Origin of the sequence: Sneathiella sp. P13V-1, from assembly GCF_015143595.1 — a bacterium.
Lineage (GTDB): Bacteria > Pseudomonadota > Alphaproteobacteria > Sneathiellales > Sneathiellaceae > Sneathiella.
Genome location: NZ_WYEU01000001.1, coordinates 1,094,065 through 1,151,735 on the forward strand (window position 1 = coordinate 1,094,065; position 57,671 = coordinate 1,151,735).

Annotated in this window: 54 protein-coding genes and 1 pseudogene (2 of these 55 only partly in view); 37 read left to right on the plus strand and 18 right to left on the minus strand. The window is 49.5% G+C overall.

Going from position 1 to position 57,671, the window contains the following annotated elements; genetic code table 11:
* Window positions 1–475, plus strand: the end of a protein-coding gene (locus GUA87_RS05295) for a uroporphyrinogen-III synthase (RefSeq protein ID WP_193715455.1). Its footprint begins 1,646 nt before the window's first position; 475 of the gene's 2,121 nt are visible here — the last part of the coding sequence; its start codon lies beyond the left edge, outside the window; its stop codon occupies window positions 473–475.
* Window positions 476–483: 8 nt separating this feature from the next.
* A complete protein-coding gene (locus tag GUA87_RS05300; RefSeq protein WP_193715456.1) occupies window positions 484–1,842 on the plus strand; it encodes a heme biosynthesis protein HemY in 1,359 nt (452 codons plus the stop codon).
* Between the two features lie 53 nt (window positions 1,843–1,895).
* Here the strand turns inward: GUA87_RS05300 and trpB are convergent, their stop codons facing one another.
* Window positions 1,896–3,101, minus strand: coding sequence for a tryptophan synthase subunit beta (trpB, locus tag GUA87_RS05305; protein ID WP_193715457.1), 1,206 nt, complete (start codon window positions 3,099–3,101; stop codon window positions 1,896–1,898).
* Between the two features lie 278 nt (window positions 3,102–3,379).
* Here trpB and GUA87_RS18315 point away from each other — a divergent pair, with 278 nt between their 5' ends.
* From GUA87_RS18315 to GUA87_RS05335, 6 genes are read left to right on the plus strand one after another with little or no spacing between them, the layout of a single operon-like run.
* The gene (locus GUA87_RS18315) at window positions 3,380–3,523 is read left to right on the plus strand and encodes a periplasmic nitrate reductase, NapE protein (protein WP_193715828.1); all 144 of its coding nucleotides are present in this window, start codon (window positions 3,380–3,382) and stop codon (window positions 3,521–3,523) included.
* A 4-nt stretch (window positions 3,524–3,527) separates the two neighbouring features.
* Window positions 3,528–4,091 carry a ferredoxin-type protein NapF gene (locus GUA87_RS05315; RefSeq protein ID WP_193715458.1) on the plus strand — a complete coding sequence of 188 codons (564 nt, stop codon included), beginning with the start codon at window positions 3,528–3,530 and terminating at the stop codon, window positions 4,089–4,091.
* Window positions 4,091–4,330 (plus strand): chaperone NapD, encoded by a 240-nt coding sequence (locus GUA87_RS05320; protein ID WP_193715459.1) that lies wholly within the window; start codon window positions 4,091–4,093, stop codon window positions 4,328–4,330. The genes GUA87_RS05315 and GUA87_RS05320 overlap by 1 nt, the downstream gene beginning before the upstream one ends.
* A 36-nt stretch (window positions 4,331–4,366) precedes the next feature.
* On the plus strand, window positions 4,367–6,868 hold the full coding sequence (napA, locus tag GUA87_RS05325) for a nitrate reductase catalytic subunit NapA (protein ID WP_193715460.1): 2,502 nt from the start codon (window positions 4,367–4,369) through the stop codon (window positions 6,866–6,868).
* A 2-nt stretch (window positions 6,869–6,870) separates the two neighbouring features.
* Window positions 6,871–7,332, plus strand: coding sequence for a nitrate reductase cytochrome c-type subunit (locus GUA87_RS05330; RefSeq protein ID WP_193715461.1), 462 nt, complete (start codon window positions 6,871–6,873; stop codon window positions 7,330–7,332).
* Window positions 7,329–7,940, plus strand: a complete 612-nt coding sequence (locus tag GUA87_RS05335; RefSeq protein WP_193715462.1) for a NapC/NirT family cytochrome c — start codon at window positions 7,329–7,331, stop codon at window positions 7,938–7,940. The genes GUA87_RS05330 and GUA87_RS05335 overlap by 4 nt, the downstream gene beginning before the upstream one ends.
* A 53-nt stretch (window positions 7,941–7,993) precedes the next feature.
* Here the strand turns inward: GUA87_RS05335 and GUA87_RS05340 are convergent, their stop codons facing one another.
* The 4 genes from GUA87_RS05340 to GUA87_RS05355 are packed head-to-tail and all read right to left on the minus strand — an operon-like array spanning window position 7,994 to window position 12,894.
* A complete protein-coding gene (locus GUA87_RS05340; protein WP_193715463.1) occupies window positions 7,994–8,542 on the minus strand; it encodes a hypothetical protein in 549 nt (182 codons plus the stop codon).
* Between the two features lie 12 nt (window positions 8,543–8,554).
* Window positions 8,555–9,787 carry an efflux RND transporter periplasmic adaptor subunit gene (locus GUA87_RS18175; protein ID WP_321575874.1) on the minus strand — a complete coding sequence of 411 codons (1,233 nt, stop codon included), beginning with the start codon at window positions 9,785–9,787 and terminating at the stop codon, window positions 8,555–8,557.
* A 6-nt stretch (window positions 9,788–9,793) separates the two neighbouring features.
* Window positions 9,794–12,187: an FtsX-like permease family protein gene (locus tag GUA87_RS05350; RefSeq protein WP_321575875.1), complete on the minus strand. Its 2,394-nt coding sequence runs from the start codon at window positions 12,185–12,187 to the stop codon at window positions 9,794–9,796.
* Entirely contained in the window at window positions 12,184–12,894 is a 711-nt protein-coding gene (locus GUA87_RS05355; protein WP_193715464.1) for an ABC transporter ATP-binding protein, read from the minus strand. The genes GUA87_RS05350 and GUA87_RS05355 overlap by 4 nt, the downstream gene beginning before the upstream one ends.
* A gap of 236 nt (window positions 12,895–13,130) precedes the next feature.
* Between GUA87_RS05355 and GUA87_RS05360 the strand changes: the two genes are divergently transcribed.
* Window positions 13,131–14,297, plus strand: a complete 1,167-nt coding sequence (locus tag GUA87_RS05360) for a phytanoyl-CoA dioxygenase family protein (protein WP_193715465.1) — start codon at window positions 13,131–13,133, stop codon at window positions 14,295–14,297.
* Between the two features lie 185 nt (window positions 14,298–14,482).
* Here GUA87_RS05360 and GUA87_RS05365 read toward each other — a convergent pair whose 3' ends face one another.
* Window positions 14,483–15,067, minus strand: coding sequence for an HD domain-containing protein (locus GUA87_RS05365; protein WP_193715466.1), 585 nt, complete (start codon window positions 15,065–15,067; stop codon window positions 14,483–14,485).
* Window positions 15,068–15,192: 125 nt separating this feature from the next.
* Entirely contained in the window at window positions 15,193–17,010 is a 1,818-nt protein-coding gene (locus tag GUA87_RS05370; protein WP_193715467.1) for a hypothetical protein, read from the minus strand.
* A gap of 301 nt (window positions 17,011–17,311) precedes the next feature.
* Here GUA87_RS05370 and GUA87_RS05375 point away from each other — a divergent pair, with 301 nt between their 5' ends.
* Genes GUA87_RS05375 through GUA87_RS05385 form a run of 3 tightly spaced genes read left to right on the plus strand, consistent with a single transcriptional unit; the run spans window position 17,312 to window position 20,426 of the window.
* Window positions 17,312–18,640, plus strand: coding sequence for a CDP-glycerol glycerophosphotransferase family protein (locus tag GUA87_RS05375; RefSeq protein ID WP_193715468.1), 1,329 nt, complete (start codon window positions 17,312–17,314; stop codon window positions 18,638–18,640).
* Window positions 18,637–19,320 (plus strand): IspD/TarI family cytidylyltransferase, encoded by a 684-nt coding sequence (locus GUA87_RS05380; protein ID WP_193715469.1) that lies wholly within the window; start codon window positions 18,637–18,639, stop codon window positions 19,318–19,320. Before GUA87_RS05375 ends, GUA87_RS05380 begins: the two co-directional genes overlap by 4 nt.
* Window positions 19,317–20,426, plus strand: a complete 1,110-nt coding sequence (locus GUA87_RS05385; RefSeq protein WP_193715470.1) for a hypothetical protein — start codon at window positions 19,317–19,319, stop codon at window positions 20,424–20,426. The genes GUA87_RS05380 and GUA87_RS05385 overlap by 4 nt, the downstream gene beginning before the upstream one ends.
* 2 nt (window positions 20,427–20,428) lie before the next feature.
* Here GUA87_RS05385 and GUA87_RS05390 read toward each other — a convergent pair whose 3' ends face one another.
* Complete coding sequence (locus GUA87_RS05390; RefSeq protein WP_193715471.1) at window positions 20,429–21,211, minus strand: enoyl-CoA hydratase/isomerase family protein; 783 nt, start codon at window positions 21,209–21,211, stop codon at window positions 20,429–20,431.
* A gap of 324 nt (window positions 21,212–21,535) precedes the next feature.
* On the opposite strand from GUA87_RS05390, the gene GUA87_RS05395 reads away from it, so the two are divergent.
* Window positions 21,536–24,316: a CHASE3 domain-containing protein gene (locus tag GUA87_RS05395; RefSeq protein WP_193715472.1), complete on the plus strand. Its 2,781-nt coding sequence runs from the start codon at window positions 21,536–21,538 to the stop codon at window positions 24,314–24,316.
* Between the two features lie 51 nt (window positions 24,317–24,367).
* Here GUA87_RS05395 and GUA87_RS05400 read toward each other — a convergent pair whose 3' ends face one another.
* Complete coding sequence (locus tag GUA87_RS05400; protein WP_193715473.1) at window positions 24,368–24,898, minus strand: glycine cleavage system protein R; 531 nt, start codon at window positions 24,896–24,898, stop codon at window positions 24,368–24,370.
* A 167-nt stretch (window positions 24,899–25,065) separates the two neighbouring features.
* Here GUA87_RS05400 and GUA87_RS05405 point away from each other — a divergent pair, with 167 nt between their 5' ends.
* Window positions 25,066–26,562, plus strand: a complete 1,497-nt coding sequence (locus GUA87_RS05405; RefSeq protein WP_193715474.1) for an ATPase — start codon at window positions 25,066–25,068, stop codon at window positions 26,560–26,562.
* A gap of 66 nt (window positions 26,563–26,628) precedes the next feature.
* Here GUA87_RS05405 and GUA87_RS05410 read toward each other — a convergent pair whose 3' ends face one another.
* Both GUA87_RS05410 and GUA87_RS05415 read right to left on the minus strand, forming a co-directional pair.
* Window positions 26,629–27,282: a response regulator transcription factor gene (locus GUA87_RS05410; RefSeq protein ID WP_193715475.1), complete on the minus strand. Its 654-nt coding sequence runs from the start codon at window positions 27,280–27,282 to the stop codon at window positions 26,629–26,631.
* Window positions 27,283–27,410: 128 nt separating this feature from the next.
* Window positions 27,411–28,139 (minus strand): UTRA domain-containing protein, encoded by a 729-nt coding sequence (locus tag GUA87_RS05415; RefSeq protein ID WP_193715476.1) that lies wholly within the window; start codon window positions 28,137–28,139, stop codon window positions 27,411–27,413.
* 316 nt (window positions 28,140–28,455) lie between these two features.
* Between GUA87_RS05415 and htpG the strand changes: the two genes are divergently transcribed.
* The 3 genes from htpG to GUA87_RS05430 all read left to right on the plus strand — a co-directional run bounded on the left by htpG (window position 28,456) and on the right by GUA87_RS05430 (window position 31,818).
* Window positions 28,456–30,333 carry a molecular chaperone HtpG gene (gene htpG, locus GUA87_RS05420; RefSeq protein WP_193715477.1) on the plus strand — a complete coding sequence of 626 codons (1,878 nt, stop codon included), beginning with the start codon at window positions 28,456–28,458 and terminating at the stop codon, window positions 30,331–30,333.
* Window positions 30,334–30,446: 113 nt separating this feature from the next.
* A complete protein-coding gene (locus GUA87_RS05425; RefSeq protein WP_193715478.1) occupies window positions 30,447–31,484 on the plus strand; it encodes a hypothetical protein in 1,038 nt (345 codons plus the stop codon).
* 10 nt (window positions 31,485–31,494) lie between these two features.
* A complete protein-coding gene (locus GUA87_RS05430; protein WP_193715479.1) occupies window positions 31,495–31,818 on the plus strand; it encodes a hypothetical protein in 324 nt (107 codons plus the stop codon).
* Here the strand turns inward: GUA87_RS05430 and GUA87_RS05435 are convergent, their stop codons facing one another.
* Together GUA87_RS05435 and GUA87_RS05440 are read right to left on the minus strand one after the other, a co-directional pair.
* Window positions 31,819–32,646: an NUDIX hydrolase gene (locus GUA87_RS05435; RefSeq protein ID WP_193715480.1), complete on the minus strand. Its 828-nt coding sequence runs from the start codon at window positions 32,644–32,646 to the stop codon at window positions 31,819–31,821.
* Window positions 32,647–32,753: 107 nt separating this feature from the next.
* A complete protein-coding gene (locus tag GUA87_RS05440) occupies window positions 32,754–33,476 on the minus strand; it encodes a DUF1223 domain-containing protein (RefSeq protein WP_193715481.1) in 723 nt (240 codons plus the stop codon).
* 828 nt (window positions 33,477–34,304) lie between these two features.
* On the opposite strand from GUA87_RS05440, the gene GUA87_RS05445 reads away from it, so the two are divergent.
* From GUA87_RS05445 to GUA87_RS05535, 19 genes and pseudogenes are all read left to right on the plus strand, one after another.
* Window positions 34,305–36,260 (plus strand): AMP-binding protein, encoded by a 1,956-nt coding sequence (locus GUA87_RS05445; protein ID WP_193715482.1) that lies wholly within the window; start codon window positions 34,305–34,307, stop codon window positions 36,258–36,260.
* 21 nt (window positions 36,261–36,281) lie between these two features.
* Window positions 36,282–37,073: an ABC transporter ATP-binding protein gene (locus GUA87_RS05450; protein ID WP_193715483.1), complete on the plus strand. Its 792-nt coding sequence runs from the start codon at window positions 36,282–36,284 to the stop codon at window positions 37,071–37,073.
* A gap of 30 nt (window positions 37,074–37,103) precedes the next feature.
* The gene (locus GUA87_RS05455) at window positions 37,104–38,000 is read left to right on the plus strand and encodes a branched-chain amino acid ABC transporter permease (protein ID WP_415774789.1); all 897 of its coding nucleotides are present in this window, start codon (window positions 37,104–37,106) and stop codon (window positions 37,998–38,000) included.
* Between the two features lie 5 nt (window positions 38,001–38,005).
* On the plus strand, window positions 38,006–39,091 hold the full coding sequence (locus tag GUA87_RS05460) for a branched-chain amino acid ABC transporter permease (protein ID WP_193715484.1): 1,086 nt from the start codon (window positions 38,006–38,008) through the stop codon (window positions 39,089–39,091).
* A 114-nt stretch (window positions 39,092–39,205) separates the two neighbouring features.
* Window positions 39,206–40,522, plus strand: coding sequence for an ABC transporter substrate-binding protein (locus GUA87_RS05465; RefSeq protein ID WP_193715485.1), 1,317 nt, complete (start codon window positions 39,206–39,208; stop codon window positions 40,520–40,522).
* Between the two features lie 39 nt (window positions 40,523–40,561).
* Window positions 40,562–41,377 (plus strand): ABC transporter ATP-binding protein, encoded by an 816-nt coding sequence (locus GUA87_RS05470; RefSeq protein ID WP_193715486.1) that lies wholly within the window; start codon window positions 40,562–40,564, stop codon window positions 41,375–41,377.
* 42 nt (window positions 41,378–41,419) lie between these two features.
* A complete protein-coding gene (locus tag GUA87_RS05475) occupies window positions 41,420–42,667 on the plus strand; it encodes a phenylacetate--CoA ligase family protein (RefSeq protein ID WP_193715487.1) in 1,248 nt (415 codons plus the stop codon).
* A 121-nt stretch (window positions 42,668–42,788) separates the two neighbouring features.
* On the plus strand, window positions 42,789–43,409 hold the full coding sequence (gene ccmA / locus GUA87_RS05480) for a heme ABC exporter ATP-binding protein CcmA (RefSeq protein ID WP_193715488.1): 621 nt from the start codon (window positions 42,789–42,791) through the stop codon (window positions 43,407–43,409).
* Window positions 43,406–44,071 (plus strand): heme exporter protein CcmB, encoded by a 666-nt coding sequence (gene ccmB / locus GUA87_RS05485; protein ID WP_193715489.1) that lies wholly within the window; start codon window positions 43,406–43,408, stop codon window positions 44,069–44,071. The genes ccmA and ccmB overlap by 4 nt, the downstream gene beginning before the upstream one ends.
* A gap of 33 nt (window positions 44,072–44,104) precedes the next feature.
* Window positions 44,105–44,836, plus strand: coding sequence for a heme ABC transporter permease (locus tag GUA87_RS05490; protein ID WP_193715490.1), 732 nt, complete (start codon window positions 44,105–44,107; stop codon window positions 44,834–44,836).
* A 118-nt stretch (window positions 44,837–44,954) separates the two neighbouring features.
* The gene (ccmD, locus tag GUA87_RS05495) at window positions 44,955–45,146 is read left to right on the plus strand and encodes a heme exporter protein CcmD (RefSeq protein ID WP_193715491.1); all 192 of its coding nucleotides are present in this window, start codon (window positions 44,955–44,957) and stop codon (window positions 45,144–45,146) included.
* Window positions 45,143–45,583, plus strand: coding sequence for a cytochrome c maturation protein CcmE (gene ccmE / locus GUA87_RS05500; RefSeq protein WP_193715492.1), 441 nt, complete (start codon window positions 45,143–45,145; stop codon window positions 45,581–45,583). Before ccmD ends, ccmE begins: the two co-directional genes overlap by 4 nt.
* Entirely contained in the window at window positions 45,583–47,574 is a 1,992-nt protein-coding gene (locus GUA87_RS05505) for a heme lyase CcmF/NrfE family subunit (RefSeq protein WP_193715493.1), read from the plus strand. The genes ccmE and GUA87_RS05505 overlap by 1 nt, the downstream gene beginning before the upstream one ends.
* A 4-nt stretch (window positions 47,575–47,578) precedes the next feature.
* On the plus strand, window positions 47,579–48,118 hold the full coding sequence (locus tag GUA87_RS05510) for a DsbE family thiol:disulfide interchange protein (RefSeq protein ID WP_193715494.1): 540 nt from the start codon (window positions 47,579–47,581) through the stop codon (window positions 48,116–48,118).
* Between the two features lie 47 nt (window positions 48,119–48,165).
* Window positions 48,166–48,588 (plus strand): annotated as a pseudogene (locus tag GUA87_RS05515) (cytochrome c-type biogenesis protein); the annotation flags it as partial.
* A gap of 35 nt (window positions 48,589–48,623) precedes the next feature.
* Window positions 48,624–50,012 carry a c-type cytochrome biogenesis protein CcmI gene (gene ccmI / locus GUA87_RS05520; RefSeq protein WP_415774790.1) on the plus strand — a complete coding sequence of 463 codons (1,389 nt, stop codon included), beginning with the start codon at window positions 48,624–48,626 and terminating at the stop codon, window positions 50,010–50,012.
* 53 nt (window positions 50,013–50,065) lie between these two features.
* Complete coding sequence (locus tag GUA87_RS05525; protein ID WP_193715497.1) at window positions 50,066–50,254, plus strand: hypothetical protein; 189 nt, start codon at window positions 50,066–50,068, stop codon at window positions 50,252–50,254.
* Between the two features lie 37 nt (window positions 50,255–50,291).
* The gene (locus GUA87_RS05530) at window positions 50,292–50,855 is read left to right on the plus strand and encodes an NUDIX hydrolase (RefSeq protein ID WP_193715498.1); all 564 of its coding nucleotides are present in this window, start codon (window positions 50,292–50,294) and stop codon (window positions 50,853–50,855) included.
* Window positions 50,856–50,933: 78 nt separating this feature from the next.
* Entirely contained in the window at window positions 50,934–52,439 is a 1,506-nt protein-coding gene (locus tag GUA87_RS05535) for a hypothetical protein (protein WP_193715499.1), read from the plus strand.
* Here GUA87_RS05535 and GUA87_RS05540 read toward each other — a convergent pair.
* Genes GUA87_RS05540 through dapF form a run of 5 tightly spaced genes read right to left on the minus strand, consistent with a single transcriptional unit; the run spans window position 52,417 to window position 56,916 of the window.
* On the minus strand, window positions 52,417–53,271 hold the full coding sequence (locus GUA87_RS05540) for a heme-dependent oxidative N-demethylase family protein (protein WP_193715500.1): 855 nt from the start codon (window positions 53,269–53,271) through the stop codon (window positions 52,417–52,419). The genes GUA87_RS05535 and GUA87_RS05540 overlap by 23 nt on opposite strands.
* A 4-nt stretch (window positions 53,272–53,275) precedes the next feature.
* Entirely contained in the window at window positions 53,276–53,842 is a 567-nt protein-coding gene (locus tag GUA87_RS05545; RefSeq protein ID WP_193715501.1) for a septation protein A, read from the minus strand.
* Between the two features lie 19 nt (window positions 53,843–53,861).
* On the minus strand, window positions 53,862–54,812 hold the full coding sequence (gene ftsY / locus GUA87_RS05550; protein ID WP_193715502.1) for a signal recognition particle-docking protein FtsY: 951 nt from the start codon (window positions 54,810–54,812) through the stop codon (window positions 53,862–53,864).
* Window positions 54,809–56,080, minus strand: a complete 1,272-nt coding sequence (gene mtaB, locus GUA87_RS05555; RefSeq protein ID WP_193715503.1) for a tRNA (N(6)-L-threonylcarbamoyladenosine(37)-C(2))-methylthiotransferase MtaB — start codon at window positions 56,078–56,080, stop codon at window positions 54,809–54,811. Before mtaB ends, ftsY begins: the two co-directional genes overlap by 4 nt.
* Entirely contained in the window at window positions 56,080–56,916 is an 837-nt protein-coding gene (gene dapF, locus GUA87_RS05560) for a diaminopimelate epimerase (protein WP_193715504.1), read from the minus strand. The genes mtaB and dapF overlap by 1 nt, the downstream gene beginning before the upstream one ends.
* Window positions 56,917–57,164: 248 nt before the next feature.
* Between dapF and ffh the strand changes: the two genes are divergently transcribed.
* Window positions 57,165–57,671, plus strand: the 5' end (the start) of a protein-coding gene (gene ffh, locus GUA87_RS05565; RefSeq protein WP_193715505.1) for a signal recognition particle protein. The gene runs 855 nt beyond the window's last position; only the first 507 of its 1,362 coding nucleotides appear in the window; the start codon lies at window positions 57,165–57,167; the stop codon falls past the right edge of the window.

Below are 57,671 nucleotides of genomic sequence, written 5' to 3' on the forward strand. Positions count from 1 at the left end.
TCAACCTTTTACCGGGGCGCTGCAACAAGCGATCGCGGTGGCACCGGAAGGCTTGCAAGCTGACTTTGCCAAGTTAAGTGATGTGTCCAAGTCTGGGGCACCAACCATCCGTCAGTTAGTGGATGAATTTGAGGCTGAGGCCAGCAATATAACGCAGGCCGCCCGCCTTCCAGATAGTGAAACATGGTATGGCAAAACCCTGCATAATCTGGCCAGCTTGGTGAAATTCCGCCGTGTCGGTGATACGGAAGGGGATGATGTGGATGCCATTGTGGCCCGCGCTGAAAAGGCGCTTCTGGGTGCCGACCTCACCGGAGCAATTGCGGCCCTTTCATCGCTGGAAGGGGCATCACGTGAGGCGGCCTCTGGCTGGATCGCAAATGCACAAAAGCGGGCCTTGCTGGATCAAACCCTTGATGAGCTGATTAAGAAAGTGTCTGCCAATGCGGCACTTGATAGTCAGGCATCTAACTAGGGGGCCACATGATTAGAGCAGTTTATCTTTTCGTTCTAATAGCCTTGCTGGCGTTTGCCGGTGTGTGGCTTGCAGAAAACCCTGGCGGCGTTTCCGTTCGTTGGGGCGGATATGTGGTGGAGACCAGTATGGTCTTTTTGGCCGCTGCCGCATTGATTGTGGCGCTGGTGCTGACGGTCCTGTTCCTCATCGTGCGCTGGGTAAGACAAAGTCCCGGAAAACTGGGGGCAGTATTCTTTGCCCGCCGTCGCAGTAAAGGCTACGAAGCCTTGTCCAACGGCATGGTCGCTATTGCCGCAGGAGACGCTGAAGAGGCCCGCAAAGCTGCGGTTCTAACTGAAAAGCATCTGAAAGGGGAGCCCCTTGCCCTTTTGATGGCCGCACAGGCTGCGGAACTGAATAACGACGATCGCGCGGCACAGATATACTATGACCGTATGACCGCCCGTCCAGATACGGAATTTCTGGGGCTGCGCGGACTTATCGCGCGTGCCAAAGCGGATGGTGACCTGACGAAGGCGTTGGAACATACGCGCCGGGCCGACCAACTGAAGCCTGGAACAGAATGGGTTCAGCGTGAAATGCTGGAACTCATACTGGAGAAGGGTGATTTTGAAGACGCAAGTGTCGTTGTCGGCAAGATGATGCGCAATAAAAAGCTTGCGAAATCAGATGCCCTGAAACATCTGAAAGCAGTGATCAGTTTTCTGCTGGCTGAAAAGGCGCAAAAAGAGGGTCATTTGGAAGCAGCCCTGCGACACGCCAATATGGCTTATCAGGCGGATAGCACATTTATCCCTGCCGGTGTGTTTTTGCTGAAACATATGGCGCCGGGCCGTGGCCGCGACAAAATTCTGTCCACGCTCTGGAAAGAGATGCCTCATCCGGAAGTTGCCGCTGCGGCGAAATCCTTGGTGCTTGCAGAAGATCCGAAAGACTGGCTTGCCCGTGCCAAGAAGTTCATGCAGATCAGCAACCCGGATCACCGGGAAACGAAAATGGCGCTGGCATCAGCTGCCTTGGCGGCACGGGAATATGGCGAAGCGCGCGAATATCTGAATGCCCTTGATAAAGACGGGGCCACAGTCGGCACCTATCGTTTGCTTGCTGAACTTGAAGAAGTGGCCAATGCGGATGCGGTTGCCGCCCGGAACTGGATCTTGAAAAGCACTGAAGCTGATCCCGATCCCGCGTGGGTTTGTGGGTCCTGCGGGTCCATTTCATCGAAATGGTCTGCCCGTTGTCCATCCTGTCATTCGTTTGATCGGTTTGAGTGGCGACAACTGAACCGTCACACGGAAGATCCGGATCTGATCGAAGCCGAAGTGGTGGAAGAGGTCCAAGCTCTCCCCGTCGAAGTAAAATAACAATAAAAAACCCCGCCGATGAAGCGGGGTTTTTCTTCCTGTTTTGGTGCGGTTTATTCGTCGCCGAAACCAAATGTTTCTGTGACATAATCAATGTCTTTGTCACCACGACCGGAGAGGTTGGCAAGGATTGTCTCGCCTGGGCGGTCCTTCGCCATTTTCATGGCATATGCGATGGCATGGGAGCTTTCCAGAGCTGGGATGATGCCCTCACGACGGCTCAAGGTGTAGAAAGCATCCAGTGTTTCCTTGTCTGTGACGGAGCCATACTGAACACGGCCGGAGCGGTGCAGGAAGGCGTGTTCTGGACCAATACCCGGATAATCAAGGCCACTGGCAATGGAGTGAACTGGGGCTGGCTCGCCTTCGTCATCAACCAAAGTAATGGTGCGGAAACCGTGGATGTCGCCATCGACACCAAAAGTGAGGGTCGCCGCGTGCTGACCCAGTTCTTCACCAGTACCCATGGGTTCAACACCGTGGATTTCCACATGCTCATCTTCGATAAAGCCGGAATAAAGACCCATCGCGTTTGAACCGCCGCCCACACAGGCCACAATGTGATCTGGAAGTTCGTCCGTCATTTCAAGGAACTGCTCGCGCGCTTCAAGGCCAACAACTTTCTGGAAGTCGCGGACCATTTTCGGGAATGGATGCGGCCCTACAACAGAACCGATCGCGTAGATGGCATCTTCAGTTTGACCAAGATACGCACCAAAGGCACTATCCACCGCCTCTTTCAGGGTTTTGGCACCCATGGTCACCGGCACAACTGTTGCACCTAGAAGACGCATACGAACCACATTTGGATGTTCTTTTGCGATGTCCACTTCGCCCATGTGAATTTCACATTCCATACCGAAGTAAGCCGCCGCCGTTGCCAGCGCCACACCATGCTGACCTGCGCCAGTTTCGGCGATCAGCTTCTTTTTACCCATATGTTTAGCAAGCAGTGCTTCCGCCATACAGTGATTGAGTTTATGGGCACCTGTGTGGTTCAGGTCTTCCCGCTTCACATAGATCTGCGCGCCGCCAATGTCTTCGGACAGGTTTTTCAGATGGGTAATGGGTGTTGGGCGACCCTGGAAATGTTTGCGGATATATTTCAGGTCATTGAGGTAATCTGCAGACTTGGAAAGGCGGTCATAAGCCTTGGCGATTTCTGCAAAATGCGGTTCTAATTCAGGTGGCAGGAAAGCCCCGCCATAATCCCCAAAATAGCCGTCACGATTTGGATAGGTTTTCAGATAGTTTTTCATTCGGTGCCCCCTAAAGAACGTCAACATATTTTGAGGGCATTATAGAAAAGCGTACCGAAATGAAAAGGGGAAGCTCAGAAAACTGCCCCTTAGAACGGGCAATCCTGAAAATTGATTAGGGCATTGATCTAAATCAATAAAATAAAAAATATATAAGATTGAAGTAATATGCAAAAGGACATAGTCTCCAGTCAATAATAACAAGAAACTAAAGTATGTGGGAAGTTCGATTATTGGAGACAGGAGGAAAGCCAGTGTCTGAGCAACTTTCTGAAGAGATGGAGAGAGAGAAAAGGAAAGAAGTTGGTTTATTTCTTTTCCTAGCTGCGATTCTAATTCCCGGGCTAACCGTTATGTTAGTTGGTGGGTACGGGTTTAGTATCTGGATAATGCAGATTTTGACAGGTCCGCCAGTGGGGTAGGGCCATGTCCCGGAGTAGCGAAATAGGGTATACACGTCGGGATCTGTTTATGAGATCTCGGGCGAATAAAACTGAACCTGCGCCTGTTATTACACATATCTTGCCTTGGGCAACAAGTGACGATATCGCCGACAAATGTACAGGTTGCGGCGATTGTGTTTCCGCCTGCCAAGAGCAAATCATCGTTCTTGCTTCAGCAAATTGCGCCTCTGTCAATTTTGATAAAGGGGAATGCACGTTTTGTGGTGATTGCGCGTCTGCCTGCAGTGAAGGTGTTTTCTGGGAAGAAGATATCCGCGCAGTAGAAAAACCGTGGCAAGGTCTTGCGACGGCTCACGATGGTTGTTTTGCGCATAAAGGTATCGTGTGTGAGGTCTGCAAAGACCAATGCCCTGAAGCGGCGATCAAATTCAGACCACAGCTGGGGGCTGTGGCCATTCCGGAAATTGAAGAAGAGAAATGTACCGCCTGCGGTGCATGTGTTGCGACCTGCCCAAGTCAGGCAATGAAGGTTCACTTCGCGGCACCTGTATCTGAGGCACATAAAGAGGAGGGAGCGAGCGCGTAATGGAGGAACAATTTTTCATTGCCAGCTACATCGCACATGTCAGGTCGGAGAATTTGTCTTCTGCCCTGATGAGTATTGCCGAGACACCATTTGCGGAAGTTCCGGCAACGGATGAGCAGAGCAAACTGGTTGTTGTTATTGATGCACCGACAGAAGGAGAACTTCTGGATACGGCGGAAAATATCCGCGGGTATGAGGGTGTGTTGTCGTTTTTACCTGTCTATCAACATGCCGAATAGGCGGCTGTCTGATACAGAAATATAAGGAAACTGAGCATGAAGTTTTCAAGAAGGGACTATATCAAGGCTAATGCTGCCACGATCGCTGCTGGGGTTGCAGGGATCAAGACAGCAGAAGCTGCAAATGTTGTGACAGACCGCGAAAAAACGGAACTGAAATGGTCGAAAGCGGCCTGCCGGTTCTGCGGTACGGGCTGTAGCGTCATGGTCGCAACCAAGAATAACAAAGTGGTCGCCACACATGGTGATATTCATTCAGAAGTGAACCGCGGCCTTAATTGCGTGAAAGGGTACTTCCTTTCCAAAATTCTTTACGGTGAAGATCGCCTGACAACACCATTGCTTCGCATGAAGGATGGCAAGTATGACAAAAATGGTGAATTTACACCGGTCAGCTGGGATGTCGCGCTGGATACCATGGCGGACAAGTTTCGCGATGCCATCAAGAAAAATGGTCCAAAATCCATTGGTATGTTTGGCTCAGGCCAGTGGACTGTTTGGGAAGGTTATGCTGCTTCCAAACTGATGAAAGCGGGTTTTGGCAGCAACAATATTGAGCCAAATGCGCGCCACTGTATGGCATCTGCGGTTGCGGGCTTCATGCGGACCTTTGGCATTGATGAGCCGATGGGTTGTTATGATGACATTGAGGCCACGGATACTTTTGTTCTTTGGGGATCCAACATGGCAGAGATGCACCCGATCCTCTGGACACGTGTGACAGACAGACGTTTGTCCGCACCGGATACAAAAGTTGTGGTTCTCTCAACCTATGAACATCGCTGCTATGATCTGGCAGATATGCCTATGACTTTTGCGCCGCAAACCGATTTGGCGATTGCCAACTTTATTGCCAATTACATCATTCAAAATGACATGGTCCATAAGGACTTTGTCGCCAAGCATGTGAATTTCCGCCGCGGTAACACAGATATTGGATATGGCCTGCGACCAGAGCATCCATTGGAGCAGAAGGCAGCCAATGCCGGTAAAGCTGGTGGCTCCAAACCTATGTCATTCGATGAGTTCAAAGAGTTCGTTTCAGATTACACAGCCGAGAAAGTCGCTGAACTTTCCGGTGTTCCAGCAGATAAACTGATTGAACTTGCAAAACTGTACGCGGATCCGGACCGGAAGGTAGTCTCTTTCTGGACTATGGGCGTGAACCAGCACACACGGGGTGTCTGGATGAACAACCTGATCTACAATATTCACCTTCTTACAGGCAAAATTGCGACACCGGGTAATTCACCTTTCTCACTAACCGGCCAGCCTTCTGCGTGCGGAACTGCCCGTGAGGTAGGTACTTTTGCCCACCGTCTGCCTGCAGACATGGTTGTGATGAAACCTGAACATCGGGCCTATGCGGAGAAAGTCTGGAAAATTCCCCCTGGTATTATTCCGCCAAAACCTGGCTATCACGCGGCGCTTCAAAACCGGATGCTGAAAGACGGCAAGATCAATGCTTACTGGGTGATGTGTAACAACAACATGCAGGCAGCGGCGAACCTGAACGAAGAAGGGTTCCCGGGGTATCGCAACCCAGAAGCCTTTATCGTGGTCTCGGACCCATATCCAACCGTAACAGCAGAAGCTGCGGACCTTATTCTGCCAACCGCTATGTGGGTGGAAAAAGAAGGTGCTTACGGTAACGCTGAGCGCCGGACACAGTTTTGGTATCAAATTGTGAAGCCACCTGAAGGGGCAAAATCCGACGTTTGGCAAATTGTTGAATTGTCAAAACGGTTTAAGACAGATGAGGTTTGGCCAAAAGAAGTTCTGGAAGAGTTTCCAGAATATAAAGGTAAAACCCTTTATGACGTTCTCTATGCCAACGGAACTGTGAACCGCTATTCCCTGGATGAATTGAACAAGGAATATGGCAACCACGAATCCGAACATTTCGGTTTCTACCTTCAAAAAGGTCTGTTTGAAGAATATGCCACATTTGGTCGCGGCAAAGCCCACGATCTGGCACCGTTCGACACCTATCACAAAGTCCGTGGTCTACGCTGGCCGGTTGTGGATGGCAAGGAAACCCGTTGGAGATACAAAGAGGGGTCTGATCCGTATGTAACGCCGGGATCCGACTTTGAGTTCTACGGTAAGCCAGACGGCCGCGCGATTATCTTTGCATTGCCTTATGAGCCCCCCGCAGAAGCCCCGGATGATGAGTATAATTTGTGGCTGTGTACCGGGCGTGTGTTGGAACACTGGCATTCAGGTTCCATGACGCAACGTGTACCTGAGCTCTATAAATCCTTCCCGGATGCGGTTGTGTATATGCATCCAGATGACGCATCCAAACGTGGCTTGCGCCGGGGTCAGGAAATTAAAGTTGTCTCTCGCCGTGGTGAAATTGTCAGCCGTATTGAAACACGGGGCCGCAACAAGGTGCCAAAGGGACTGATTTATGTGCCTTGGTTCGATGCCAGCCAGTTGATCAACAAGGTCACACTGGATGCGACAGATCCTATTTCCAAGCAGACGGACTACAAGAAATGTGCCGTTAAAGTTGTTCCAACAGGGAGGGCGTAATCATGAAGTTTAGATTTGCAGCTATTGCAGCCTCAATCCTGGTTGTTTCTATCTCAGGATTGGCAATTGCAGAAGGAACAGCAACACTTCGAGGCGGAACACCTATTCCGGAAGAAGCAGCAGCCCCTGCTTTTAGCAAGGTTGAAAACAAGGATTTGCGCCGGACAAGAAACTACCCGGAACAGCCACCAACCATCCCCCACAAAGTGCGGGACTATGAGGTGACGAAGAACGCAAATAAATGCATGTCTTGTCACAGCCGACGCCAGACAGGTGAAAGTCAGGCGCCAATGGTAAGCGTGACCCACTTTATGGATCGCGATTATCAGGTGCTCGCCACCATTTCGCCACGCCGGTATTTCTGTAACCAATGTCATGTGGTGCAGCAGGATGTAAAAGCCCCTGTCGTCAACGAATTTAAAGATGTTGAAGATGTACTGAAAAGTGAGGCGGACAAGAAATGACCAATCCAATTTCCAAAGGCTGGGGTTTGGTGAAGTCAATTTGGCATCGTGCCAATAAACCGGCCAAATATCTGTCCGTGGGGTTTCTGACCCTGGGTGGGTTTGTTGCAGGTGTTATGTTCTGGGGTGGTTTTAACACTGCCCTGGAGCTTACCAACACCGAAGCGTTCTGCATCAGCTGTCATGAGATGGAGCAAAATGTTTTTGCGGAGTTGAAGCCAACCATCCACTACTCCAACCGCTCTGGTGTTCGGGCAACTTGCCCCGATTGCCACGTGCCGCATAATTGGACTGATAAAATTGCCCGCAAAATGCAAGCCTCGAAAGAGGTTTATGGCAAGATCTTCGGTACAATCAGTACACGTGAGAAGTTCGAAGACCAGCGACGTCGTTTGGCAGGTCACGAATGGGACCGTCTGAAAGCCAACGATTCACTGGAATGCCGGAACTGTCACAGTGCTGAAAGCATGGATATCACCCAGCAAAGCAGCCGGGCGGCAACGGCTCACCAAACGTTCCTGTTTAAAGGTGAGAAGACCTGTATTGATTGCCATAAAGGCATTGCCCATGAGCTTCCGGATATGACAGGGGTTCCTGGCTGGAAATAAGGCCCGTTGGTCCAAGGAAAAGGCGGTAACCAGTTTAGTTGCCGCCTTTTTTGTTACTCTTGTTCAGGTGGGTGCCCGTAGTAGAGCCTTTTTGTCGGATCATAAACGGGATCGTGGTTAGCGGCTGCGAGGATCACCTCATAATCTGACATTTCAGGGGTGAAGGTATCGCCAACTTGTGCAAATGCCTTGTGATTGTCCAAAGGCTTTCGCAGGAGTTTGTTTTCGACACGCATAATTCCGTGAACAGGTCGGTTCCCCAGATACTCCATGCGTTTCATGCTGTTGTTTTTCCACACATTCAAACCCCGGTAATCGGGATCTATGTATAACCAACATGCTTCCAGGCTGTCGGGGTTATACATCTCAGGCACCCCGGCCAATTCGAACAGATGTTTGTGATAATTGGAATTCGGATGGCGTAAAGCACTGACCCCCATGAGCTTTTTGTCATCATTTATGGTGAATAACAGCATATCTGCCATAGGGACACCCCTTTGCAGATTTTCAATGGGAACTTCACCGCCTTTTGCGACCATGGCAATAAAGGCCCGCATCAGTCCCGGTGGACAGTCAATAGGTCTGATCGCGCGGGTTTCCATTCTTCATCTCCCCTAGTTGGCGTTTCTCGCCTTTACGGCTGTGCCATCCTCTATTTCCGGACCAGGGTAAAGGATAACCTTTTCACCTTCGTTAAGACCCTTTGTGATCTGCGCTCGTAAGCCGTTGTTATGGTTGATTTCCACAAGCTGCTGAGTGGCTTTGTTATTTTCATCGACTTTGAAAACCACCCAATTGCCCTGATCCCGAAAGAGGGCACTTGCCGGGATATTTAAGGCGGTATCGGATTGCCATACAATGATCCGGGTTTCTACCCGAAAGCCGTGCCCAAGGCTTGCCCGCTTTTCCAGAGGATCCGTAAATTGGATAATGGCTTTGACCCGTTGCTCTTCCACCCCAAGGGCAGAATATTTCGTATAACCCCATGGCTCAATCCGCTCCACAACACCGTGAAGCGGGGTCGGCTCTCCCCATTTCTCCACGAGAACTTTTTGCCCTTCGCGAACCTTGACGGCATCGGTGGAAAGAAGCTCCACGATAATCTCAAGGTCATTTTCGATATTGCCTATTTCCAGAATGGGGTCACCCGCCGCAACCGTGGTTTCGCTTTTCTGCATCACCCGCAAAATGCGCCCGGATACGGGTGCTTTTAGGGAGATGGCATTTTCTGCGGTCGGCTTTGAGGTAATTTCCGTAGATGTATCAGAAAAGCTAATGAGCCTTGCACGGGCGCGCTCAAGATCAGCTTCCCGCATGGAAATGGCAGCCTTGGAGGTATCCAGGGACGCCGTCGCGGTGCGCCAGACGCGCTTCGCCCGGTCCATTGCGGCTTGCGAAATATTACCCTTACCAAATAGCTTTTCAGCTCGCTCGAAATCCAGATCCGCAAGGTCTTTATCCGCCATGGCTTTGTTAAGGTCGGCGCGGGAGAGGCGAAGAGCGGCTTCTGCAGCGCTGACCGCGGCGCGGGCCTGCTCACGTGTTCGCACATCCAACGCGGATGGATTAAGGGGCAGCATACGGACAATAACAGTTTCGTCTCCGTTGACAGGGTCCCCTGGTTCCACATCAACGCGGAGCAATCGCCCCGCGATGGGGGCGGAGACCACATAAGCGTCTCTCACCCTTGTTTTGGCCTCTTCATTGATGGTAACCGTCATGGGCGATTTCTCGGTGACTGCCATATCCACTAACGCAGGTCTTGGCCAAAACGCATATGCAAGTGCGCCGCCTACTAGGACAACCAGCCCTGCGCTCATCCAGTAACGTGATCTTCTTTTTGCCACTCTAAATCACTCCCTCGTTTTTAAGGCGGATACCAGATCAAGGGTGTCGATATCCCGTTTGACAAGCCATCCGGACAAGATGGCGGCAATGACCACCGCCATTATTGCTGTTCCATAACTTGTCGGCCCGACTGTTGCCGGTACCTGATAGAGATCGGTGCTGAAACCGATCGCGATAGCTTTTGCCAAATAATTCCCAAACATTGCCCCAAGGGGCAGGGCAAGCACGGTAATGATACTCAGCTCCCCCAGCAGGACGAATGTCGCTTCGGCGCGGGTGAAGCCAATAACACGCAGACTTGCCAGATCCCGTGATCTTTCCGCAAAGGCAATCCGGGCACTGTTATAGACAATCCCGAAGGTGATAGTCCCCGCAATCAGCGCCATGACATAGCGCATGGCACCGGCTCCAGAATCAATAATTTTCTGGAACGCGGCGCGAGCTTGTTCTTTAAGGCTGACCCCTGCAACAGCTGGCATTTCTTTTAACTGTTGATAGATCTGATCGCTTTGCTTTTCGTCAATACGAAGGTAAGCCCCGTTCATACGGCCGGGTTCCTTTAACAAGCGGTTGAGGCTTTCTGTTTCCATAAAGGCGGGAGAGCCGAGCAAAGTATCTGCAATGGCGGCAACGGGAATTTCAACCGTTGGCCGCCTGCCTTCGCGAATATCTACGGTCAGAATTTCACCCGGGACAATATCCAGCTTCTCGGCAAGCGCTTTTGCCAGAATAATTCCCTTTTCCCGGATAAAGATGGGTTGTTGGTTCTTGTCGATAACCCGATTGAGTTCCGGATTGGCCTCAAGGCCATTGATGGCCCCGCGGTGGTAATGTGGCCCGTTTCGAAAGGTGGCGGAGACGACACGATAGGGCTCTACCATTGTCACCCCTGGAATTTGCGCCAACTCATAGGCCACTTTGTCGGATAAGGGTTCTACAAGCGTTACATTAACCTGACTGCGATCTATCACATTAAAGGTAACATCCACGGTGTGATTAAACCCTGACATGATACCAAGCATCCCAACGGAAAGGGACATGCCTGCGGCGATCCCGAGGATGGCAAGAAAGGCCCGCAAAGGCTGACGGATGATCCTCCGAACCACCATTCTGCTTGGCTGATCGAGTATTTTCTTGGTCAATGTTCCGAGTTTGGCACTTCGGCTGTAATCCGCCGGTGCGGGCGGGCGCATGGCAACTGCAGGGGTTAAGTTAAAGACCCGCCGCAAGACCAGAACACCTCCTGCAGATGCGGCAAGCACGCTTACAGCAATTCCAATAATGAAGGCTTTGGGATCCACGGTGAAGACAAGAAACGGGAACTTATAATAGATCTGAAAGATGCCCACGAAGCTACGCCCCGCAAGGACACCAAGGACACATCCAAGCAAGGCACCGCCAGTTGCAATGATCAGGATAAACTTAAAATAGTGGGCGCCGATTTCATATCCTGAATATCCAAAGGCCTTTAGAAGGCCGATCTGTTCCCGTTCAGATTCGATCATTCTTGTGATCACGATATTCAGCAAAAAGGCGGCAACAGCCAAAAATACAGGGGGCACAGCCCTGCTGGTGACCCGCTGACCATCTATTTCTTCCTGTATAAAGCGGTTTGAGACATGATCCTCCAGACCGTATGCACCCGTGCTGCCGTAAGGGTCCAGAATCAGATCAATCTTGTCTTCCACCGCTTCTGATTTGGCACCGCGGGTTAAGGAGACGATAGCCTCATTATAGGCTCCCTCCAGATCATAAGCGGCTTGCAGGGTCTTCTCGTTCATCCAAAGAACGGCAAAGCGGGCGTCATCGGGCATCATCTCACCCGGGGGTGCAGAATAGAGAAATTCAGGGGATTGTGCTGTACCAACGATTTCAAAGACCCGGCGGGATCCGTTCATGGTCGCAGATAGCGTATCCCCGGGACTTAAGTTATGGGCTACTGCAAATCCCTCCAGCAGGATCACCTCATCGGGGCGTGTCGGGTCCAGATATCGTCCACCGGACAAGTAAATATTATTTAATTTGGATTGCCGGTTTTCCGGCATGGATATGGTGGTACCGTGAAGAGAACTTGCAGATCCCGGCAGGTCAATACGGGCGATACCAGTGATGCGTCCTTCAACTGATGCCACCCCTTCAATCAGTTCAATATCATCCAGTGTATGCAGCGGGGCCCGTTTCACAGGAGCAAAGATGTCCGCCAGACGATATCGACTGTAATAGGTCTCTTTTGTGTTCTCCAGTGAGTTCACAAGACCATCTTCCATCACCAGTAAAAGAACCCCAAGGGCAATCACCAGACCAATGGCAACGGCCTGTCCCTTGATGCGCCAAAGATCTCGAAGCATCTTGCGATCCAAAGGCGAGAAAAAACTGGAGAGGAAGGTGGAGGTCTTCACCAGACAATATCCTCCGCCGCAAGTTTATGTGTGTTCACCTCTACTTCGCGAATACCACCGTCCGAAAAGCGAATGACGCGATCTGCCATTTCTGCAGTGGCCGCGGCATGGGTCACGATCATCACTGTGGTGCCCAGCTTTTCGTTCACATCTTGTAGGACACGCAGAACAGATCTGCCTGTTTCGCTATCAAGGGCGCCTGTGGGTTCGTCACAAAACAGAACCGTTGGTTTCTTGGCGATGGCGCGGGCAATGGCAACCCGCTGTTGTTCGCCGCCCGAAAGTTGCGCCGGAAAATGATGGGTGCGTGCTTTAAGGCCCACAAGTTCAAGTGCTTCAGCCGGATCGTAAGGATTGTCGGCAATCTCTGTCACCAGCTCCACATTTTCTTCTGCGGTGAGGCTGGGCATCAGGTTGTAGAACTGAAAAACAAATCCCACATGATGACGGCGATAGCGGGTGAGTTCTCCGTCATCCATATCGGTCAGGGTCTGATCGAAGAACTCAACCTTGCCTTCAGATGCGTGATCAAGACCACCCAAGATGTTCAAAAGCGTTGATTTACCGCTGCCAGAAGCCCCTAGAAGGACAACAAGCTCCCCCTTTGGAATTTCCAGATCAACGCCTCTCAAGGCATGAACCGCAGAGGCACCGCTACCATAGGTTTTGGTAAGGCCTGTTGTCTTAAACGCGAATTCCGATCCCATATTTGCGCCTTTCGGGGGATTGAATTACCTGCTCGATTGAATCATATCCAGTCCTCACGGGCAATTTTTTTAAGGGCAAAATTCCCTAATTGTTCCTTTTTGTGATATAAGATGTTTCTGAGGCCTTTAAATATAAAAAGTAAGTAAAATCAAAGGCCCTGAAAGTTCCTGCTGGTCTGTTATTGGATCTTGAATTTAGCCATGAAACGGGTGAACAGGTTGGAAAAGGGGGAAAAATGTCTGCAGACTATAAAAAGAATGAAGAACTATCCGCAGAACAACATGCTGAAGTTATGGCTGACTTCATCGCACAGGGTGAACAGAAAGCCATGGCATTGGGGAACCGGGGACCTGCCAGGTTTGATAAGGACGGTAACCTGCATCCGGAAATAATGGAAAAATACTGGGAATGCGGCTTTTATGTTTTTGAAAATTTCCTGTCAGAGGATGAACTGAGCGGTTTACGCGTGGCGGTGGACAGGCTTTTGGAAACTGCCCCTATAAATCCAGAGACGACCTTAAACAAGGCAGGGGATGTGGTTGATTTATCCGGCTACGCCAAGCCTCCCTTTAGGTATGCAAAACCCCTTAGTGATCCGCTTGGGGGAACAACTCAGAACAAAGGTCGTCACCCGGTTAAGATGCAACAGGTTCAGGTGGCAGAGGGCGCGCCTGATTACACAATCAACTTTCTCGATGGAACCTTGCATCTAATGGATGAAGCCTTGTGGTTGTACGGTCATCCGTCACTTCTCAAAATCGCTGAAGCCGTTACAGGGCCTGATTTTGTCCCGTACAATGAAGTTGCCTTTATCAAAGAGGCAGGTTTAGGACCAGCAGTTGCCTGGCATCAGGACGGCACAACCCATTGGAATGCAGCAGATTGGAATGAGGGGGCGCATGGGTTTAATTCCATGACGCAGCTCTATCCGTCTACGGCAGGAAACTGTGTCTGGGTCATTCCCGGTAGCCATAAATCGGGAAAAGTGGATATCCCTGCGCTGGTTGAAAAAAATGGCTCCGATAGGTTCGAAGAGGCGGTCCCCATGCTTTGTAAGGGCGGTGAAATGATCATCATGAACCGCCAGATTGTTCATGGGTCATATGCCAACAGCTCTCCCGCCCGTCGGGTCACCATGAATGCAGGTTTCTTCCCGCGGGAACGCATCCTGGACGTGACCACAGAAAAACTGAACGGTGATCTGGACACCTATACAGAGAAACGGGTGGAGGAAAGAAGCCGGATCATTCCACTGGCGGTCAGTGCCAGACAACAGCAATTCCCTGAAGAGGTGCCTTATGAATATGCGCCGCTTCAACGCTCCGAAGAAGATCTGGAGTGGAGCGATGAAAACCGCCGCAACATCCTGTTCAATTACAACAGGCAGGATATGTATATTTAGGGTTTTGCGTAATCCCCGTGATTGTAATAGGGGGAGGTATTGGGCTTGCTGCCCTGATCCGTTGTTTTACAGGCCGCTAATCCAAACACGACAATTATCAGCATAAGGTACTTCATAGTGTCACTCCGAGGGTGAGAGTATCTTATGCTGATGTAGGTAAGTTTAATTCAGTCTCAACAGCTCAGTTATTCAGCGGCCTTGTAAAGTGACCGTTTTGGGCGCTCCATCACATTTCTGACCATCGGTTCGAAGAACTCCAGGCTTTCTGGTTTGTAATCCGGGTCAAAGGCATTCTGGTCATATTTCTCGCAGAACTCAGCACAATCATCAAAATAAGGATGATCTTTGAAGGCATCGCGGGCGTTTCTGTCCAGGCCGATATGATGGAAGAAATAATAACCCTGAAAAATCCCGTGATGTTTCACAATCCAGTACAGCTTCTCGCTCAGGAACGGTTGCAGAATGGTTGCGGCAATATCCGCGTGGTTATAAGTGCCAAGCGTATCTCCAATATCGTGAAGCAGGGCCATCACCACATATTCTTCATCTCGACCATCCCGATATGCCAGTGTGGCGGACTGCAGGGAATGCTGTAGTCGGTCAATGGGAAAACCGCCAAAGTCGCCATCCAGCAATCTCAAATGATCCAGAACTCGGTTTGGAAGATCCTTTGAATAGGTTCTGAAATTATCGCCGATGATCTGCCAGTCTTCTGCTGTTCCGTTGTCCATGGCGGTAAATTGGGCTCTGTCCGCGCTCTCTTGGCTCATATCCATCCCTCTGTTTTTGTTATTTTAGGTTGGATATCAGTTTTGATTATTTTTAGGTGAATTACCAGCCTTTGCAGCGAAGAATTTTAAGTATCTGTTATGACTAGTGAAATTTTGAATAATGATTATTGAAGAATTTCAACAATCTTCAATTTTGGAAATTCTTTTTTCAGATACTTAACAAAAGACGGGTTCTTTCGCGGAAGCTGAATGCTGTCCGTGGTGTTTTGAAGCAGCAGGTGCAGTGCTTGTTGTTCTACCCGCTCGGTTGGGATTTCACTCAACACCACCTGATGGATAAATCGATATCCCAAACCTTCGTTGGCGATGTCTTTCAGGGAATCCTGAATAAGGATCTGATCTGCTGCAGGATTGAATAACGCTTGTTCAATGCGTTCAACCCTAATGGTGGGGGTGACAAGTACAGAAGCGCCCAGACGGTTTTGGTGTTTTGTGGAAGTGAGGGCGCGGCATCCTTTTTCTTCTGCCTTTTTCGCGGCCGTCTCCATAAGTTCTTCTGCCCCTTCGCCTATGAAAATGCTCACTGAGACAGAGCTTGTTTCCGGTTCAGGCAAGATGGTTTTCAGAAATTCGCTCACGATTTCTGTATGCCGCGATGGATCAGGCGCACAGACAGGGCGGAAGCTGGGCATTGAATTGATTTCAACAATGATTGCTCCGTTTTCCCAATAGGGTTGGCTGCAGTCAGGAGAGACAAAATCAACCCCGGCAATTTTCATATCCAGTGCGCGGCACGCATCTTCTGCAAGTTGCAGGTTTGCAGGGTGAATTTTTGCCAGAACATTCTCGCAATCCCCTCCCTCCTGCAGATTGGGGATGGGGTGCAGGACAACTTTTTCACCCGGGCGGGGGATGTATGTATAATCCAGACCCATACTCGCCAGCTGCCGGTCTTTTGCAGCTGATTTCTTAAGCTGCAAGAGCGTATAGCTTAGGCCCAATCGGTTTGGGTTGGACCGGTTTTCTATGTCCATAAGTTGTTCGATGGAGTGTTTACCATCCCCGACAACTGAAGGGCGCTTTCGGCTAACGGCGTAGCGGCATTTTCCACCAAGTACCATGAGCCGGTGGTCCTCACCATTACAGTATTTTTCTGCAATCACGCCCCCACCATCAGAGGAGGATATTTTAAAGGCCGCCCTCAGTTCCTCCTCGGTTTGGATGTCTAGCACAACGCCGTTTCCCCGCATCCCATCCAAGGGTTTTAACGCGAGCGGAAATCCGAGATTTTCTATAATCAAGGGGATTGCTCTTGCATCGGTCACAGCAAGGCTTTCTGAGGCTGGCAGGCCGGCAGACTTCAGTATTTGATGCGTGTGGAATTTATTACTTGTCAGCTTGTCAGAGAGGACCCCAACCAAATTTGAGAGTGTGCGGTTTAGAAATTGACGGTTTTTCCCGTAACCAAACTCCAGGACGACACTGAATTCGTTTAGGGGCCTGTAGGGAATACCCATATTCTTCGCAACTTCAATGAAATTGAGATTTCCGGAATCACCCCACATTCTCTCCAGCAGTTTATCCAGCGCTTTTAACACATTGCCGATTTGGGTCTCTTCGTCGCTTCTGCCTCTGGCAATAACCAGGAGCGTCTTAAGGAGCCGAATAACCAGAGAGGGCAAATCCGTTTCAATCGTAAAATGAGTTTTGTCCCCTTCACTTTCGTGCTGCCAGTTCAGGGTTCGATAGAGGCGCTGAGAGCAGTGTATGTTTATTGCTTCGACTGATTTGAGGAGTGCTTCACTTGGGTTTCTATACTGCTGGTTCTCTATTCCCAGCGGTAAAAGAAGGCGTTCTTTAATGCTGTTTTCTGCGGTTTCATTTAAACGTTCTGGGTCCGGAACAATTGATCCGGTGATAACAGGATTATCACTGATGACATTTGGGGCTGCCAATTGGCGTAATGTTGCAAGATTGAGCAAAACGGATCGCTTTTGTCTGGTGTTTTTCGGAATTCTTATTGAATTTCCTACAATGTAAACAAAAAATTCAGCATATTAGTCAATTAATATGCAGGATTAAGACGTCAAAAGGGTCCAGCAATTGCGTTCAGAAGAAATAAGATTACTGCTCGAAAAAGATCCGAAAAACCCGGACATTCTGGTTAGATATGGACGGGAACTTTTTTCTGAGCGGCAATTTGACAGGGCGCTCACTTGTTTCTTTAAAGCCACCGAAAAAGCTCCGCGGAATCCAAGGATTTATTCGTTCATTGGCACAACCATGAAAAAACTGAAGCTTCATGGGGAGGCGGCCAGGTATTTCTATCTGGCTTTCGAAGGTGGGTATAACCGAGCAAATACTTTAGAAAACCTAATCTATTGTTTGCGCATTTCAGGAAATGTGAGAAGTGCACGTGAGTATCTTGGCAGATATGAGGAGAGCGATCTTCTAACTCCAAATCTGGCGAACCTGATCGCCATGGATAGTTTTAACGCGGGTGATTTTGATAAAGCAGGTCTCTTTTTAAGGAAGGCCTTGGCCGCCAAAAGTGATGATCTCTTCTACAAATCGCTGGAAGAGTCATTGAGGGCAGCAGCGGTGGTTAATACCGAAAAACGTCGGGTGGGGTTCCACCTCAATCAGGTATTCCACTATCACATCATGAAACCCATTTTTGACAGTCTCAAAAATGACTTCTATTGCTTGATGACGGCTGATCTCCTAACACTTAGAGAGTTTGAACCGGATGTGGTTTTTGTGGCCAACTCCCAAGCAAATCCTATTCGGGAGGTTCTGCCAAACGCGTGCTTTATTTATACGCGTCACGGTCTGATCAGTAAGAACTTTGTCTTTAACGCTGCGCGAGGGTGCGACTATGTGATGGTGCCGGGGCCTGACCAGAAAAGAGAATTTGTCGAAAGGGGAGGTTTTTCTCCCGACAAAATATGGGTAACAGGATATTCTCAGATGGATCCGCTTTTCAGAAATGAGACTGAAGATCCGGGATTTGATATCGACCCGTCAAAACCAACCCTGTTATATGCTCCCACTTTTTCCCCAGGTTTAAGTTCGATCCCGTTAGTGGATAGCCTGCTTCGCACGAATCCGGATGGCCTTGATGATATGAACGTGATCATGAAACTTCACCCGTTGGCCCCGGAATTCTATCCAAGGGAATGGCGAAGTCTTAAGCATTTAACTCATGAAAAAGAGAATATGTTCTTCGCAGAAGCCAGTAGCCAGAATATTGTCAACTATCTGGCTGTTGCAGATGTTTTGCTTTCCGATCTCTCCAGCGTTGTTTTCCAGTTTCTAGCGTTGGATCGCCCAATTGTCACCGTTAATCATCCGAACCGTCGTACCTGCCAACAATATGATCCTGATGGGTTGGAATGGAGATGGCGGGATATGGGAGATGAGGTTGAAGACATGGCAGAGCTTCTTCCGGCCATCCGGCATGCGGCGGCAAACCCGGAAGAGAAAAAAGAGATTCGCGGCAAATACAGATCTCTCTTGTTTGGGGATATTGTCGATGGGCGGACAGGTGACCGCGTTAGATCTCACTTGATGGAGCATTTTGAAAAGGTGGGTCAAGAGGCATCTCGATGACTGAAACCGGGGTCAGTGCAATTCTTCTAGGGGCCGGTCAGGGGAGTCGCCTTGGTGGCGGCGGAAAGGCCTTTATCAAGGTTGCAGGGCAAAGTTACCTTCAGCATGTCGTACAGAAATTGGCACCTTTGGTCGATGAGGTTATCGTCACGCTTTCCGCTGAAGATATGTTGCATCTCGATCCGGTGCATATGTCGCTGCCCTGTCAGTTTGTTGCGGGCGGAGACACGCGGCAGGGATCCTTTGCGAAAGCATTTGAACAGTGCCGAAAAGAAAAAATCCTGCTGCATGAAGTGGCGCGGCCTTTGGTACCTGTTTCCCTGCTTGGTCAGATTATCGAGGAAAGTAACAAAAACTCGGTTGTCACAGCGGCCTTACCGATGGAGGTACGGGATTCAATCGCATTGAGTTCCGGGCCGGTCGTTGGGGCGAAAGTGCCGCGGGATCAGCTTATTCAATTACAAACACCGCAAATGTTTGACCGCGCGGTTCTGGAATATAGTCTGCAATATGCCGCGGACAACGAGATTGAGGAGGCAAGCCTTGTCTTTCTGTGCCAGCAGGCTGGTTATGCGGTTTCCTGGGTGAAGGGGTCGTCCAAAAACTTCAAGGTAACCTACGAAGAAGATCGCTTGAAAGTGGAACGCATTTTGGCAGATGCGAAAGAAGGTGCGTCATGAAAGATACGGGCAGTGTCTTGATTGTCGGGGCCGGAGCCATTGGCCGCGGGTTCATTGCGCCGGTACTATCCGAACAAGGGTATAAAATCCACTTTGCCGACAATGATGATTGTTTGGTGTCTCTGTTTCAGGACCGGAACATTAAAACATATGTCACTGCTTTCAGCAGTCCCGAAGGATATGATTTTAAAAAAATTCATTATGGCTGGTGTTATCACATCGACCGGTTGGATTTTGACCACACTCCGCCACGCTTTGTGGTTTTCGCTGTCGGGATGAAAAATCTGATAGATGCTGCCACAAAGGTTGCCGCAGCATTTTCGGGCGGGCCTTATCCTGGCGCAATTTACACTGTGGAAAATGACCCGGCGTCGGTCGAGATGTTGAACGAGGTGTTTAATGAGGTAGCCCCCGTCTATTTCGGGGTTCCAGATGTCATTACCAGCAATGAAGCACCTGAAAGGCTTGAAAAACTGGACCCTCTTTGTCTCTGCTCCGAGGTTGGAGAGCTCTATTTGGAAGGCAACTGTCTCCATGGTGAGGTCACGGGATATGACGATGATTATGTTCGCACACACTGGATCTGCAAAAAATACCTCCATAACACGCCCCATGCGGCCCTTGCCTATTGCGGCGCTGTGAGAGGGCATCGCTATATTCATGAGGCTGCCGCAGATTTTCAGATTGGCAAAATTGTGGAAAGCCTGATGTCAGGGATTCAGGAAGTTCTTGAACAGAAATACCAGATAGATGGTGTTTTTCTTAAAGAGTATGCAGCCAAGGAAATTTCCCGATTTAGGAATGCCGCGCTTCATGATCCCATATCACGGGTGGGGCGAAACCCGGATATAAAGTTAAAACCGGAAGAACGGATTGTTCACATCGCGGAACTGTTTCTTGAATATCAGATCGATCTGACGTCCTTTGGCAAGTTGATATCCGATGCGCTGGACTATCCACTTTGTGAGGCTCTTGAAACCGATAGGGCGAAGATGACCTTTCCTGCACTATTAGAGAAATATACCGGACTTGCGCCCGAAAGTCCCATAGGACGAGAAGTGCTGGCTCAACGTAAAGTGCCGAGCCAGCCAGAACCTATTTCTTGAAGTTATTTACCCTTCCAGACGGGTTTGCGTTTTTCATTAAAGGCTTTTCGTGCTTCGGCACTGTCTTCTGTTGCAAACGCCGCCGCCATGGCATCCAGTGCGGTAGGGGGCACCTGTTTGAAGTTCATCAATTCAGTGCGATACATCAGTTCACGGGCTGAATACAGGGCAAGCGGCGACATTTCTGCAATACGGCCTGCCAATTTCCGGGCTTCATGCAATAGCTGATCTCTTGGGTAAATGTCAGTTACCAAGCCGAGGCGTTCCCCTTCGATGGCGGTGATGGGATCTCCCGTATAAATGAGCTTGGCGGCTTTCATTCTGCCGATCAACATTTGCAGGTGCCATACATGCATACCGGGAGGAGAGGCTAAATTAGGGACACCAGGATATCCGAAATCAGCATCATCGGACGCCAGCACCATGTCACAGGCAAAAGCTAGCGTACAGGCACCTTCGCGGGCATATCCTTGAACAACTGCCATAATCGGTTTGGACAGCGCGCGGACGCGTTCTACGGTTTTGACATAGAACAGGGACAGAAACTGTTTCATTTCAGTGGCGCCAAAACTTTCCATGAACTTGATGTCAACACCCGCTGAAAGCCCCCGGCCTTCACCGCGAAGGATTATGATGCGGACATCCGGATCTTCATCCGCAAGATCAAGGGCGCTTAAATATTCGTAGGTAAGGGTGTCGTCAATTAGGTTAAGCGGAGGCCTGTTAATCACGATTTCCGCGACATTATTTTCAACATGATATTCGAGGGTTTGGAACTTCTGCATAAGCTCATTTCCTTTCTTGTTTTTCAGGCAAAATTATAATGCTTAAAAGAATCGGAATAAAGCGATTGCCCCTGTCTTGGAGCAAATTCTCATATAATTAAGTATATTAGGGATGTTCGGGACTACATCTCTAAGACTTTAATTTTAGGCAAATTTTTTTCTTTCTCCTCAAAAAGTATCGGAATTTTCGACCCTTTAAGAGGCTGTTAATCAAATCACTTAAGAATAAAGCCAAATTGATAAGGGCTTGATATGTGTGTGTCGCGAGCTGTTTTGGCAGCTAAGGGGTGTAAGCGATGGTCACTAAAGAGGGAACAAAGTATAATGTTCAAAAAGAATACCGAGGGAACGCCAGCTGCTTTTAACCCAAAAGACTGGTTTTTCAATCTGCAAACAAAAACCAAAATCTTTATTGGTATTTGTACACCGCTTGCCTTGCTGTTGATTGTTGGTGCCGTTGCGGCGCTCAACATTGATGGCCTTGTTTCTACAAATAGTGAATTGGACAAATCTCGTACGCTGTCATCCAAAGCGGCTGCGATTGAAACATCCGCGCTCAATATGGAAACAGGTATGCGGGGGTATTTGCTGGCTGGACAGGAGACGTTCCTTGAGCCTTATCGAAATGGTGAAAAATCTACATATGATCAGATCGCAGACCTCAAACAGTCCGAGGTAGGTAATCCGGATCAATTGGCTTTGCTGGAAGAAAGCGAGCGGATTTTGCGCGAATGGCAGCAAAATGTCACAGAACCTTCCATTGAACTTCGCCGGCAGATTGGTGATGCACCTACCATGAACGACATGGCCAGATTGGTGGGCCAGGCAAAGGGTAAGGTGTTCTTTGAGAAGTTCCGCGCTCAGATCAATGAGCTTATCGCCATAGAAAGAGAACAGCTGGAAAGTCGTCAGGAAGAGTTTGTTGAGGCAAATGCGGCTGTGCGTGCGCAGTTTAAAGTTGTTCAGGAAACCTCTGCAGCTGTTGAGAAAACTCAAGAAATCCTCCGTGCTGTTGACAGTATCAAAAACCTTGTCACTGAAATGGAAGCAGCGCTCCGCGGTTATCTCATAGGTGGAAACACGGTCTATCTTGATGATTATCAGGTCGCTGAAGACATGATTTTTGCAGAAATTGAGGTACTTGGCCTAACAGTTGAAGAACAACCCAAGCATGTGGAAAGTGTCGCACAAGCCGATGAATTTCTTTATGCATATGTAGAAAAGGCGATCAAACCAGTCATTGCAATTCGTAAGGAAATAGATGACGGCGTCCGTACCATCATTGATCTTCGGGCGTTCCTATCCAGCAATGCAGGTTTGGATGAACTGGAAGGTTTTACAGCCGCTCTTGGCGCGATCACACAGGCTGAGAGCGAACGTATTTACTATCGTAAGTCCGATGCGCTCGCCGCTGTTCAAACCGTTGATGCGGGTATTGCCACAATGGGTGAAAACGAAGAGCAACTTCGCAAAAGCTACAGCACTATTGACGCCTCCAAGGTTGTGTTGGCGGCCGCTGTTGATATGGAAACAGGTATGCGAGGCTATCTGCTTTCAGGGCAGGATAGCTTCCTTGAGCCGTATAATACCGGTAAGGACCAATTTACGTCAGCTGTTGATCAACTTCGCGCTTTGATCATCGATAAACCGGAAGAGATAGCCCGATTGGATGCTGCGGTAGAAACAATTACAAACTGGCAAAAAGAAGTTGTTGATGGTGCGATAGCCCTTCGCCGCAGCATTGGTGATGCAAAAACCATGGATGATATGGCTGACCTGGTTGCGGAAGCCCGCGGTCAGAAGTATTTCTCTGAGTTCCGTGAAGTTCTTGCAAAATACATGTCTGCCAAAGATGACAGCATGCAAAACAATCTTGCCGAAGCAGATCAAGCGGTGCTGAGCACTTATACAATTATTCTGGTTTGTGTGCTTGGTGCGTTTGCAATTGGTCTGGCGCTTGCCTTCCTTATTGGCAATGGTATCGCGAATCCGATCCGCAAGATGACAACTGCCATGAATGATCTGGCAAATGGTCGTCTGGATGCAGATATTCCATCCGCTGATACGGCTGATGAGATCGGTGAAATGGCAAAAGCGATGGGTGTCTTTAAAGACAATGCCATTGAAACCGAACGCCTGCGTGAAGAGGCGCAGCGGAACGAGGCAGCCCAGCGTGAACGTGAGAAGGAAGAAGCCGAAGCGCAACGACGTCGTGAGGCGGAAGCCGAAGCCGAACGTCAACGCCAGCAGGAAGAAAACCGTCAGAATCTGTTGAAACTGGCATCAGAGTTTGAAGCCTCTGTGGGGAGCATTGCGAATGCTGTGGCTGAATCTGCCCATGACATGCATTCTTCATCTGAACAGATGTTGCAGGTTGTTGAAGAAACCAATGCTCAGACATCCAGCGCCCTGGGTTCTGCGGAGCAGGCATCCAATAACGTTCAAACCGTAGCTGCAGCGGCGGATGAAATGTCCAGTTCCATCCGTGAGATCAGCCAGCAGGTTTCCCAGTCGACCCGGGTTGCCGGTGATGCGGTGAAACAGGCGGAAGAGACCCATAGGCAAATTCAGGGTCTTGTGGATTCCTCTCAGAAAATTGGGGAAGTTGTTGCCCTGATTACAGATATTGCTGAACAGACAAATCTGTTGGCTTTGAACGCCACGATTGAGGCGGCGCGCGCTGGTGATGCGGGTAAAGGCTTTGCCGTTGTGGCGGCTGAAGTTAAGAACCTTGCCAACCAAACAGCCCGTGCAACAGAAGAAATTGCGCAGCAAATTGGGGGTATTCAAGGTGCTACTCAGGTTTCTGCGGATGCGATCCAATCCATCAGCAGCACCATCGGTCAGATGGATGAAATTGCTGCGGCGATTGCGGCAGCGATTGAAGAGCAGTCCGCGTCGACTGATGAAATTTCAAGAAGTGCAGGAGATGCCTCGCAAGGGACGACCGAAGTGACAAACAATATCTCCCATGTAACACGTTCTGCGGAAGAAACCGGTGCATCGGCCACAAGTATCTTGAACCAGTCTAGCAAACTTGCAGAACGTTCATCTGAGCTCAATGATGAAGTTGCACGTTTCTTGCAAACCGTACGTTCTGCTTAAGGCAATGATTTAAATACAAAAACCCCCACCTGATTGGTGGGGGTTTTCTTTTTATCCAACTTTTTCGAAACTCAGCTTCTGTCCGAGCCGTTCAGTAATATTACCAAGGGTAGTTAGGCAGGCGTCTGCTTTATGTTCCGGGATAGATACTGAAAATCTGGTGATGAAGTGATCTTCTTCCTCCCCTTCGATATGGTCTGATTTCATTCGTACGATATTGGCTTCAAAATCGATAAATACTTCGGTCATTCGTGCCAAAAGGCCCGGTTGATCCTGCCCTTCGCATTTGATCCTGTGGGTAATATCAGTGGGCGGAGTATCGCTTTCAGGCAGAGAAAGACGCTTCACATCAATATCTGCATTTTCAAAACCGCTTAAAGCAGCAATTTCACCAGCGACGTGATTTGGCGTCATATCGTCGGGAACCACCAAGATACTGGTGAGGCCACCACCACTTCCCAGAACTGCAAAACTGGTGTCTTCCAAATTCACACCCAAATCAAACAGGGTTCCTGTGATATCGGATATCAAACCGACACGATCATGTGAGAATACGGAAAGAAGGGCTTTGTAGCTGCTCATATGGGGCCTCGCTTAGCAGGAGTTTATGCAGTTTGAGTCTAGTATACCCGAAGAAAAGATCAAAATTTTTATGTTTTCTAACCGCCTGTTAACAAAAAATTGTTACTGATTGAACTTCATTCTATTCAGCAAGCTCCCAGAAGTGGGAAAAGTGATGGAGATACTGGATGCTCATAGGTGATCTGCTTTTGGCCCACGGTCTGGTGAAACCAGAGGATATTGAACTAGCATTTCATCGCCAGAAGGAAAGTGGCGGCCGTCTTGGTGATAATCTGGTGGCTTTGGGCGTTCTGTCACAGGATCAAGTTGACAAAGTGATCTATGAAGCACCACAAGCCCCAAAAACAGTGGCGGATACAGGTATTCCCGCTTCCAATCTGTTGCGCTTGCTTTTTAAAGCCATTTACACAAACAGTCTGGAAACCGCTTCTGAATATGCCGGCTCCCTGAAACTGCCGGTACCAGTGATCAACCGTCTTATTCAGGAATCCGCTGACAGAAAATTTCTGGAAGCCTTAGGATCGGCTGATCAAAGCTCCTTCTCTGAAAACCGCTATGTGATGACGGAAGCGGGGCGTCGTTTCGCCCTGGAATCCTTGCAGCAGAACCAATATGTGGGCCCTGCTCCGGTATCGCTTGAACAGTATCAGGAACGTATTCAGCAACAGAAAATCACCAATGAACTGGTTGCTCAGGACAAGATTGATAAGAGTTTTGAAAATCTGGTGATCTCTGATGAATTTATTCGCCGTCTTGGACCGGGTATCAACGCCGGTAAAAGCATTCTGCTTTATGGCCCTCCGGGTAACGGTAAGACAACGGTTGCGGAGAAAGTGGCCGATATCTTCGCCAATATCATCTACATCCCTTATTGCTTTGAAGTAGACGGCCAGATCATCAAGGTTTTTGATCCTGCGATCCACAAAGCAGTTCTGCCAGAAGAGGTGAAGGTGCCAAAATCTGGCCTGCGCCGCGAGGAATTTGATGGCAGGTGGATCCCCTGTGAGCGGCCGGTTGTGATTACAGGTGGTGAATTGACGCTGGAAATGCTGGATCTCAGTTTCAATTCCCATGCCAAATATTACGAGGCCCCTCTTCATGTGAAGGCGTCTAATGGTACCTTTATTATTGATGACTTCGGCCGCCAGTTGGTAAGCCCGGAAGAGCTTTTGAACCGTTGGATCATTCCACTTGAAAGCCGTGTGGACTTCCTGAAACTTCACACAGGTAAAAGCTTCCAGCTGCCTTTCGATGAGTTGGTGATTTTCTCCACTAACCTGTCGCCGGATGACCTGATGGATCCTGCCTTCCTTCGTCGTATCCCCTACAAATTGGAGACAAATGGTCCGAACCGGGATGAGTATTTTGAGATTTTCAAAATTGTTGCAGCGTCTAAAGGTCTTGAGATGACAGAAGAGTTTCTGGATATTGTTCTGGACGAGCTGCAGGTTAAAAACAGTTTTGATCTGGCGGCCTATCAGCCGAAATTTATTGTGGAACAAGTACTTGCAGCCTGTAAATTCCGCGGGGAACCTGCCCATTTCAGTGAAGAGCTGATCCGGGATGCCTTGAAGAACCTTTATACATCAAGTGCTGCAGGTGTCGGGGCGACGAAAGCCAAGGGTGTTGGATCTGGTTCCAATAAACTGGCAACTGCCGTATAGACGCTTGTTGTTGCCCACAAAAAAAGCCTCGGACTTCGAGGCTTTTTTATTGGATTGAGCTTCGAATTAAGCCAGTTCTTTTGCCTGTAACACAGCTTGGGTGCGGTTACTAACGCCCAAGGTGCGGAAAATGGCCGTGATATGAACTTTCACAGTACTTTCAGCAAGCTGAAGGGCTTCTGCAATTTCCTTGTTGGACTGGCCTTGCGCCATCAGATCCAGCACATTCTTCTGTCTGCGTGTTAAAGACTGAGTGTTGTTGCCACTTGCTGGCACCCCGGCTCTTGATGTGGAAGGCGACGGGGCAAAAGATTTTTTCTCTGCCGCGAAAATCTCAAACGGGAAGTATTTGCCGCCGGAAAGGATCAGGCGAACCGCGCTCAACAGGACATCGCGGGAGGAGGATTTCGGGATATATCCATCGGCACCCAAATTCAGGGCCAATGTCATATCTTCCAATTCCTCAGATGCAGACACAACAACAACCGGAACATCTGCATATGTGGCGCGGAGTTGCTCAAGAGCCTGTTTGAACTCCATGCCCGGCATTCGAATATCCATAACGATTAGATCAGGGTCAGATGTCGCGTTTTCAACGTGATCCAGAAGTTCATCAAAATCACAGCAATCAACAACAGATGCATTTGTGTCCAATTGAGACAGAAGGCCGGAAAGGGCCATTCTGTAAAGTGGATGGTCATCAGCAATTACGATATTCATGTCAGTTACTTTACTATGAGCAAAACTATAATAAGATCATATCAGAAATCACGGTATTTGTACACGTAAATAAACCTAAAGACGTAAAAATCGTAAAACAATAGTCTTTGATTTAAGGTTAATATTCATTAGCAATTAAATTGAATTCTATTCCCCGGATACAGGAGTCGGGCCGTAGACAGTAGTTGATTGCCAGTCCAGGTGCGTTTCCCTATGCAAAGGCAAGGGGTTGGGTGATCCAATTCCATGAAATGGTGTATTTCCTGATCAGATATTTGTACGGACAGTTGATATTTATGCGATAGTAATGAGCATCTGGCTTCAAGAAATACCTCTGATGACATCGTAGTAAAATCCTGATCTATATAATCCGGCACAACGTGGGGGACTACATATCTGTCTTCGAGAAGCACGGGAACCCCATTTTCCTTGTGAACCACATATGACCTGTAGGCTTCACTTCCTTCTTTAAGGCCTAGCAAAATAGCCTGTTCAGTGTCCAACGGGTCTTTTTGGTGGAAAAGCACGGATTTGCTGTAACTATTTCCCCTCAAAGTGATGTAGCTTTCGATACTTGGCAAAATCAGATGGGTTTCATGGACTTCGGGTTTGGCAATGTAGGTGCCCACCCCTTGAATACGGGTGAGAACCCCTTCCTGTGTCAGTTCCCGCAGCGCCCGGTGGATGGTCATCCTAGACATTCCCAGATCGCGAACCAGGGTATGTTCGGAAGGGATTTTGCTGTGAACGGGCCAACTTCCTCTTTGAATATGGTCAAGTACATATGACTTAACTTGTTGATACAGAGGCTGAGGCCGTCGATCGACCGACAAACTGGTAATTTCCATAGTATTCATGGTGATGTCTCATTTCCCTCAAATTGCAATCAGAGAAATGACGGTCGTCACAAATTTTTGTGAATTTGGCTAAAAGTTAATTTTGCACTTGAACGACCATTCCAAATAGATATATTGGAACTTGATCAACACCATCTACACACATCGGTTTTTGATCATTAAGGCCCGTTTCGAATTTTTTGCGCCCCTCGAAGCGGGCCTTATCCTTTTCTATTCCCATTTTTTTGGGATGTTTTTTGTGCCTCCATCTTGATCAATCTTGCATTCACCTTCATATAAAAGGCTGAATTTCTGAGCGAGAATTAGTGGGATTATTATGGCAGAAAAAACTCATGAATTTCAGGCGGAAGTCGCCAAGCTACTTCATATCGTTGCCCATTCACTTTACAGCGAAACTGAGATTTTCCTGAGAGAACTGGTCTCTAATGCATCGGATGCCTGTGACCGTCTCAGATATGCTGCGCTAACACAGCCGGAGCTTACCGAAGGAGATAGTGACTACAAAGTAGTGCTGACCGTGGATAACGGTGCAAAAACACTCACCATTTCTGATAATGGTATTGGCATGTCCGAACAGGATATGGTGGATAACCTAGGGACCATCGCCCGTTCAGGGACATCGAACTTTGTGGATCAGCTGACAGGCGATGCGGCGAAGGATGTGAGCGTCATCGGTCAGTTCGGTGTTGGCTTCTATTCGTCATTTATGGTCGCGGATAAAGTTGAGGTTATCAGCCGGAAAGCCGGTGAAAATGCTGCCTACAAATGGCAATCCGATGGCATGGGTGCCTATACCATTTCGGACGCAGATCGGGATCAACGTGGCACTACCATTATTCTTCATATGAAGAAGGACGCTGAAGAATATCTGGACCCTGTGCGGATCCGGCATGTTGTTCGAACCTATGCAGATCATATTGCCCTGCCAGTGGTCTTAAAAGCCACGGAAGAAGACAAGGAAGATGAGGTTTTAAACACAGCCAGTGCGCTTTGGACCCGGCCAAAGTCTGAAATCACAGAAGACCAGTATAAAGAGTTCTACCATCACACAGGTCAGGCATATGATAGCCCCTGGATGACATTGCATAGTAAGGTTGAAGGTACGCTTGAATATACCATGCTGGTATTCATTCCAGAAAGTCAGCCATTTGACCTGTTCAGCCCTGAGCGCAAATCTCAGCTGAAACTCTATGTGAAGCGTGTCTTTATCACAGATGAATGTGACGAGCTGGTGCCGCCATATTTGCGTTTCCTGAAAGGTGTTGTGGATTCGGAAGATCTACCGCTCAATGTCAGCCGTGAAATGCTGCAGAATAATCCGGTTCTTCGTAAAATCCGATCCGGTTTGGTGAAGAAGGTTATTGGAGAACTTGAAAAGCGGGCCAAGAAGGACAGTGAAGGCTTCCACAAATTCTGGGATGCGTTCGGGGCTGTCTTAAAAGAAGGAATTTATGAGGACGCCGAAAATGGCGATCGCCTTCTAAAATTATCCGTCTTTAAAAGTACCCATGGGGAAAATTACTCTACCCTTGAAGACTATATGGGCCGAATGAAAGAAGGTCAGGATACAATCTATTATATCACCGGTGATGATATGGATGCCCTTCGCAAAAGCCCGCAGCTTGAGGGCTTTAAAGCCAAGGGTGTGGAAGTGCTTCTTCTTGCGGACCCTGTAGACAGCTTCTGGCTGTCGCGGATCTCAGAATTTGAAGGGAAGGCCCTGAAATCAGTGACCCGTGGTACAGCTGAATTGGACAAGCTGGACGGTGATGAAGGCGACGGTAAAAAGGATGACAAAGACGATGCAGAAGGTAATCTGGATCTTCTGGTTGCTGCATTTAAGCAGGCGCTTGAGGGGCGTGTTAAAGATGTGCGTATCTCAAAGCGCCTGACAGAAAGTCCGGTTTGTCTGGTTGCGGATGATGGAGATATGGACATCCATCTGGAGCGCGTCCTGAAAGCCCACAAACAGCTTGGCGGTATGGAATCGCAGCGGATTTTGGAAGTCAATCCTGGTCACCCTCTTATGCAAAAACTGCAAGCTAAAGCGGAGCTTGGCGGGGCCTCGGATACGCTAAGTGAGGCAGCGCTTTTGTTGTTGGATCAGGCTTTCATCGTTGAAGGTGAGGCAATCAATGATCCTGTTGAGTTTTCCAGACGAATGGCGAACTTCATGGCGCAAGGTCTTGGATAAAGGCTGACTATAATTTTCAATCTTCAAGAAGGGGCGGTTCTCGCCCCTTTTTTAATCACAAAATAGAGTTCCGGAACATCTACCTATGGCTTTATGAGACGTGGAGCCAATGTATGAAAAACCGGGCCGGAAAATTACTGATTTCGATATGCCTTCTGTTGGGGCTCTCTGCCTGCGCCGTGGGACCTTCCAAACAGGTCAAAAGCGATATTAGATCCTTCGCCCATAATATGCGGGTGGTGACCGACGCTTTTGCAGAGCAGATGAAAGCAACGGAAGCTGCGCATCAGGCGGCGCTCAAAGAGAATACGTTTCTGCAGTTTGATCTTGGCGGTAATCCCCCCGTTAATGAAGCCAGTCTGTTTTCCTTTCAGGAATATGCGGTTCGTAACAGCCTTATTGAAACTCTTCAGGCCTATGCCCACAATCTTGAAGAAGTGTTTCTTGATGCTGAAGGGGATACGGTTTCTCTTGTAAGTGCCGAACTTAAAGAATTTGACGCGGAACTTCTGGAATTGTCTCATGGCCTTGGAGCGCAGCAGAAAACCGCTCTAATAGGCTCTCTTGAGGGGCTTTCAAAAATTGCTTTTGCATCTTTTGCGAACACGGAAGTTGGCAATATCGTTCAAAAAAATCACCCACTTGTGGAACGGGCTGCACTTCTTCTTTATCTGGATCTGGGAAGCCCAGAACATACAGATGAGAATTGTCCAACAGAGGACGCCTTTCAGTCTGTGAAGTTATCCAAAAATCAAATCCCCCTGTGCCGCGGTGGTCTTAGAAGCATTCACAGCCGCGCAAATGCTGAACAGCTGAAAACACTACGTCAACGGCTTCAACTCTTACCGAAAATAAAACACTCCGATGAAGACCGGGAAGAGGTCATTGACCGTTTGTATAAGGCCCGAAAAGCGGGGAAAACACTTGATAAGTCCATGGCACAAACACAACAGGCGTTGATCAGGTTGATCACAGCTCACAGACATCTGAGAGCGCAATATGCCACCACTACCGAGACTATAGGGGAGGATATTCTGCCCAATTGGTTTGGAGCTGAAGATAAAAATGGATCGGTGTTCAAGAAACTCACGGAACTTACCAATTTTCTTCCTGATCTAGTGAAGGAAGGTCGAAAACTGATGGAAAATTAGAGGATATTCTATGGCGGCAATTACGAAACAGGAAGCCTTGCAAAGATATGAGGAGGCGCAAGAGTTATTGGCTGGACAAGATTTAAGCAAATTGCCTTTGTCCGCACAATTACGCCTGTTGCAGGCCCAGAGGCAGATCTATCAAGAAATCCAATTGATGGAAGCTGAAGCCATTGAAGCGCGGGATAAGGAATATATTCCGATGTCAGCAAGCCTGAGAGAGAGTGAGGCGGATTTTCAGGAAATCCGCGACTGGGCGGAGAAGGCGGCCCAAAGCGGCGAGGCTGTTGAAGGTCTCGCCAAGGGGCTCGGTATTATCCTGTCTCTTTTGTGATTATTTCTTTTTCTGCTGATCCGGATCCATCATTGGATCAATTTTACGGCGGGTCAGGCTGTAGTCGGCTTCTGCTGGAATGTTGAGGAATTTCCCTTCCTCGGTAATTTCCATTTCCGGCAGGACCGTCACCGTTGGGGTGGCAGCAGATTTCTCAACGGCTTCTGCCGCACTGTTAAAGCGCTGCAGATATTCAATATTCATCATGGTTGGGAAGATGATGGTGTATTTGCCATCTTTTTCCCCATCCATAGCTTCGTTGGGCCCAATCCAGACGGAATCCACTGACTCTTCCCCATCATGGATCGCCAATTGCTCATCCGGAGCGATGGCAATGAAGAAATGGGTGTCAAAGCGTTTGGGCATAAAGGTTGGGGTAATCCAGTGGGAATAGTGGGCCAGTTGATCGGTAGCCAGCTCCAACTCCTCCGCTTTGGCCATAGCGAGAATATCAATGTCGCCTGCCTGCATCTCTTTGCGATACTGATCCACCAGCTTTTCAATACGTGCCGGAGCGACCATTACGCCTGTGGCCTTATCACGGGCCAGCAGCACATGACATTCTTCAAAGGCCTCACGGATGGACGCAATTTTAAAGGAAAGAAGAGGATCTGATAAATCGGTGCCGGCTGGAAGATACGCGCTGAGTTCAGGGTTGAGATCCCCGGAATCCACTTTACCTCCTGGAAAAACCAGGGCGCCAGAAGCGAAGTCAATCTGGTGGTGCCGGACGACCATGAAAACTTCCAATTTATCACCGGGTTTGTCACAGTCACGAACCATGAGAACGGTCGCCGCAGGTTTAAGCGGGGCGGTTTTATCAGTCATACGCTTATCATTCCTTCTTTATTTGCGTCTTTATAGAGTGTCGCAATTAAAGAAGACAAGCAACAATAAAGCCTGACGTGGATCAGAGGATTATTTGCGTATGAAAATCAGAGATCAATTTGCAAAGCAGCAATGATGGGGCCGCTTTCCCCTTTTTGAACCAGCAATGCGCATCCATCACGACCTTGATGTTCAAGCTCTGTCATGTCGAGGGTGATCTCCGTTGGGGAGCCATCCCAGCTTCTCAGCCGTTCACTGTTGCGGACAACATTGTGATAGGTAATCTGGCGCCCACTATTTTCACCGCGCTGGATGTTTACTTCCTTCAAATGATCAATATCCACCTGCCAGAGGGTGGCAGGGGTCTCGGATCGAGGGAGGGTGATGTGGATTTTCTTACCTTCAATCCGCCATTTCAGGTCAAGTTTTTTGGCGTGCCCTTCAAATTTGCTCAGTTGTTCTTTCAGCTTCGCCCCGTCGGAACCAACAAAATGGTTTTCCCCCGCGACAACCATCTGGGGGGTGTAAACATATCTGGCGCCCATCTGATCTCGATATCTGGCTTGCCGAATATCATTTTCCTGGCGACCGAAAGTATCTTTCCAACCGATATAGTCCCAATAGGTCACTGCAAAAGACAGCCCCAGAACCTCTTTGCCGCCATATTCTACCAATCGTCCCATCAGCGCATCAGCGGGAGGACAGGATGAGCATCCCTGTGATGTATAGAGTTCTACCACAGTAGAAGGTTGATGGGCTTCCATTGCGCTTGCGTTAAAGGTGGCAAGGAGGAGGGCGGAGCTGAGTGTCAGGACAAGTTTTTTCATCATGGAGAATACCGTAACGTCAAACATGGATCACATGCAATTCACTCTCCGGTGAGGTGTGATTGATCTGGATTATATGCATGCGGCGAGCTTCGTTTATAATAAATTCAATATTACCGAAGTTTTTTCGGCATACTGTATCGCTTTAAGGGAGGCAATTTAGCTTTCCCTTACGTTAATTGAATCGATTCATTAGTAGTCAAACAGTTGTGAAATTCACAGATTCGGTGGAATGATTCTAGTTTAGGTCTCGTTATTCGAAGGGAGCGCGGGTCCTCATTCGATTGTTACATAGTTGCGCTGTAATACTGGGTTTCTGAAATTAAACTAACTATTGTTCGATTTACCAAAAAAATAATGGTATTCAGATAAAATGCCAGTACATCTTAAGTAAAAAAATATACAGATGCTCATATACAACTATATATATATCAGATACACAATTCAGAAATGACAATCTTATACATACATTAATTATAGTAAGTGTTTTAATTATCTATAATTACCTTCTATACTTGTTATACAAACGCTTGTTTTTTTTTAATATTTTAAAACATCTGGTTTTTTGGGGATTTTTTGGAGGCATTAAGCAAATGGTCAACTATTTTCTCTTGACCTGCCGGACCATATTTGATTAATGACGAGGTAAGGTTCGTTAAGAGGCTGTTAAGAGGTTCAAAAGGACCCGTAAGAATCAGGGAGTAAACGTGTGTAACGGAGCATTGCTGCGCTAGGGTGTAGTGTATGCTCGACGAGGCTGACCTCGCCCCTCGTTATTCCCTACAATGGAAGTGACATTTAAGAGCTGCTTTTTGGGAATGCAGGGAGCCTATGACAAATAAAAAACAGGAATTTGATACCTTTCCAAAGCTGATCCGGCGGAATGCAAAAATTCGTCCGGACCTGCCTGCTTACCGAGAAAAGGAATATGGTATTTGGCAGACATATAGCTGGAAAGACGTCTACACAAACTCACGGTCTCTAGGGCTTGGTCTCGTTGATCTGGGTTTGCAACGTGGTGATGCTGTTGCCATCCTCGGTTCTAACCGCCCACAGTTATACTGGGTATTTGCTGCGGCGCAGTCTGTTGGTGCTCTGCCGGTTCCTCTCTATCAGGACGGCGTGGCTGACGAGATCCAGTTTGTTCTGGAGCACTGCGAAGCTAAAGTTGTCGTCTGCGAAGATCAGGAGCAGGTCGATAAGGTGCTTTCCATTATGGATCAGTGTCCGAACATCCGCTATGTGATCTATGGTGATCCACGTGGTATGCGCCATTACAACCAGCCTTTTGTAAAATCCTATAAGGAAGTGCAGGGCTTGGGTGAGGCATATGATAAGAAAAACCCAGATTTCTTTGATGCCGAAGCGGATAAGGCCAAAGGCGAAGATATTGCGACGCTCATGTACACATCCGGTACAACAGGTCGTCCAAAGGGCGTGATGCTGAGCTTCAACAATATGGTTGATGCGGGCCGCCTTTCTGTGGAATTTGAAAATCTGACCGAAAATGAAAAAGTTTTGTCCTACCTGCCAATGGCGTGGGTTGGTGACCACTTGTTCTCATACTCTCAGGCTTCACAGGCAGGTTTCTCCGTAAACTGCCCGGAAAATGCCGAGACAGTTTTGACGGACCTTCGTGAAATTGGTCCAACATACTATTTTGCACCGCCAGCAATTTTCGAAAACCTTCTGACACAGATGATGATCCGCATCGAGGATGCGAGCGCCTTCAAGCAGAAGATGTTCCACTATTTCGTGGATGTAGCGAAAAAATGCGGTGTAGAGATCATGGAAGGGAAACCAGTTTCCTTGATGGATCGGCTCAAATACGCCATCGGTAATGTGTTGATTTACGGTCCGCTTAAAAACACACTTGGCTTTAGCCAGATCCGTGTTGCCTATACAGCGGGTGCGCCGATGGGACCAGAAGTCTTTAAATTCTACCGCTCCCTCGGTATTAACCTGAAGCAGCTTTACGGTCAGACTGAGAGCTGTGCGTATGTTTGTATCCAGAACGATAAAGACGTACGTCCAGATACAGTTGGTCCACCAGCTCCAGGCTGCGAGATCAAGATCGACGAAGCGACAGGTGAAGTTCTGTTCAAGAGCCCAGGAACTTTCGTGGGTTACTATAAGAATGAAGAAGCCACCAAAGAAACCATTAGTCCAGAGGGTTGGGTGCACACTGGTGACGCCGGCATTATGACGGACGATGGTCAGCTTAAGGTTATCGATCGTGCGAAAGATGTGGGTAAGTTGAAAGACGGCACTCTCTTCGCGCCTCAATATATTGAAAATAAACTAAAATTCTTCCCGTTCATTTCCGAGGCTGTCTGCCATGGGCATGAGAAGGATACAGTGACCGCATTTGTTAATATCGACCTTGAAGCGGTTGGTAACTGGGCAGAGCGTCGCGGCATTTCCTATACAAGTTATCAGGATCTGGCCAGCCGTGAAGAAGTTTACGCTCAGATTAAGGAATGTGTTGAGCAGGTCAATAAAGACCTTGCGATCGACAGTGAGCTGGCTGGCGCACAGATCAGTCGCTTCCTTGTGTTGCCAAAAGCACTGGATGCGGATGATGGTGAATTGACACGTACGCGTAAAGTCCGTCGCCGGATCATTGCTGAGCGTTACGAAGCGTTGATTAACGCGTTGTTCAGCGATGTGAAGACAGTGGATATTGAATCCCAGATGACCTTTGAAGATGGCCGTCAAGGCACACTGAAAGCAACAGTGAAGGTCATGGACTCTGAAACATATCCGGCCATGCGCGCCGCGTCTTAATTTGCAGGGACTGAGTACATAATGACATATCAAGATGTAAAACCGGGTGAAGTCCTGCTTGAAGTGGAAGATATCAGCCTGTCCTTTGGCGCTGTGCGTGCCATCTCGGATGTGAGCTTCGACATTAAGAAAGGTGAGATCCGCGCGATCATCGGCCCGAACGGGGCTGGTAAAACCTCTATGTTGAACTGCATCAACGGCTTTTATCACCCTCAGCAGGGAACAATTACCTATAAAGGTCAGAAACGTAGCGCTATGAAGCCTCACGAAGCGGCGGAGCAGGGCATCGCCCGTACCTTCCAGAACGTGGCGCTCTTTAAGGGTATGTCCACTTTGGACAACATCATGACTGGCCGTAACCTGAAGATGAAATCAGGTCTTCTCTCCTCCATGTTCTGGTATGGTGGCGCGTTGAAAGAAGAGCTGGAACATCGCCGTTTTGTGGAAGACATCATCGACTTCCTTGAAATTCAGGCAATCCGTAAGACACCAGTTGGTCGTCTTCCCTATGGTTTGCAAAAGCGTGTGGAACTTGGTCGTGCGCTGGCAGCTGAACCTGAACTTCTTCTGCTGGACGAGCCTATGGCGGGTATGAACCTCGAAGAAAAAGAGGACATGTGCCGCTTTATCCTCGATGTGAATGATGAATTTGGTACGACAATTTGCCTGATTGAGCATGACATGGGCGTGGTTATGGATATTTCCGACCGCGTTATGGTGCTCGACTATGGTGGGAAGATCGGTGACGGTGTTCCTGAAGAGGTTCGTGCAAATCAGAAAGTTATCGACGCCTATCTTGGCGGCGGTCATTAATCCCTTAGCAGGAGAATTTTTATGGAAGACATGATGATAGAAGTATTGTTCTTCTTGGAAGTCCTGTTCAGCGGATTGTTGACAGGTACTCTTTATTCACTGGTGGCCCTCGGCTTCGTGCTGATCTTTAAGGCATCCGGTGTGTTTAACTTTGCCCAGGGCGCCATGATGCTGTTCGCAGCGCTTGCACTTGTGGGTATTCAGGAAATGCTTGGTGTTCACTGGACAGTTGCCTTTGTTATCACGGTTGTGATCATGATCGGTGTGGCCTGGTGTATTGAAAAGTTTGTTCTTGGCAAGCTTGTGAACCAGGAAGGCATCATCCTGTTTATGGCAACCATTGGTGTGACCTTCTTCCTTGATGGTTTTGGTCAGACACTCTTTGGTAGTGACATTAAGACGCTGGATATCGGCCTGCCACAAGGTTCCCTTGATTTTGGCGGCATCTACATTGATAGCCTGGAGCTGGTTGCCGGTGGTACCGCTGCGGCTTTGGTTATCGGCCTTGCGGTTTTCTTCAACAAAACAAAAATCGGTCGTGCGCTTCGTGCGGTGGCGGATGATCACCAGGCGGCGATGTCTGTTGGTATTTCCCTTCGCACCATCTGGATTATCGTATGGTCTGTTGCCGGTATCGTGGGTCTGGTTGCGGGTATCATGTGGGGTACCAAACTTGGCGTTCAGTTCAGTCTGACACTTCTGGCGCTGAAAGCACTTCCAGTGCTGATGCTGGGCGGATTTACGTCCATTCCAGGTGCGATTATCGGTGGTCTGATCATCGGTGCAGGTGAAAAACTTGCTGAAATTTACATCGGTCCATTTGTTGGCGGTGCGATTGAAAACTGGTTCGCATACATGCTGGCAATGATGTTCCTGCTGGTTCGTCCGCAGGGTCTGTTCGGTGAAAAGATTATTGAGAGGGTTTAAGTCGAATGTTTTATCGTGAAGCCGGACAATTTAAGTCCTCTTATAAAGAAGATCAGGCGATTTTTCCGATCCTGCAAGATCGGATCGGTATCGCAGTGCTGTTGGTTGCAGCCTATCTGGTTGTTCCATTCGTCATGAGTGAATACCTGATCGGTGCGATTATGACACCGTTCCTGATCCTGGCTCTTGCAGCAATTGGCCTGAACATTCTGACAGGTTATGCCGGTCAGATATCACTGGGTACTGGTGGCTTTATGGCGGTGGGTGCATTCTCTGCTTATAAATTTGCCACTTGGTCCATTGCCCTTGGTGGTGCGGAAGGCACTATCCCACTGGTTTTGACGATCCTGCTTGCGGGTGTTGTAACGGCGATCGTGGGTATCATGTTCGGTATCCCAAGTCTGCGTATTAAGGGTTTCTATCTTGCGGTGGCGACACTGGCGGCTCAGTTCTTCATTGAATGGATGCTGGTGAAGGTTGGCTGGTTTACAAACTACAGCCCATCCGGTGTTATTACAGCGCCACCACTTGAAATCCTTGGCTACCTGTTCGACACGCCAGCAGAAAAGTATATCTTTACGCTGACTTTCGTTGCGATCATGGCCTGGGCAGCAAAGAACCTGGTTCGTAGCCACATCGGTCGTGGCTGGATGGCAATTCGTGACATGGACATCGCAGCTGAAATTATTGGCTTCCGTCCCCTACAGACTAAACTATCTGCTTTTGCGGTTAGCTCTTTCTTCTGTGGTGTTGCGGGTGCGCTCTGGGCGTTCGTCCATCTGGGAACAGTGGAGCCGGAAGCGTTCGGTATTAACCGTTCCTTTGCGATCCTGTTCATGGTGATCATTGGCGGTATGGGAAGTATCCTTGGATCCTTCATCGGCGCGGCCTTTATCACACTATTGCCAATTTTCTTGAATAACGTACCACCACTGATCGGTTGGAACATCGGCGTGGATATGGTGGCTCATCTTGAATTTATGATCTTCGGTGTGTTGATCATCTTCTTCTTGATTGTTGAACCACATGGTCTTGCAAGATTGTGGACTATCGGTAAGGAAAAACTGAGATCCTGGCCGTTTCCATATTGATCTGTTGCACGAAGACGGTCAGAGTAGTTTTCTGACCGTCATCGCAGCGACGGTATTTCGTCTCTTGGCGGTGGGAACGCCGCACATAACAAGGGTAACTCTGGGAGGAAAAATATGAGTTTGAAGAAATTTGTACTCGGTGTTGTGGGAGCTGCAGTACTGGCTGCTCCATTTACAACAGCGGCACCTGCACTGGCTGAAGACACACTCTATCTGCCAAAATTGGTTTACCGTACTGGTCCATTTGCGCCAGGTGGTATTCCAACAGCCAACGGTGCGGTTGACTACTGGGCGATGATCAACGAGCGTGACGGCGGCGTCGGTGGCGCGAAAGTTATCGTTGAAGAATGTGAATTTGGCTACAACACAGACCGTGGTGTTGAGTGCTATGAGCGTACGAAAAACAAAAACAATGGCGCGCTGATCTATCAGCCATACTCCACTGGTGTGACTTACGCTCTTGCTGACCGTACACGTACTGACAAAATTCCTCTGATGACTATGGGTTATGGTCGTGCGGACGCTGGTATCGGTACAGCCTTCCCATGGGTTTTCCCACTGATGACCAACTACTGGGGTCAGGGTACAGGCATCATGAAATATATCGCTGAACAAGAAGGCGGTATAGACAAAGTTAAAGATAAAACAATTGCATTGGTTTATCTCGACATCGCGTATGGTAAGGAATCCATTCCTATTTTCCGTACAATGTCTGAAAAATTCGGCTTTAACCTGAAAGAATACCCAGTAACTTTCCCAGGCATTGAGCAGAAAGCAACTTGGCTGCAGATCCGTCGTGCGAAACCAGACTACATTGTCATGTGGGGCTGGGGCGCGATGAACCAGACAGCTATTAAAGAAGCTAAGAACATCCGCTTCAATATGGAAAACTTCATTGGTAACTGGTGGGCCGGTGCTGAGCAGGATACTGTTCCAGCTGGTGCATCCGCTGTTGGATATAAGAGTGCTACATTCTCCAACGCTGGTAAAGATTACCCAGTTATCCAGGACATCATGAAGCACGTTTACGCCAAAGGTAACGGTAAAGGCGAAGACAATGTTGGTCAGGTTCTTTACAACCGTGCTGTGATCACACAGGTGTTCATCCACGCTGGTATCCTGAATGCGCAAGCTAAATTCGGTGTGAAAGCCATTAACGGTGAACAGCTCCGCTGGGGTCTGGAAAACCTGAAAATGGATGCAGCCATGAACGAAAAAATGGGTATTGCTGGCATGGGTCCAGAAATTTCCCCAACATGTGCTGACCACGTCGGTGGTGGTGGTTTCTTCATCCAACAGTGGGATGGCAAGAAATTCAACGTTGTGTCTGAAGCTCTGACACCAATGAATGACCTTGTTATTCCTGCAATGGAAGCATCCGCTGCAAAATACCTGAAAGAAAAAGGCCTCGACGCCGTTTCTTGTAACTAAACTGTAAATAGTAACCTTGAAAAAGAGCGAGTCTTGTCAATGAACGCGTCAAGTAATCCCCTTCTGAGGGTCAATAATATCGAGGTCATTTATGACCATGTTATCTTGGTACTTAAAGGGGTCTCGCTCGAGGTTCCTGAGGGAAAGATTGTATCTATCCTCGGGGCTAACGGCGCAGGCAAGACCACCTCTTTGAAAGCCATTTCTAACCTCCTCCGCTCTGAGCGCGGGGAGGTTACGAAAGGCTCCATTGAGTATCGCGGTAATAACATCACTGAAAGCTCTCCCGCCGAACTGGTTATGGATGGTGTTGTTCAGGTGATGGAAGGCCGTCACTGTTTTGAACACTTGACAGTGGAAGAAAATCTTCTGACTGGCGCTTACACCCGTAAAGGTGGCCGCGCGATGATCAATGAAGAACTTGAGAAGGTGTATCACTACTTCCCGCGCTTGAAAGAGCGTCGCACATCTCTCGCCGGTTATGTTTCCGGTGGTGAGCAGCAGATGGTTGCTGTGGGCCGTGCGCTGATGGCGAAGCCGAGCCTCATTCTGCTGGATGAGCCTTCGATGGGTCTGGCGCCGCAGCTTGTGGAAGAGATTTTTGAAATTGTGAAACGTTTGAACGTAGAAACCGGGGTGAGCTTCCTGGTTGCCGAGCAGAACGCTACGATCGCGCTGAAATATGCCCACTATGGCTATATTCTTGAAAATGGTCGTGTTGTGATGGACGGCGCTGCGGAAGACCTTTCAAACAACGAAGACGTTAAAGAGTTCTATCTGGGTCTGGGCGGCGACGGCCGCAAGAGCTTTAAAGATGTGAAGCACTATCGTCGTCGTAAGCGTTGGCTCGCCTAATTCCTCTTAGTAACAAAAGCAACAAGTATCTAGAGAGAGCAAATGAGCGACTCGCAGAAATTTTATGATGATCTGGAAACTCGCACGCCTGAACAGCGTGCGAAAGATCAGATCGCAGCCTTGCAGGAACAGATTGCCTATGCGAAAGCAAACTCCGATTATTTCGGTGAGCTTTTGAAGGATGTGGACCCTGCTTCAATTGACAGCATGGAAGCTTTGGCGTCCCTGCCTGTCACACGTAAATCCGATCTGATTGGTCATCAGGGTAAAAACCCACCGCTTGGTGGACTAAACGCTCAGCCGGTTGGTGAAGTCGCTAACGTGTTTATGTCTCCAGGCCCGATTTTCGAGCCTGGCCAAGACATCAAAGATTATTTTCGTATGGGCCGTGCCATGTGGGCCGCGGGCTTCCGTCCGGGCGACCTGGTTTACAACACTTTTTCCTATCACATGACCCCAGCGGGCCACATGATGGAAAGCGGCGCACGCGCTGTTGGTTGTCCGGTTTTCCCAGCGGGTATCGGCAACACTGAAATGCAGCTTCAAGCCATTTCCACATTAAAGCCACGGGCTTATGTCGGAACGCCTTCTTTCCTTAAAATCCTTCTGGAAAAAGGAACGGAAGCTGGCATGGATATGTCATCCATCAAAGTTGCCAGTGTTGGTGGTGAGGCATTGCCTCCGTCACTTCGTCAGGCACTGAAGGACATGGGTGTCGAGACAGTTATCCAATCATATGGTACTGCGGACCTTGGTCTGATTGCTTACGAGACCGAAGCGATGGAAGGTATGAGCATCGATGAAGGTGTGATTGTTGAAATCGTTCGTCCAGGTACAGGCGATCCGGTTGCACCGGGTGAGGTTGGCGAAGTTGTTGTTACTTCCTTCAACAAAACCTATCCATTGGTCCGCTTTGGTACAGGTGACATGTCTGCCTTCCTGGAAGGTGGCAGCGCTTGTGGTCGCACTGGACCACGCATTAAAGGCTGGATGGGTCGTGCAGACCAAACTGCCAAGGTGAAAGGCATGTTTGTTCACCCAGGTCAGGTTGTCGACGTTCAGAAAGCCCACGAAGAGATCAAAAAAATACGCCTTGTTGTCACAAGCGACAACAACATGGACGTCATGACAGTTCAGTGTGAAGTTGCCGGTGGCGATGACGCATTGAAAGACGAGGTTGGTAAATCTGTTCAAGCCAAATGTAAACTTCGCGGCAACGTTGAGTTTGTTGAGGTCGGAAGCCTTGCCAATGATGGTAAAGTGATCGACGATCAGCGCACATATGAATAGAGCCTACAATAATTGAAGGACAAATAAGGGAATTCTGAATTTCCTTTGATCCTGATAGTTGCGAAGAAAAGAACATTCCTGTAGCAAGGGATGTTCTTTTTTTATGGGAAGCTGCCACTTGATGACCTTAACAGCCTCGGACCTGTCCTCAATTCGGCAGGAAAGACAGATTTTTGCGGGTGTTGATCTTTCCTTGCAGGAAGGAGAGCTTCTCTGGGTTAAGGGGCGCAATGGTGCTGGTAAATCATCACTCCTTCGTATTATGGCGCGGCTTTTGAGCAGCCCGACGGGTAAGGTGCTGTGGCAAGGCGACGACGTGGCAGAAGATCCCGAACCTTACCTTTCAAATCTCCAATATATCGGGCATCAGGATGGCTTGAAGACAGCCTTTTCCCCGAAAGAAAATTTGCAGTTCTGGGTGGATTTTCACGGACGCGGCGATGTTTCTAAAGCTCTTGAAGCCTTTGAGCTTGCTCCCATCGCGGACAGTCCGGTTCGTATCCTGTCCGCAGGCCAGAAAAAGCGAACACATTTGGCGCGCCTCGTCGCGTGTCCTGCACCGCTTTGGATTTTGGACGAACCTGTCAGTTCGCTTGATGTGCATTTCATAGACTTGTTTAGACATGTCCTGAAGACCCACTTGAATAATGGGGGGATGGCCCTCCTCGCTACTCATCAGGATCTTCAGATGGATGGCACACGTATTCTTGATCTGGATAGGATTGGGGGTGAAGCGTCATGAGATCTTTCTTCCGACTTGTCCAACGGGATATTCAGCTAGCCGTGCGTCAGGGCAGTGCGCTCACCATGACATTGTCTTTCTTTGTCATCGCCGTAACTCTATTTCCGTTGGGAGTGGGGCCTGAACTGAACGTCCTTTCCCGCATAGGCCCAGGAGTGCTGTGGGTCGGGGCGCTTCTGTCCTGTATGCTTACACTGGATCGGATTTTTCAGGCGGACTATGAGGACGGGACCCTTGAGCAGCTTATGCTTGGGCCGTTACCGGGTGTGTTTCTTGTGCTGGCCAAGATCCTCGCCCACTGGATCACATCAGTACTTCCTTTGATTGTGATTTCACCCATATTGGCCATATCACTGGCCATGCCCGGAGATGGCATCATTGCCATGGTCGGAGCATTGCTCGTGGGTTCTCCGGTTCTTAGTTTAATTGGGGCTGTGGGGGCTGCCCTTACCGTGGCAATGCGTCGCGGGGGTGTGTTATTGTCTATACTGGTACTTCCATTGTATATACCTGTACTGATTTTCGGGGTTGCGGCGGTTGAAGCGGCTATTGCGCTCTTACCTGTGGCACCCCATATCATGCTACTTGGGGGACTGGCGCTTGGGGCGTTGGTCGTATGTCCATTGGCGGCAGCTGCGGCGCTGCGATTGGCAGTGGAATAGGTCAGAGCGAATTTGAAGGCGGGGAAAGGCCGAATGGCAGTTGATCTTCATAAATATGCAAACCCGAACCGGTTTTTGAAAATCGTTGGGGCGATTTATCCGTGGTCAGTTGTCGTAACGATCGTGTCCTTGCTTGCGGGCTTGTATCTGGGGCTGTTTGTCTCCCCTGAGGATTACCAGCAGGGCGACACGGTTCGCATCATGTTTGTACATGTCCCTGCCGCTTGGATGGCGCTGAGCATTTATACAATGATGGCGGTCTCATCCGCTGTGGGTCTCATTTGGAAACATCCTGTTGCGGATCTCTCTGCCAAGGCAATGGCACCTGTAGGTGCGGCTTTTACTTTTCTTGCCCTTGTGACAGGTTCTTTGTGGGGTCAGCCTATGTGGGGAACTTACTGGGTGTGGGATGCACGTCTAACCAGCATGTTGATCCTGTTATTTCTTTATCTGGGTTACATGGCAATCTGGGAAAGCTTTGACGACTATTCCAAAGCCGCAAAAGCCGCTGCCATTTTGGTGCTGGTCGGTGTGATTAATATCCCGGTGATCAAGTTCTCTGTGGATTGGTGGAACACTCTGCATCAGCCAGCCAGTGTGGCGACTATGGAGGGGCCGAAAATTCACAGCTCCATCCTGACCCCGCTACTGGTAATGGGACTTGCTTATATGAGCTTGTTTACGACGCTCTATTGTATTCGGGTGAAGTCAGAAATTTTGGGGCGTCGTCTGCGTATGTTGCAGATCAACCAGATACAGGAATAGGTCGCCTCGCGGCATTGTGACGCATCGTGTCGCAGTGCCTCTGGTAGTTTGGGTTTGAGCATTTATATTTGTAGGTTAGCTAAAGAAATCAAAGGTTAGCCTGTCGGGAGTGAAACCGGTGTCAGAGTTTTTTGAAATGGGCGGATATGCCGCCTTTGTCTGGTCTTCATATTTTGTCTCAGCGCTTATTTTGATCACTTTGGTGATCACAAGCGTCAGAAAGTTGAAGAAGATCGAGCAGGAACTTGTCCCCATGGAAGAAGCCCGCCGGGCGCGACGCCAACGTAACCGTGAAGGACGTGTCTCATGACCCGTAAACGTCGTCGTTTATATATTGTGCTTTCAGGTCTCGCAGTGCTGGGCCTCGCAGCCGCTCTGATCCTGTCTTCGTTTCAGGATAGTCTGGTTTTCTTCCACAGCCCGTCTGATCTGGCTGAAAAACCTGTACCACCGGGCCGTACATTCCGCCTTGGTGGATTGGTGGAAGAAGGAAGCTTTGTCAAAGATGGCGTTACCATCACGTTTAGTGTGACGGATACGGCGGAAAGTGTACCTGTAACGTATGAAGGCTTGGTGCCGGATTTGTTCCGTGAAGGACAGGGCGTTGTTGCCGAAGGCCAAATGAACGATGAAGGTGTTTTTGTCGCCAGCAATGTTCTTGCCAAACATGACGAGAATTATATGCCGCCTGAGGTTGCGGATAGCCTCAAAAAAGCGGGGCAGTGGAAAGCAGAAGGATCTAACTGATGACAGGTGAAATTGGCCAGTTTACCTTGATACTGGCGCTGGTCGTTTCATTCTTGCAGGGCACCATCCCCATGGTTGGTGCCTCTCGTGGATCCGTAGCGCAGATGAGATTTGCGTCACATGCGGCCTTTGTACAGTTTTTGGCGCTCACCGTGGCCTTTATCGCGCTGACTTACGCCTATGTGACCAGCGATTTTTCGATTACTAATGTGGCCAGCAATTCCCATTCTCTAAAACCGCTTCTGTACAAAATCAGTGGGGTTTGGGGAAACCATGAAGGCTCCTTGCTTCTGTGGGCCTGGATTTTGGCGTTGTTTGGTTTTGCCGTTGCGGCTTTTGGTGGCAACCTTCCCATGACGCTCCGCGCCCGTGTGATGGCGGTGCAGGGGCTTGTGGGTATCGGTTTCCTTCTCTTTATCATATTTACAAGTAATCCATTTGAACGTGTCGATCCGGCCCCCTTTGACGGCAATGGTTTGAACCCTTTGCTTCAGGACCCGGGCCTCGCATTCCACCCGCCATTTCTGTATCTGGGTTATGTGGGTCTGTCTGTTACCTTCTCCTTCGCCATCGCGGCACTGATCGAAGGTAAAGTTGATCCCGCCTGGGCCCGATGGGTGCGCCCTTGGACACTGGCGGCATGGGGGTTCCTCACCCTTGGGATCGCCCTTGGATCATGGTGGGCGTATTACGAGCTTGGCTGGGGTGGCTGGTGGTTCTGGGACCCCGTTGAAAACGCATCCTTCATGCCGTGGCTTGCGGCAACCGCGCTTCTTCATTCTGCCATTGTGGTGGAAAAGCGGGATGCCCTTAAAAACTGGACAATTCTTCTGGCCATTATCGCGTTCAGTTTCTCGCTGCTGGGGACCTTCCTTGTGCGTTCAGGTGTGCTCAATTCTGTTCACGCTTTTGCATCCGATCCGACACGCGGTATTTTTGTGCTTGGTTTCTTCGTTGTGGTCGTTGGATCTTCACTCACCCTCTACGCCTTCCGGGCACCAGCTATGAAGGGCGGGGGGTTATTCTCTCCGATCAGCCGCGAAGGCGCGCTGGTTTTGAATAACCTTCTTCTGTCCACAGCCTTGGGAACCGTTTTGGTTGGAACACTTTATCCGCTGTTTCTGGATGCGGTGACCGGGGAGAAAGTCTCTGTCGGACCGCCTTACTTCAATTCCACCTTCTTGCCGATTGTGATCCCGCTGATCATTGCGCTGGCCGCTGGACCTTTCCTGCCATGGAAGCGGGCGGATCTTGCGGGTGTGATGTCCCGCCTGAAACTGGCCTTGGTCAGTGTGTTTGTGATCGCTGCTGTTGTCTGGTGGGTGACCGAACAGGCGCCAATTATGGCCTATGTGGGTATGGCGCTGTTTGCGTGGCTGACCGTTGCCGTACTGATTGAATGGACGGACCGCCTGAAACTGTTCCGCACCTCACTTGGTCAAAGCTGGAAACGCCTGAAGAACCTGCCTAGAAGTGCTCATGGTATGACTTTGGCCCACTTGGGTGTGGCCATGGTGATCCTTGGGATTACGGCATCGGAATCCTGGCAGAGCGAGCGCTTGGGCGTCATGAAGCCCGGTGAGATCGTGAATGTGGGCGGATATGATTTCCGCTTTGACGGAGCCGAGCAGGGCAAAGGCCCTAACTACAACTATCTGGAAGGTACTTTCACGGTTTTCCATAAAGGTGAAGAGATGGGCATTATGAAGCCGTCTCAGCGTCAGTATTCCTCGCCGCCTATGGAAACCACTGAAGCGGCGATCTGGCCGATGGTCTCTGCGGATCTGTATGCGGTGGTTGGCGAATCCGATGGTAAGGGTGGTTTTGCTACCCGGATCTATCACAAACCGTTCGTGTCCTGGATCTGGGCTGGTGCCATTGTGATGTTTATTGGAGGCGCCTTTAGCTTAAGCGATCGACGGTTCCGTATCGCGGCGGCCTCCAAAAACAAAAAGAAACTTCCCGCCAACAGTTCAGTAGCCGGAGCCTGATAAAATGCGTTTTGGTTTTCTTGCCCCCGTTGCCATCTTCGCCCTGATTTCAGTGGTGATGTTGTATGCGCTATTTTATCTGGACCCGAAGGAAATTCCTTCCGAACTGGTAAACAAATCAGCCCCAGAATTTTCACTGGAGCCCGTCCCCGGATATGGGGAACCGCTTTCCACAGCTCATGTGAAAGAAGGAAAACTGACACTTTTGAACGTGTTTGCTTCCTGGTGTGTGGCATGTCTTGCAGAACATCCAACTCTGATGGATCTCAGTAAAAAGGGGCAGGTTGATATTCTCGGTCTCAATTATAAGGACAAACCGGAAGCGGCGGCCCGCTGGCTCTCTCGTCATGGAAACCCCTACAAGCGCACAGGTATGGATCTGAACGGTCGTGTCGGTATTGATTTTGGGGTTTATGGGGTACCTGAAACCTTCATTATGGGACCGGACGGTACAATTCTGGACAAGATCATTGGCCCGATCACAGAAAAGGATCTGAAGAATAAGATCCTGCCGCGAATCCAGCAATATAACACTAAGGGGTAACAAGGTTTATGGGACGAATTAAACATCTTGTTGCGATCCTTGGGGTCATGGCGGGTCTTGCATTGTCTGCACCTGCTTTTGCCATTTTCGTGGAAGAACGCCTTCCAAATGCGGCAGATGAAGCCCGGGCGCGGGAAATTGCAGAGGATATTCGCTGTCTCGTATGTCAGAACCAAAGCATCATGGACAGTAACGCGGGCCTTGCCAAAGATTTGCGCGCTATCGTGCGTGAGCAGGTCGCAGCCGGTAAAAGTGACGATGAAGTACGTGAATTTCTGGTTGTCCGCTATGGTGACTGGGTGTTGTTGAACCCACCTTTGAAAACAAGAACCCTGATCCTTTGGGCCAGCCCTTTTGTGTTGTTGGTCGTGGGCGGATTTTTCATGTTCCGTTTCTTGCGCCGAAAAAATGATCGCGCGGAAACTGCCGCGGCACCAGCGCCCCTGACAGCAGAAGAACAGGCGGAATTGGATAAACTTTTGCGCAATGAGGACGGGGGCAAATGATGATCTGGGTTGTTCTTGCTGTTATCTCGCTCGTTGCGGCGGCGTTTCTTGTCTATCCGTTTTTCTTTGGCAACAAGGACGCCAAAGGGGATCAGGAATTGGGATTAGAGCTGTATAAAACACAGCTTCAGGAACTTGAAAAAGATGTGAAAGACGGTGTGACCAGCGAGGAAGCTGCGGCACCGATCCGCCTTGAAATTCAGCGCCGTATCTTGCGCACCTCCCGTCTGGAAAGCGGCTCTCAGAAGCTGATCAGCTCCAATCAGATTGCGTTGGCAGGATTTGTCTTTGTGGTCTTGCTGGTCGGAAGTTTTGGCCTGTACTGGGATCTTGGATCGCCGAACCTGCCAGCAAAACCGTTGGCTTCACGTGATCTGGATGCTGAGCGTGAGCAGCTGGTGGGGGATGGGCAGGACATGCAAGTGCTCGTCAAGCGTCTCGCTGAGCGTCTGCAGGAACAGCCGGATAATCTGGATGGATGGGTTTTGCTTGCCCGGTCTTTGAGCCGCATGGGTCGCTATGAAGATGCGGCCAATACATTCCTTCAAGCCACCAAACTAGAACCCAATGATCCGAACCTTTATATCGGGGCGGGGGAAAACTTCTATTTCCTTGCGGATCGCTTTATCAGCGAAGCGTCCTTAAGTGCCTTCAAAAAGGCAGAGGACATTGCGCCGCGCCATCCGGGGGTTCGCTTCTACATGGCCTTGTATGAACTGCAAAGTGGCCGGGAAGATATGGCATTGCAGCTTTGGATTGACCTTTATAAAGACAGTGATCCAAGTGACGCCTTTATCCCCGTATTAAAGGGGCAAATCACTCAACTGGCGGACAAACTGGGTCAGGACGTGGCTGGGTTGTTTGAACAAGAAGCCGCCCCATCCACTGGAATGCCGGCCCTTAGCCGTGAAGACCGTGAAATGGCGGCGGAAATGAGTGCTGCCGATCGTCAGGACATGATCAAAAGCATGGTGGCCCGCCTTGCCGAGCGTATGGAGGAAGAGCCGGAATTTGACGGATTGATGCGTCTCGGCCGTTCCTACGGTACACTTGGGGAGCTTCAAAAATCTGCGGTGGCCTATGGCAAAGCGGCAGAGTTGAAGCCGACTGATCCGATGCCGCTGATCATGCAGGCGCTTGCCTTGGTACAAGATGCCCCCCGTGAAGCCCCGCCACCTCAAGAAGCCATCCAGATCTATAAAAAGGTTCTGGCCATGGATGACACCATTGCGGAGGCCCATTGGTATGTCGGATTGGATGCCGCCATTGGGGGGCGCAAAGAAGAAGCTCTCTCCCATTGGCAGAAAATACTGCCTCTGGTTCCCGTGGAAAGCCCCCTTCATAAGAACGTGACAAACGCGATCAAATCTCTTTCCGAAGGTAGTTAGAGTTGCTAAACTGGCGGTCAGGGTAGAATGCCCGGACCGCAAAGGGGGCGGAGATGGTAAGAATATCAGGCACGTTGTCGAGCAATGTGACCTTATCAAGCAGATTGGCAGGGGGACAGCCGGATAATTATCAGCGGCAGGTAAATCCGGTTGAAAAACTGGAGAAGCCCGTTGTCATGAAAGACCAACGCCCCAACATGACCTTTAGCGGTTTGGGTCGACGTATTGATATCAACGTCTAGACCCGCCGCGGTCCCCTGACCAGAAAGGCGAATAAAAATGGCCTCGACTAACCCAAATGATTTCAAGTTTATCCGGGAAATTCCGGAAGGGGATGATCTTGAGCGCCATGTCTGTACAGATTGCGGCTGGATCCACTATGAAAATCCTAAAATTGTGGTGGGGTCTGTCGTTACCTATGAAGACAAGTTCCTGTTATGCCGCCGTGCCATAGAGCCCCGCAAGGGCTTCTGGACGTTGCCTGCCGGATTTATGGAACAGAAGGAAACCACTGAAGAAGGGGCGGCTCGTGAAGCCTGGGAAGAAGCGGAAGCCAAGATCATTGTGGAAGATCTTCTCGCTATCTACAATGTGACCCATATCAGCCAGGTGCAGATCATGTATCGGGCCCATTTGGAAGCACCTGAGTACAAACCGGGTAAAGAATCACTGGAAGTTGACCTTTTTGCCTGGGATGAAATTCCCTGGGACCAGTTGGCCTTTCCCACCGTTGTCTGGGCCTTGCATCAATATCGGGATGTAAAAGGGCAAAAGCACATTGCGCCCTTTGGAAATGCGACCGGTGATCTTTACAAACAATCCTTTGAAATGCTTACCCGTTAGGCGGGATTTTTGTAAATTACCTTTTCCTTATAATGTGAGTGATTTATATTTCTCTTAACACCAAAAGGGGAGGGGGATATGAGATCATTTGCAATTTTGGCAGTAGGCTTGTTTCTGACGGGATGCAGTAACTACACGTCCTATTTGCATGAAACCGAAGCGGCTATTGGCACCGAAAGTCAGGCAACAAAGATCATGCATACCAGCGTGGATTTCCCGCGTGGTATTTCCCTCACCATGCCGGGATATGTGATCGGGGTTGAAAAGGCCCCTCGTGAAAATGTGACAACAGCACGCTGGCAGATCAGTCCAAGGTCCCTAAAACAGGACCACCCCCGAATTGCGGGCGCAGGTGCACGGACCTACAGCCGGGCGGATGCGGTTTATACGGATTCCAAAGCTCATATCATCACCCATGTGATGAAGTTTGATGTTCAAAGCAGTCCCATCTCAGGCTACCAGCGGGTCAAAGGATGTGCCCTTTATAATCTTTATGAAGATGATGAGGCGGGAGCGGAGATAGAATGCCAAAATCACCTTCCCGCATTACCCAAAAAGGAACTTAAAAAAGCTTTTGACCATAGCTGGAACGCCCTTGATAAATTTAAAGAGTCGTTTTTAGAACAGCTGAGCGGCGATAACGCGCCGACCCATGTCATTGTTTATGTGATGGGGTGGAATACCCCGCAGATTGAGGCCTACAGGAACTTCAATTCATTAGCGGGTCATCTGATTGATGCTGCCGAGGCGGATAAGGCAAAAGAGTTTCGCCCCCTTATTATCGGGGTTACATGGCCATCACTTTGGCGTGGCGTGACACTGCTTCCAAACTTCATTTCCCAGCCAGTGAGTTATCGGAATAAAGCAGATGATGCGGATGAGCTGGGCCTGACGTGGCTTGGGGCTTTGATCCATGATGTGCTGCCAGCTGTTCGTGATCAGGTGAACCGCGAGAAAGGCAGATATATTCCCATCATTACCGTTGGGCACAGCTTTGGAGCAAGAGCGGTGAGCCGTGCTGTGTTTACAGGGCCGACTATTGCAAGGGACCCGAACAACACGCCAAAGCATAATCGCCACCGGGTCGCCGATGTGATGATTGGCCTTCAAGGGGCGTTCAGTAAAAACCGCTTCCATCCCAAAAATGGGGAAGGGCGCGAAGGGCAACCTTATGATCAATTCCGCTATCAGGCGGGACAGACAATTCTAACCGCGTCCCGCCATGATAAAGCAATTGATCTGGGTTTCTGGGTAGACGCTGCGGGTAATGAAGAATCGTGGGATGCGGAATGTGCAGGACCGGAGGCTGCCAATAACCCCCTGTTTAATTGTCAGAATCTGTTGGAGAGGGAGAAATTTATTCCGCTTCTTCGGTCTTTGCCCGCGAAAGCCTGTCAGGGGAATGATCCCGAAAGCTGCCGTATTCAATATGTCCGGCTGGATCCCATTGTACGCTTTAATGCCGCGGAAACGGGGGGCGGCGCCCATAGTGATATTTACCGCGCGCCTATCGGTCAGCTAACCTGGGAAATGATCAAGAAATACGCGCCGGGTGGAGAGATTACGCGGGTGCCGACAAATTGACGGGTGAGTTTAGATACTCAAATAACAGGTCTTCATATCGCGCTACCGTTTTATAACGGCGCATGGCGTCTGGCATTGTTGTCAGGGAATGAAGCAATGTCAGGCGGCGTTGATCATCCGCGACCAGTTCATCCAATATGGTGTTGAAGATGCGAATGGTAAAGAGGGCGCTGTTTTTTGTTTCCAGCCGCTGCAACGTTTGGCGTTCCACCCGGAAGAAGAAGGCGGATCCGATGGTGTCTAAGGTAATATCAGCTTTTTTGGGCTGTTGTTCCCGCCACCAGTTTGGTTGGAACAGCGCATTGTCATCATAAAGGCCCCAGTTAAACCGTTCGACGATTTTGCCGGCCTTCATGTTCTGGAAAAATTTGTCGATCGAATGGCCAATGGCAGGGTTTAAATCCGGGACGGGATCATGGATTGCCTGCATGGGTTTGCCGACCTTTTCGGTTAAGTTCCAGCCCGTGGGAAAACAAACGGAGGCTGCGGTGAGATCATATTCTCCATGCGCCCCCTCCTGCATCAGGACCAGATCTTCCTGAACCATCAATGAGGCATTTAAAAGAGGATCATCTGCACCCGGATCGGAGACAAGAAATTCTGGATAAGAAGCGTTTAGTTCCTTTGTCACCAGTTCAAGGATCTCTTGAGATCCTTCTTTGGCAGCCCCAGTTGTTGCAAAAACGGCATCCCGGTGTCTGGCAACCAGATCAGATTTCAATTTTATATCGGATGCGTAATGATCATCCACATCCAACCATGACCGCCCTTTAACGGGCTTCAGCCCCATGGAAAATCTGAAATCGCCTTCTTCAACCGGGAAGTAGCGCAAAGCTTTAGCCTTCGTCTTCGGTCTTCAGCGCATGTTTGGAAAACAGGCCCATTTGCATCAGGAAGAACACGAATGTCGCGCCAGTAAAGCCAAAGACTTTGATATTAACCCAGAGTTCGGTGGAATAGTTGCGCCAGACAACTTCGTTGGCAGCGGCCATAATCAGGAAGAAGGCTACAAGACGCCATGTCAGCTTATGCCAACCTTCCTGATCCAGTTTCCAGACGGAGCCAAACAAGATCTGCACAAAGGATTTACCCATCATCAGCCCTGCAAACAGCGCAGCTGAGAAAAGTGCGTAGATAATGGTTGGCTTCATTTTAATGAAGGTATCGTCCTTTAGGTACAAGGTCAGGCCACCAAATACAGTGACAACAACGGCGGTGACCAACGGCATGGCTGGTAGTTTGCGTTCATAGTAATAGGAAACTGCAAGTCCGATTAGGGTAGTCACAATGATAACCCCTGTGGCAACAAACAGATCATACAGATAGTAAGCCCCTAGAAACAGGCCAATGGGACCCAATTCGGTTGCTGTCTTGATGGCTTGTGGCATCGGACGGTTGGACATGTTTACTTCCCTGTAGCTTTTATTCTGACTTGTCCGCACCGCTTAGTGCGCGGGCGAAATCACGGGCGGTGAAAGGCTGCAGGTCATCTACACCTTCTCCAACACCGATGGCATGCACGGGCAGGCCAAACTTATCCGCAATGGCGACCAGAACACCACCGCGGGCGGTGCCATCCAGTTTTGTCATGACCAGGCCTGTGACATCACAGACCTTGCCAAAAATCTCTACCTGATTGAGGGCGTTCTGACCCGTTGTCGCATCTAGAACCAAGAGGCATGAATGGGGGGCATCAGGATCTAGTTTTTTGATCACACGCAGGATTTTTTCAAGCTCAGCCATCAGGTCGGTTTTATTCTGGAGGCGGCCCGCTGTATCGATCAGCAAAAGGTCTGTGCCGTCTTTGCGGGCTTCTTCCAAAGCTGAGAAAGCAAGACCCGCCGCGTCACCGCCTACTTTTGTGGTGATCACACGCGATCCTGTGCGTTCCCCCCAGATACCTAGCTGTTCAACGGCGGCTGCACGGAACGTATCACCGGCCGCCATCATAACTTTCTTGCCCGCATCGGAATATTGTTTGGCAAGTTTACCGATGGTGGTGGTTTTTCCAGATCCGTTCACACCAACAACCAGAACCACATGAGGCTTCACATCTGTTTTCAGCTCAAAAGGTTTGGCAACTGGGTCAAGAATGGCCGTGACTTCATCTGCAAGGGCTTCCTTGATTTCCTCAGGGGAGATTTCCTTGTCGTAGCGGGTCTTCGCGATGTTACTGGCGATACGAGCTGCCGTTGTCACACCAAGGTCGGACGTGATGAGAAGCTCTTCCAGCTCCTCCACCACATCATCATCCAGCTTTCGCTTGGTGAAAATTTCGGTGATACCGGTGGTGAGAGAGTTTGAAGAGCGTTTCAAGCCATCGGTTAAACGGCGAAACCAGCCTTTTTTCTCTTTCTTCTCGCTGTCACTCATGTGGCGGAAGCCCCTTCTGTCGCATAGAGTTTTTTCCCATCGGTATGGGTAATTTCAACCATCAGGATATTACCGGCTGTGGCGGCAAAATCAAACTGAACCGGTGCATATTGTTCTGTTCGTCCGGTCGTTTCATTTTCAGCCAGAACAGCCAGCTTTTTGCCAACCTGTTCACCCAAATGACGGGCCAGATTGGCAGATCCTACAGCGCGCAGGTTCGCCGCGCGGAGTTTGCGTTTGTCCCCCGGCACTTGAGGCATTTTCGCGGCCGGTGTGCCGGGGCGTTCTGAATAGGGGAATACATGGGCGTATGTAATATCGCATTCTTCTAAAAGAAGACGACTGTTTTCTGCCATGTCATCTGTTTCTGTTGGGAAACCTGCAATGATATCCGCACCAAAGACCACATCAGGGCGCAGGCTGCGTGCTTTTGCGCAAAAATCATAAACGTCTTTTCGAAGATGACGCCGCTTCATACGTTTTAAGACCATATCATCACCTGCTTGCAGGCTGATATGCAGATGCGGCATCAGACGCGGTTCACTCTCGATCAAAGTCCATAGATCTTCATCTACTTCTACAGGATCCAGTGAGGAGAGGCGCAATCGTTCAATACCCGGCACCAGTGCCAATAGCCGGCGGCACATTTGCCCAAGGCTTGGTTTGCCCGGAAGGTCTTCCCCATATGCGGTGATGTCCACACCGGTCAGAACAAATTCCTTATACCCATTTTGCGTGAGGGATTCGGCTTGTTCCACGATGGCACCCAGTGGAACAGATCGGCTATTGCCGCGGCCATAAGGAATAATACAGAAGGTGCAGCGGTGATCGCAGCCATTCTGAATTTGCAGAAAAGCACGGGCGCGTCCTTCAAACCCTTCCAGAAGGTGACTCGCCGTTTCTTCTGCGGACATGATGTCGTTGACCTGAACCCGTTCTGTCTGATCCAGACCAAAGGATTGCGGCTCCAGCTTTTCAAGGTTCCCAAGAATTTGATCCACCTCGTCCATCTTCTGGAACTGATCCGGGTTTGTCTGGGCGGCACAGCCGGTCACAATGATGCGGGCATCTGGATGGTCCCGGCGGGCTTTGCGAATGGCCTGTCGGGCCTGACGTTCGGCTTCGTTGGTCACCGCGCATGTGTTGATAATCACCGCGTTGTTCAAACCAGCTGCACTTGCATGGCCACGCATCACTTCTGATTCGTAGCTGTTAAGTCTGCAGCCGAAGGTGACAATCTCCGGAGATTCGAGAGGTTTTTTGGTCATCACTTGGTACCGGTCAGAAGATCTTTGGACAGAACTCCGTCAAATGAGTAAGCAATGGCACCTCCCATGAGAACGGTGCCGTCCTCTTGCCATTCCATATATAAAGGGCCGCCGTTCAGGTGAAGGGTGGCTTTGCGTTTTGTAAGGCCCCGCAAAAATGCGGCGACAATGGTTGCACATGCGGCAGAACCGCAGGCAAGCGTAATACCCACACCTCGCTCCCACACGCGAAGGCGCAAGCTTCCGTCACTGTTCACACTGGCGACACTGATATTGGCTTTGTTAGGCAGCATGGGATCATGTTCCAACACCGGGCCCCATTTCTCAAGATCAATGGCTTCCGCATCATCCACGAAGAAGACCAGATGCGGATTGCCCATGTTAACAGCCACTGGATCGGACAAGGGTCCTGCTGCGATGCCTACATGTTCTGTGTCTTGTTCTTTGGCGAGCGGTATATCTTGCCACCCCATGCGCGGCGTGCCCATGTTAATGACGACAATACCGTCATCTTGCTGATGCCCATTTAAAAGGCCTGCAACCGTTTCGATTACGATTTTATCCTTACCTGTTTCTGCCATGGTCAGGTGAGCCACGCAGCGGGTCGCGTTACCGCAGGCTTCTGCCTCGGTTCCGTCGGAGTTGTAGATGCGCATAAAGACGTCGGCGTCGGTGTCCGGCTCCAGCACCACAAGTTGGTCATAACCAACTCCGCGATGTCGGTCGCCGATCGCCCGAAGCTGATCCGGCGTCAGGTTTGGATTTTTGTCCCTGCCGTCAATGACGACAAAGTCGTTACCAAGACCATGCATCTTTTTAAACGTAATCTGTTCCATATGCCGCGATATAGGGGTTAAAAGGGCTTTGGTCCAGAAATAAAGTCACATATCAGGCATGTGCGACTTGACTCTTCCTCGGCTTTGTGGCTATTTCACCCCACTCTATCCAAAGAGCGACATAACCAGAACACCTTATCGGGTGCCGTCAGTCCGCGAGTATCGCGCACTGGCGTTTTTTGCGTTGAGTTGTTTTGCGGGTTTTTGGAACTGAATTTGAACAGCAATTTTGAACGGGTTTTGACCATATGTTCGAAAATTTGACCGGCAGACTGGGTGATGTACTTGGCAAACTGACCAAGCGCGGTGCCCTGACAGAAGCAGACGTCTCAGAAGTGATGCGTGAAGTTCGCGTGGCCCTTCTGGAAGCGGACGTGGCCTTGCCGGTTGTTAAAAGCTTTATCAAAAAAGCCAAAGCGAAAGCCGTTGGCACAGAAGTTCTGAAATCCATTAATCCGGGCCAGATGGTCATCAAGGTGGTTCATGACCAGCTTGTTGAAACATTGGGATCTGAACAGCAGGAGTTGAACCTGCTGGCGGTACCGCCGATTGTTTACATGATGGTTGGTCTGCAAGGTTCCGGTAAAACAACTTCTACTGCGAAGATCGCGAAATTCCTGACAGAGAAGCACGGCAAGAAAGTGCTGATGGCGTCTTTGGACGTACGTCGCCCGGCCGCGCAGGAACAGCTTCGTGTTCTGGGTGAGCAGCTTGAGATCAAAACCCTTCCGATTGTTGAAGGTCAGCAGCCGGTA

Bases quoted from the DNA above. Each gene is read 5' to 3' on its own strand.
- GUA87_RS05410 (WP_193715475.1), bottom strand. From the start codon at position 27,282: ATGAATATCGTAATTGCTGATGACCATCCACTTTACAGAATGGCCCTT.
- GUA87_RS05465 (WP_193715485.1), top strand. From the start codon at position 39,206: ATGAGTTTGAAGAAATTTGTACTCGGTGTTGTGGGAGCTGCAGTACTG.
- GUA87_RS05405 (WP_193715474.1), top strand. From the start codon at position 25,066: ATGCTCATAGGTGATCTGCTTTTGGCCCACGGTCTGGTGAAACCAGAG.
- GUA87_RS05460 (WP_193715484.1), top strand. From the start codon at position 38,006: ATGTTTTATCGTGAAGCCGGACAATTTAAGTCCTCTTATAAAGAAGAT.
- GUA87_RS05505 (WP_193715493.1), top strand. From the start codon at position 45,583: ATGACAGGTGAAATTGGCCAGTTTACCTTGATACTGGCGCTGGTCGTT.
- GUA87_RS05440 (WP_193715481.1), bottom strand. From the start codon at position 33,476: ATGATGAAAAAACTTGTCCTGACACTCAGCTCCGCCCTCCTCCTTGCC.
- GUA87_RS05385 (WP_193715470.1), top strand. From the start codon at position 19,317: ATGAAAGATACGGGCAGTGTCTTGATTGTCGGGGCCGGAGCCATTGGC.
- GUA87_RS05490 (WP_193715490.1), top strand. From the start codon at position 44,105: ATGGCAGTTGATCTTCATAAATATGCAAACCCGAACCGGTTTTTGAAA.
- htpG (WP_193715477.1), top strand. From the start codon at position 28,456: ATGGCAGAAAAAACTCATGAATTTCAGGCGGAAGTCGCCAAGCTACTT.
- ccmB (WP_193715489.1), top strand. From the start codon at position 43,406: ATGAGATCTTTCTTCCGACTTGTCCAACGGGATATTCAGCTAGCCGTG.
- GUA87_RS05415 (WP_193715476.1), bottom strand. From the start codon at position 28,139: ATGAATACTATGGAAATTACCAGTTTGTCGGTCGATCGACGGCCTCAG.
- GUA87_RS05525 (WP_193715497.1), top strand. From the start codon at position 50,066: ATGGTAAGAATATCAGGCACGTTGTCGAGCAATGTGACCTTATCAAGC.
- GUA87_RS05445 (WP_193715482.1), top strand. From the start codon at position 34,305: ATGACAAATAAAAAACAGGAATTTGATACCTTTCCAAAGCTGATCCGG.
- GUA87_RS05435 (WP_193715480.1), bottom strand. From the start codon at position 32,646: ATGACTGATAAAACCGCCCCGCTTAAACCTGCGGCGACCGTTCTCATG.
- GUA87_RS05475 (WP_193715487.1), top strand. From the start codon at position 41,420: ATGAGCGACTCGCAGAAATTTTATGATGATCTGGAAACTCGCACGCCT.
- GUA87_RS05450 (WP_193715483.1), top strand. From the start codon at position 36,282: ATGACATATCAAGATGTAAAACCGGGTGAAGTCCTGCTTGAAGTGGAA.
- GUA87_RS05535 (WP_193715499.1), top strand. From the start codon at position 50,934: ATGAGATCATTTGCAATTTTGGCAGTAGGCTTGTTTCTGACGGGATGC.
- GUA87_RS05390 (WP_193715471.1), bottom strand. From the start codon at position 21,211: ATGCAGAAGTTCCAAACCCTCGAATATCATGTTGAAAATAATGTCGCG.
- GUA87_RS05335 (WP_193715462.1), top strand. From the start codon at position 7,329: ATGACCAATCCAATTTCCAAAGGCTGGGGTTTGGTGAAGTCAATTTGG.
- dapF (WP_193715504.1), bottom strand. From the start codon at position 56,916: ATGGAACAGATTACGTTTAAAAAGATGCATGGTCTTGGTAACGACTTT.
- GUA87_RS05430 (WP_193715479.1), top strand. From the start codon at position 31,495: ATGGCGGCAATTACGAAACAGGAAGCCTTGCAAAGATATGAGGAGGCG.
- napA (WP_193715460.1), top strand. From the start codon at position 4,367: ATGAAGTTTTCAAGAAGGGACTATATCAAGGCTAATGCTGCCACGATC.
- ccmI (WP_415774790.1), top strand. From the start codon at position 48,624: ATGATCTGGGTTGTTCTTGCTGTTATCTCGCTCGTTGCGGCGGCGTTT.
- trpB (WP_193715457.1), bottom strand. From the start codon at position 3,101: ATGAAAAACTATCTGAAAACCTATCCAAATCGTGACGGCTATTTTGGG.
- GUA87_RS05360 (WP_193715465.1), top strand. From the start codon at position 13,131: ATGTCTGCAGACTATAAAAAGAATGAAGAACTATCCGCAGAACAACAT.
- ccmE (WP_193715492.1), top strand. From the start codon at position 45,143: ATGACCCGTAAACGTCGTCGTTTATATATTGTGCTTTCAGGTCTCGCA.
- GUA87_RS05455 (WP_415774789.1), top strand. From the start codon at position 37,104: ATGATGATAGAAGTATTGTTCTTCTTGGAAGTCCTGTTCAGCGGATTG.
- GUA87_RS05400 (WP_193715473.1), bottom strand. From the start codon at position 24,898: ATGAGCAGCTACAAAGCCCTTCTTTCCGTATTCTCACATGATCGTGTC.
- ccmA (WP_193715488.1), top strand. From the start codon at position 42,789: ATGACCTTAACAGCCTCGGACCTGTCCTCAATTCGGCAGGAAAGACAG.
- GUA87_RS05510 (WP_193715494.1), top strand. From the start codon at position 47,579: ATGCGTTTTGGTTTTCTTGCCCCCGTTGCCATCTTCGCCCTGATTTCA.
- GUA87_RS05315 (WP_193715458.1), top strand. From the start codon at position 3,528: ATGTCCCGGAGTAGCGAAATAGGGTATACACGTCGGGATCTGTTTATG.
- GUA87_RS05320 (WP_193715459.1), top strand. From the start codon at position 4,091: ATGGAGGAACAATTTTTCATTGCCAGCTACATCGCACATGTCAGGTCG.
- GUA87_RS05380 (WP_193715469.1), top strand. From the start codon at position 18,637: ATGACTGAAACCGGGGTCAGTGCAATTCTTCTAGGGGCCGGTCAGGGG.
- GUA87_RS05425 (WP_193715478.1), top strand. From the start codon at position 30,447: ATGAAAAACCGGGCCGGAAAATTACTGATTTCGATATGCCTTCTGTTG.
- GUA87_RS05530 (WP_193715498.1), top strand. From the start codon at position 50,292: ATGGCCTCGACTAACCCAAATGATTTCAAGTTTATCCGGGAAATTCCG.
- ftsY (WP_193715502.1), bottom strand. From the start codon at position 54,812: ATGAGTGACAGCGAGAAGAAAGAGAAAAAAGGCTGGTTTCGCCGTTTA.
- GUA87_RS05330 (WP_193715461.1), top strand. From the start codon at position 6,871: ATGAAGTTTAGATTTGCAGCTATTGCAGCCTCAATCCTGGTTGTTTCT.
- GUA87_RS05365 (WP_193715466.1), bottom strand. From the start codon at position 15,067: ATGAGCCAAGAGAGCGCGGACAGAGCCCAATTTACCGCCATGGACAAC.
- GUA87_RS05340 (WP_193715463.1), bottom strand. From the start codon at position 8,542: ATGGAAACCCGCGCGATCAGACCTATTGACTGTCCACCGGGACTGATG.
- GUA87_RS05300 (WP_193715456.1), top strand. From the start codon at position 484: ATGATTAGAGCAGTTTATCTTTTCGTTCTAATAGCCTTGCTGGCGTTT.
- GUA87_RS05395 (WP_193715472.1), top strand. From the start codon at position 21,536: ATGTTCAAAAAGAATACCGAGGGAACGCCAGCTGCTTTTAACCCAAAA.
- GUA87_RS05470 (WP_193715486.1), top strand. From the start codon at position 40,562: ATGAACGCGTCAAGTAATCCCCTTCTGAGGGTCAATAATATCGAGGTC.
- GUA87_RS05545 (WP_193715501.1), bottom strand. From the start codon at position 53,842: ATGTCCAACCGTCCGATGCCACAAGCCATCAAGACAGCAACCGAATTG.
- GUA87_RS05355 (WP_193715464.1), bottom strand. From the start codon at position 12,894: ATGGGATCGGAATTCGCGTTTAAGACAACAGGCCTTACCAAAACCTAT.
- GUA87_RS18315 (WP_193715828.1), top strand. From the start codon at position 3,380: ATGGAGAGAGAGAAAAGGAAAGAAGTTGGTTTATTTCTTTTCCTAGCT.
- GUA87_RS05375 (WP_193715468.1), top strand. From the start codon at position 17,312: ATGAAAAAACTGAAGCTTCATGGGGAGGCGGCCAGGTATTTCTATCTG.
- mtaB (WP_193715503.1), bottom strand. From the start codon at position 56,080: ATGACCAAAAAACCTCTCGAATCTCCGGAGATTGTCACCTTCGGCTGC.